This is a genomic window from Kribbella caucasensis (assembly GCF_004361855.1).
GTDB lineage: Bacteria > Actinomycetota > Actinomycetes > Propionibacteriales > Kribbellaceae > Kribbella > Kribbella caucasensis.
Window position 1 is genome coordinate 254,165 of record NZ_SNWQ01000009.1, and the last position, 57,671, is coordinate 311,835.

The window sequence follows — 57,671 nt, forward strand, 5'->3', positions numbered from 1 at the left end:
CCCCGGCTCCACCCTTCCCGTCCCCGGGCGCGCCCGTCCCGGCCCCATCTCCACCGGCGGTCGTCTTGTCCCCGCCGGCAGAACCCGCAGCACCAGTCCCTCCCGCCGAAGCCGCCGCGCGGGCGTCGGTGGCGGGCGTGTCAACGGGACGGCTGGTTGGTGTGCCAGCCGGGCCGGTGGTTGGTGAGGTAGCGGGGCTAGCGACCGGTGGGGCAGCGGGGCTGGTTGGTGACGCGGTTGGGTCGGTGGGTGATGTGCTGGCCTTGGCGGTGCTGGTCGGCTCACTTGGTCGTCGCCCGGAGGGCGCGACGCCGGACCCCGCAGAAGCGCTTGCACCTGCGTTTGCGGAGGCAGCTGCTGCGGCGGTCGTGGCGGGCTTGGTGGGTCCGTCGGCGGAGGTGGTGGTGCCTGGTCCCGTGGTTGGCGCGGGGCCGGTGCTAGTGCTGGCTTCGCTGGTCGCGGGGCCGGTGCTGGCTTCGCTGGTCGCGGGGGTGCCCGCGGTGGTGGTCGGCGTGGTGCTGGGGCCGGTGGCGGTTGGCTGGCCGCTCGGCGGGGTGCTGGGGCCGGTGGCGGTTGGCTGGCTCGGTTCGCCGGTCGGCGTGATGTCTGCCCTCTCCCGCGCTGCTTTGCTGGCAGCGGTTGGTGTTGCTGCACCCGGGGTGGCTGGCCGCTGTGTGTCCGCAGCGGGTGCGGGGGTTGAGGAGTCGCCCGTGGGGGTGGGCTTGGCCTGGGGGCGGAGCGGGGTTTGTGGGGGAAGCGGGGTCTGGGCGGGCATGGGCGTCTGCGACGGCATGGGGGTGGGCTTGAGCGCTGCGGGCCGTGCTGACTCCGCGGCCGGGGGAGTGGGCTCAGTTGCCGGGCGCGCGGCCGTTGAGGTTGCTTCGGCTGCCGGGGGCGCTGGGGTGGACGTCGCTTCCGCTGCCGGGAGAGCTGCCGTGGGGGTCGCTTCCGCTGCTGGGGTCGCGGTTGTCGGAGTCGCATCCGGTGCCGGGCTGGCGGACTCGGCTGCTGGGCTGGTGGATGGCGCGGCGGGTGGGGTGGGAGTGGTGGACTTCTTGGTGGCGGTGGTCTTTTTGGTGGGGCGGCGGCGGGGGGTCTTCTTGGCGGGTGGGGTGGGGGCGGGCTGGTCCTGGGGGGCGGGTGCGGGGGGTGTGGCCGGGGTGCCGGCCTGGTCCTGGGGAGTGGACGGGCTGGAGGGCTGGTCTTCGGGAGTGGACGGGGTGCCAGCCTGGTTGTGGGGGGTGTTGCTGGAGGGCTGGGTCGCGTCGCTCATCGGGGGTGCTCCTTGGGACTGGCCTGGGATCGCCTGGGTCGCCCTGATGGTTCCATATCGGGCGGCTGGTCTCGCAGCGTAGCTGTTGGTGTGAAACCAGTAGCGTCCGCCTCCCGAGTAGGGACGGACGCTGGCGAGCCGGTCGGCTGGGAAAGGCAGTAGCGTCCGCCTCCCGGGTGGGAGACGGACGCCAGCGAGCCGATCGGGTGGATCAGAGGGTTGCGACGACGGAGACGGACTCGGCGGTGTCGTCGGGGCTCCAGAGGATCTCGCCGGTGATCCGGCCGGCGGCGCGGAGGTCGGACTCGGCGCGTTCGGCGAGGGCGAGGCGGGTGGCGGGGCCGGCCACCTCGACCTTGGAGACCTCGGTCTTCATCGAGACCTGGGCGGTGGACTTGGCGCCGCGGATCCCGGCGAGCACCTCGGCGACCGCGTCCAGGACGGCCGGGTCCTGGTCGGTGACCGCGAGGTCCGTGTCGGGGACCGGCCAGCTGGTCCGGTGGATCGAGCCCTCCTGCCACCAGGACCAGACCTCTTCGGTCGCGAATGGCAGGTACGGCGCGAGCAGGCGCAACTGGACCGACAGGGCGACAGCGAGTGCGGCCTTCGCCGAAGTGGCGGCGGCTTCACCCTGTCCGCCGTACGCGCGCTCCTTGACCAGCTCGACGTAGTCGTCGCAGAACGTCCAGAAGAACCGCTCGGCGACCTCGAGCGCGCCGGTGTAGTCGTACCGGTCGAAGGCTGCTGTGGCCTCGTCGACTACCGAGCGGAGCCGCTGCAGCATCGCCAGGTCGACCGGCACGGTGACGGCCGACGGGTCGATCGTGGTGGCGCCGAAGCCGAGGACGAACTTGGACGCGTTCAGCACCTTGATCGCGAGCCGGCGGCCGACCTTCATCTGCGACTCGTCGAACGGCGAGTCCAGCCCCGGCCGGGCCATCGCGGCGCGCCAGCGGACCGCGTCCGAGCCGTACTTCTCCAGGATCTCGGACGGTACGACCGCGTTGCCCTTGGACTTGGACATCTTCTTGCGGTCCGGGTCGACGACGAAGCCGGAGATCATCGACCGCGCCCACGGCAGCGTGCCGTTCTCGAAGTTGGCCCGGACGACGCGGGAGAACAACCAGGTCCGGATGATCTCGTGCGCGTGCGTGTTCAGGTCCATCGGGAAGGTCCGCTGGAACAGGTCGTTGTCCCGCTCCCAGCCGCAGACGATGTGCGGCGTGAGCGACGAGGTCGCCCAGGTGTCCATCACATCGGGGTCGGCCTCGAACCCGCCCGGCTTGCCGCGCTGCGACTCGTCGTACCCGGACGGCGCCTGCGAGGTCGGATCGATCGGCAGATCCTCTTCGCGCGGCAGCAGCGGGTGGTCGTAGTCGGGCTCGCCGCTGGCGTCCAGCGGGTACCAGACCGGGAAGGGGACGCCGAAGAAGCGCTGGCGGGAGACCAGCCAGTCGCCGTTCAGGCCCTCGACCCAGTTCAGGTACCGGTGCTTCATGTGCTCCGGGACCCAGGCCAGCTCGTTGCCCCGGTCGATGAACTCCGCCTTGAGATCCGCGTCCCGGCCGCCGTTGGTGATGTACCACTGCCGGGTGGAGACGATCTCGAGCGGCTTGTCACCGTTCTCGTAGAAGTTCGCCATTCGGGTGGTCGGCTTCGGCTCGCCGTCCAGGTCGCCGCTCTCGCGCAGCTTCTCGACCGTCAGCTCGCGCGCGCTGAAGATTGTCTTGCCCGCCAGCTCGGCGTACAGGTCGGAACCCTCCAGCCAGGATGGGGTCTCGCGCAGCAGGCGGCCGTCGCGGCCGATCACCGTGCGGACCGGGAGCTGCAGCTCGCGCCACCACTGGACGTCGGTGAGGTCGCCGAAGGTGCAGCACATCGCGATACCGGCACCCTTGTCGGGCTCGGCCGCCGGGTGCGGCAGGACCGGGACCTCGACGTCGAACAGCGGTGTCTTGACCGTCTTGCCGAACAGGCCCTGGTACCGCTCGTCGTCCGGGTGGGCGATCAGGGCGACACACGCCGGGATCAGCTCGGGCCGCGTGGTCTCGATGTGGACGGGGCCGTGCTCGGCGTGGAAGGCGATCCGGTGGAAGGCGCCGGGGTAGTTCCGCGCCTCCAGCTCAGCCTGGGCGACCGCGGTCTGGAACGTGACGTCCCACATCGTCGGCGCCTCGGCCAGGTAGGCCTCGCCGCGGGCGAAGTTGCGCAGGAAGGCCCGCTGCGACGTCCGCCGGGAGTCCTCGGAGATCGTCGTGTACAGGTACGACCAGTCGACGCTCAGACCGACCTGGCGCCACATCGCCTCGAACGCCTGCTCGTCGATGTGGGTCAGCTCGCCGCACAGGTCGACGAAGTTCTGCCTACTGATCGGGACCTGCTTCTTCGGGTCCGGCTTGGCCGGTGGCTCGAACGACTGGTCATAAGGCAGGGACGGGTCGCAGCGGACACCGTAGTAGTTCTGCACCCGGCGCTCGGTGGGCAGACCGTTGTCGTCCCAGCCGATCGGGTAGAACACCTTCTTGCCCCGCATCCGCTGGAAGCGCGCGACCAGGTCGGTGTGGGTGTAGCTGAAGATGTGCCCGACGTGCAGCGATCCGGAGACGGTCGGCGGCGGGGTGTCGATCGAGTAGACGTCCTCCCGTGAGGCCGTCCGGTCGAAGGCGTAGGTCTCCTGCTCCTTCCATACCGCAGCCCACTTCTCCTCGAGGCCTTCGAGGGTGGGCTTGTCAGGAACACGGGACGTATCGGTCATGCGCACAATCGTAGTGGTTGTCAAGGGGTGCTTCCGACCGGTTATCCACAGCCCTCACTAGACTCGGACTCCTGATGAGCGATCTCACGTACGCCGAGGTGTCGGCGAAGCTCCAGGCGCGCTGGCCGGAGCACAAGATCTCACCCACGCTGGACCGGGTCCGGCGGCTCACCGAGCTGCTCGGGGATCCGCAGAAGGCGTACCCGGTGATCCACCTGACCGGGACCAACGGCAAGACCTCCACGGCGCGCATGGTCGACGCCCTGCTGCGCGAGGCGAACCTGCGGACCGGCCGGTTCACCAGCCCGCACCTGGAGTCGGTCCGGGAGCGGATCACCCTGGACGGCGAACCGATCAGCGAGGAGCGCTTCGTCGAGGCGTACGCCGAACTCGAGCCGTACCTGGACGTCGTCGACGCGGAGTCCGAGCACCCGCTGTCGTTCTTCGAGGTGATCACCGGGATGGCGTTCGCGGTGTTCGCCGACGCCCCGGTGGACGTGGCGATCCTGGAGGTCGGCCTCGGCGGCACCTGGGACTCCACCAACGTCGCCGACGCGGCCGTCTCGGTGATCACCCCGATCGCCGTCGACCACGCGCACCTCCTCGGCGGCGACCCGGTCACGATCGCGGGTGAGAAGGCCGGGATCATCAAGCCGGGCGGTACGACGGTGATGGCGCAGCAGAGCCTCGAGGTGTTCGAGGTGCTCCTGCGCCGCGCGGCCGAAGTCGGCGCCCAGGTCGCCCGCGAAGGCATCGAGTTCGGCGTGATCAGCCGGTCTGTGGCGGTCGGCGGCCAGTTGATCTCGGTCAAAGGCCTGGCCGGCGAGTACGAGGACATCTTCATGCCCCTGCACGGCGAGTACCAGGCGCACAACGCAGCCACCGCACTCGCTGCGGTCGAGGCGCTGCTCGGCGCCACCGAGCAGACCGAGGGCCGGGTCACCACCGAACTCGTCCAGGCGGGCTTCGCCGAGGTGACGAGCCCCGGCCGGATGGAAGTGGTCCGCACCAGCCCGACGATCATCGTGGACGCCGCGCACAACCCGCACGGCGCCGAGGCGACCGCCGCGACCGTGTCCGAGGCGTTCGCGTTCCAGCCGCTGATCGGCGTACTGGGCTGTATGAAGGACAAGGACGTGTACGGCGTGCTCGAGGCGTACGAGCCGATCATGGAAACCGTCGTCTGCACCCGCAACTCGTTCGTCCAGCGGTCGATGCCGGCCGAGGAACTCGGTGAACTGGCGATCGAGGTGTTCGGCGAGGACCGGGTCCTGGTCCGGCCGAACCTGGTCGACGCGATCGACGACGCGATCCGGCTGGCCGAGGAGAACGCGATCGCGCTCGGCACCGGCGGCGTACTGATCACCGGATCCGTGATCACCGCCGGCGAGGCCCGCAAACTCCTCGTCCGCCGGCCGAAGGAGAAGACCTCATGAGGTCGCTGGCGTCGATCGTGCTCGGCTTCGAGTCGATCGTGATCGCGCTGTCCACGATCGTGATGATCTCGATCGCCGACGTCGACCCCGCTGTCGCGCTGTCGGTGTGCCTGGGGCTCGCGGCGCTGGCGATCGTCGCGACCGGGCTGCTCCGCAACCAGGTCGGCTACGTCCTCGGCTGGATCGTCCAGGCCGGCGCGATCGGCCTCGGCTTCGTCGTACCGGTGATGTTCGTGCTGGGGCTGGCGTTCGGCGCGTTCTGGGTGATGGCGATCGTGCTCGGCCGCCGGATCGAGGAAGCCAAACGCGCACATCAGTCCCAGGCCGGTTAGGCTCAGCCGCCCAAGGCCCGCCCGTCGAAGAGATAGAGAGAGAAGAGATATGTCGCAGCGCACCCTCGTCCTGCTGAAGCCCGACACGGTACGCCGTGGTCTGGTCGGCGAGGTCCTCGGCCGGTTCGAGGCGAAGGGACTGAGCATCGTCGCGATGGACCTGCGCACGATCGACGGCGACCTGGCCGACCAGCACTACGCCGAGCACGTCGAGCGGGACTTCTACCCGCCGCTGCGCACGTTCGTCACCAGTGGCCCGCTGGTCGCGCTGGTGCTCGAAGGTGACGAGGCGGTCGAGGTGGTCCGTGCGCTCAACGGCGCCACCGACGGCCGGAAGGCGGCACCCGGCACGATCCGCGGCGACCTCTCCCTGTCCAACCGCGAGAACCTCGTGCACGGCTCGGATTCGCCCGAGTCCGCCGAGCGCGAGATCAAGATCTGGTTCCCCGACCTCCCCTGAAGCCCTAGTGCCCCGTTAGCGTCCGAAGAACCGAGCGCTATGGCCCACAGAGCGCTATGGCCCTCAGTTCTTCGGACGCAACGAGGTGTCAGCGGGCGAGCAGGTTGACGAGGCGGTCGGCGGCGGTGCGGGTGCCGCCGGCTGAGTGGAACGATCGGGCGATCCGCTCGGCCGCCGCGCGGTAATCGGCCTCCTGATCCAGGACGGCCTCGATCGCGGCCGCGAGTTGAGCGGCGCTGACCCGGCCGAACCGGACTCGCACACCGGCCCCCGCGTCCGCCACCTGCCCGGCAACGATCGGCTGGTCGTCCCGAATCGGCGCCACCACCAACGGCAATCCGTGCCAAAGCGTCTCGCACACGGTGTTGTGCCCCGCGTGGCACACCACCGCGTCGACCCGTTCCAGCAACGCCAGCTGTGGCACGTGATCCCGCACGAGAATGTGGTCACGACCCTCAGCACCGAGCACGCCCGCCGGATCCACCACGATCGCGCGGACCTTCCCGGCCAACCCGGCCAGCGCCTCGACCGCAGTACGAAGGAATCGCTCTCCCAGCATCGTGGTTCGCCGTACCCAACGACACCAGCACCGTCGGCGTCCCGTCCTCGAACCACTCCCACGGGAAATCCGACGAGGCCGGCCGCGCACCGATCGAGGGCCCGACAAACCACACCAGCCGATCGGCCAGGTCGACCGACCCGACCAGTTCGCTGGTAGTAAACGCCAGTACGCCGTGCGGTGAGAACCGCGGATCCGCAGTACCGACCCCACCCGCGATCCGCCCACGCAGCTCGCCCAGCAACCCGTCCAGCCAAGCAGCCACCTTCGGCATGCTCGCCAACGGATCCGTCAGCTCAGCCGACGTCGTCGCCGAGGTCACCCACGTGAGCCCGAGCTGGTCAGCGATCAACCCACCCGCGATCGCCTGCTGATCCGCGACCACCACATCCGGCTCGAAAGACTCAAGAGCCGAACGCACCCCGCCCGCCATCGCATCGGCCAACGGGATCAACACCTGCTCCCACAGGAACTGCAGCGCGGCCGGACCCTTCAACTCCGGCGGCCGCTCAACCTCGACAGCATCGCAATGAAAGACCGTCGCGGACGAGCCCACCAAAGCCCGCACCAGCGAACCATGACCAGCCCACGCGACCTCATGACCTCTGGACGTGAGCTCAGCACCCAGCCCGACGGCCGGATTGATGTGCCCCACCAGCGGCGGTACGACGAACAGGAAGCGCGCCACCTACTCGGCCTCCACCAACGACTGTTCCCGGACCCAATCGAGCACCAACGCCGACACCTCACCGGTCCGCTCGATCAGCACCGAATGCCCTTGGTCAGGCAGTACGACGACCCGGCAGCTGGCCAGATTCGCCTTCAGGAAATCGACCTGTTCCATCAGCACCGACTCGTCGCCGTACAGCGCGAGCACCGGGCACTTCAGGTCGGCCAGCCCCTCCTCGATCGTCCGGCTCACCAGCACGTCCTCGGCGATCGTTGTCAGCTGCAACAACTTCGCCGCACCCCGGGACAACCGGGCGGTGTGCCCGCCGCGAGCCTCCCGGATCAACTCGATCGTCTCCTCCTGGGCCAGCCACGGTTTCGCCCGTGCCAGCCCGTCGCCGAGCCGTTGCGTCCACGATTGGACCGGCGGCTCGGCCTCGATCGCGGTGATGCTAGCGACCAGCGAGGGATGAGCAGCCGCGAGGCCGAAGGCGATGCTGCCGCCGTACGAGTTGCCGACCAGATGCACCGGCTGGGCGACTTCCAACGCAGTCAGCAGCCCGGCCAGATCGTCGACGTGCTGCTCGAGCCGGTAGCCGGTGGCCGGCCGGGTCGACCGCCCGTGACCGCGCAGGTCGTACATGATCACGTCCAGCCCCGCGGCGGCGAAGGCCGGCCCGAGCGTGAAGTAGTAGCTGGCCAGGCTGTCGTACAGCATCCCGTGGATCAGTACGACGATCGGCGCCGGACCCTCAGGGGACAGACGCTGGACGTGGAGGTCGATTTCGCCGACGCGGATCTGCATGGGAGTCAGTCCACGTTCCGCAGGGCGGTGAGCACGAACTCGACCAGCTCGCCGACAGTCAGCGCGATGATCTCCTCCAGCTCCTTGTCCGCGATGAAAGCGGCGAAGTTGATCCGGCCGCCGTAGTGCTCGCGCAGTTCCCCGGACAGGCTGACCAGATCGATGCTCTCCAGCTCCAGATCGTCGTGGAACTTGGTCGCCATCGTGATGTCAGCGTCCTCCAGCCCGTACTCCTCGAGCAGCCCGCGCAGCATCGCCGCGATGTCCGCGAGGACGGTCGCCCTATCAGCCTGAATCACAGTCATTGCGTCCTCACTCCTGCTCGTCGTCGGCGGTCCACGCCACGATGTACCGCGCCCCGTTCGGATCCGCGATCCCGGCCGTCCGGACCAGATGCTCGCGGCCGTCGACCCGTACGGTGATCCGGTCGGGCGCCGCCGCGATCACCTCGAACTTCTGCGGATTCCCGCGCAGCCCGGTGCCGAGCGTCTTCGCCATGGCCTCCTTCGCCGCCCAGAACCTGGTGAACCAGACGGCCTCGTTCTCACCCGACGCCCTCGCCGAAAGCAACGCGAGTTCGCCCGGACCGCAGGCGACCGAAAGGGTGCTGGCGGGCGGCTCGACGATCTCCTCGATGTCGATCCCACAAGGACCGGGCCGCACGATCGCGACCCCCGTCTGGCCCCCCTGCGCGATCGACACCGTCAACTCGGGCAGCTCCCGACCGTGGACGCCAACCAGATAAGGCTGTCCCGACGGCCGGTTGTGCACCTGGATCTCGGCCGGGTACACCTCCCAGTCCGATCCCGACGGCGCCGAGTCCCACAACCAGCGTCGGACGGCGTCCTTCGCAGCGATCCGGCCCAGCAACCGTTGACGTTTCCCGGCCGGCGGGCGTTCGGCGTACTGGTCCCGCTCTGTCCCGCCGAGCTGGTTCCGCATGATCAGCTCACGCGTCGCCAGGTCCGGCCATTGCTCGTGCACGATGGTCCAGCCGCCGGGTTGCAGGTCCGACAACAGGTTGCGGCCGGGACGCCGATTCACCGCACGGATCCGCGGGTTGCTGTCGAACCGCCGATCCCGCCAACCGCTGAACTCGGCCCAGACGTGTCCACCAGCGACCAGTTGCATCTCGGCTTCGAGCGTGGTGTAGCTGATCGACGTGATCTTGACCAGGCACTCCAGTTGCTGCCCGGGCCGGGGATGCGGCCCGTAGAACCGGATCCGCTCCAGCTGCACCGGGAAGACCGTGGTCCGCTCCGGCAGCTGCGACATGATCCAGTACCCGAGCACCTGGCCGACGTTGTCCAGCAACGCACCCGGCGCATCAGGAGTTGTCAGTACTGCGCGGACGTGGCGCGCCCCGATCGCAGTCAACTCGGTGACGCCCTGGAACCGCGGCCCGTGGAACATCCACCGCTCGGAGTACAACTCCGCCGCAGTCAACGAGGGCGCTCGTTCCTCCTCGACCTCGAACCGCCAAGCAGCAGGCGCGGTCCGTGGAAAGTCCGGCGCGACCTCGACGACGGCCCGCGAGTACTCGCCGAGCGACACCGCGATCCGGCCGGGCCCGACCGGCTCCACAGCGATCGGTACGTCGACGCTGGGGATCGCCGTGATCCACTTCATCAGCCGGACATCGTGGACCGCGATCGCGCGGGATCCCGGCGCCGCCTGCTCGGCGATTCGCATCAGATGGTCGATCACCGTGGTCGCGGGCACCACCGGCCAGCGATCGCCGTCGTCGGGCCAACCAGGCCGCTGCAGGAAGAAACAGTGGTCGAGCAGATAAGGCATCGAGTCGACCGAGACCCGCAGTACCTCTGGGCGAACCGGGCGGACCGGGCGCGCGGGCCGGGCGACGTGCAGCCGCGGAGCCGACGTCCGGCCGACCGCGATCAGCTCCTTGGCGACGCCCGCGGTCTCCTTCATCAACGCGGAAAGCTCGGCAGCGATCGGGGAATCGGGCAGGTCCAGGTCAGGCAAGCCCACACCCGGCACGTCCGGCCCAGACAGCTTGAGCTGCCGACGCTTGCCGTCGTCCAGGCTGATCAATGGGCCGCCAAGTTCCAGCCGCACCGCCCGCTCAGCCGAAGCCGCTGCCGACTGCCCAGGCTCCAATCCATCCGCCCAGAGCCCGGTCACGACTCGCTGCAGCTGCTCGAGCCCGGTTCGATGAGGCGACTGTGCAGTCACCACCAGATGCTCCTGCCCGTGCAAGGTGTCGCCGATCAGCGACCCCAGCTGACCGACCCCGAGTTGCACGAACCCGCGGAACCCGTCCGCGTACATCGCCTCGATCATCGGCCGGAACCGCACCGGCTCCAGTAGATGCCGCACGAACAACTCGCGGACGTCATCCGCTGCCGCCGGATACAGGCCGGCCGTCGTCGCCGACCAGATCGGCACCTTCTGCGGATGCAGCGTGTACGCCTCCGCGGCGGCGCGGATCGGGTCCAGATAGGGCGCCAGCATCGGCGTGTGGAACCCGGACCGGAACGGCAGCACCTGGCTGATCACCGCCCGCTCCCGGAACCGCGCGACCAGTTCCTCCACGGCCGCTTCAGACCCACAGATCAACGACTGATTAGGCGCGTTGTCGTGCGACAACACCACCTCATGCTGACCTTCCAGAGCCTCCAGTACGACGGCCGCCGGCGCCCCGATCACCGCGAACGCCAGCCCCGGCACCAGCAACGCATCCGGATCGAACCCGGCAAGGAAGGCATCCACTTCGTCGGCGGCATGGATCCCGCCACAGGCCATCGCGGTCCACTCGCCAACGCTGTGCCCGGCCAACGCATCCGGTACGACGCCGACCTTCCGCAGTACCGCGTCGAGCAGTCGGCCGAGTTCCAGCACGCTCTTCCCGTGCCGACCGACATCGCCGACCTCTGCGCGCGCCAGCTCCATGGGCCAACGCAGCCCGAACTCCCGGGCGAGGTCGTCGGCCCGCGGTTCGAACTCGCCTTCCAACCCAGGAAAGACGAACGCGAGCTTGCCGCCGCCGGCACCGAGCAACGGCTTGGGCGCGAACCAGATGTCGTTGCGACCGCGCCACGCCCGTCCCTTGGCGACCGCCTTCCGTGCCAGCGCGAGCTTCTTCTCGGTCGGATCCACGATGCCCAACCGAGTCGGCCCCGGTGCGGATGTTGCCGAGTCCAACCGTGTCGGCCCGGATGCGGCCGCGAGCAAGGATGAGTCGTCCTGATCGAGCAACGCGGCCAGCGCGACGGGATCGCTCGCGGCCAATCGCAGTACCCGCTCCGGTTCCCGCACGATCACGCTCGCCGGGGCGGCTCCGTCGAACTGCTCCAGCACGACGTGGGCGTTGATCCCGCCGAATCCGAACGCGTTCACGGCGGCCCGGCGGCGTACCGGCGTACCGGCTGGGGCTTCCCAGGCGCGGGCGGTCGAGACGGTCTCGAAGCGGGTCTTGGCGAGTGCCGGGTTGGGGTCGTCGCAGTGCAGGGTCGGCGGGAGGACGCCGTGATGCACGGAGAGCGCGGCCTTGATCAGCCCGGCCACACCGGCGGCCGGCATCGTGTGCCCGATCATCGACTTCACCGAGCCGATCACCGCCCGCTGACCGTCCGGCGCGGGGCCGAAGACCTCGGCGAGAGTGGTCAGTTCGGCCGCATCGCCGGCAGGGGTAGCGGTTCCGTGAGCCTCGATCAGTCCGATGGAACCGGCTGCCTTCGGATCGAGCCCGGCTGCCTGCCATGCCTGGCGGACCGCGCGCACCTGACCGCCGGTATCCGGATTCAGCAGGCTCGCGGTCCGGCCGTCGCTGGCGACCCCGGTCCCAGTGATGACCGCGTAGATCCGGTCGCCGTCGCGGTCGGCATCGGCCAACCGTTTGAGGACGACGACGCCGGTGCCCTCGCCGATCAGCACGCCATCCGCGTCCCGGTGGAACGGCCGGATCCGCTCGCTCGGCGACAACGCGCCCAACTGGCTGAACACGCTCCACAGCGTGATGTCGTGACAGTGATGCACCCCACCGGCGAGCACGACGTCACACCGGCCGCTGCCGAGCTCCCGTACGGCGTGGTCGACGGCGACGAGTGAGGACGCACAGGCCGCGTCGACCGTGTATGCCGGGCCGCGGAGGTCGAGGCGGTTCGCCAGCCGGGAGGCAGCCAGGTTCGGCACGAGGCCGATCGCGGATTCGGGCGCCTCCGGGCCGAGCTGATCGGAGAACGCCTGCCGGATCTCGTCGAGCCGGTCGGCACCGAGTTCGGGCATCAGCTCGCCCAGTGTCTTGACCAACTGGCTCGCGGTGCGGACGCGTTGGTCGAGCCGGACCAGCCCAGGGGTGAGGTAGCCGCCGCGGCCGAGGATCACCCCGATCCGTTGCCGGTCCGTGGGCAGCCGCCTGTCGCCGCCCGCGTCCGCGATCGCCTGGGCCGCGACGCGGAGTGCGATCAGCTGATCGGGTTCGGTGTCGCGGACCGAGTTCGGCATGATCCCGAACCCGGTCGCGTCCACCTCGGCATCGACGAACCCGCCGCGCTGGCAATACACCCGGTCGGCCCGACGAGGTCCGTCCGGTTCGTAGTACTGGCTGTCCCAGCGGCCGGCCGGGACATCGGTGATCGCGTCGACGCCCTCGACCAGGTTCCGCCAGTACGTCGCGAGGTCGGGGGCGCCGGGGAACAGCACCGACATCCCGACGATCGCGACCGGCTCGGCCGTCATCGCCACCTTCCGGATGCGCTGTAGATCACCGAAGTGGCCGACTCGGGTCCCCAGGCCAGCTCACGCAAGAGGGTCAGGGCGCCTTCCTCGGGGTCGATCAGCTCGATCCCGCGGGCGGCGTACGACCGCATCAGCTCGGGGGTCACCATGCCGTCGTTGGTCCCGGTCGGTGCCCACGGCCCCCAATGGATGGTCAGCCCGCGGCGACCGTCGACACCGGACCAGCGGTGGCCGAGTTGTTCGAGGGTGTCGTTGGCGCTGGCGTAGTCGATCTGGCCGCGGTTGCCGAGTGCGGCCGCGATACTGCCGAAGAGTACGGCGAACCGCGGGCCTTCCGGCAGGTCGTTCGTTGCGTCGAGCAACGCTTTCGCGCCGTCGACCTTGGTCCGGTAGACGTGTGCGAAGGACTCCGGTGACTTCTCGGCGATCAGCTTGTCCTCGATCACGCCGGCCGCGTACACGATCCCGTCCAGCTTGCCGTGGTCGGCGTGGATCTCCTTCACCGCGTGGTGCACGGCTTCGGTGTCGAGTACGTCGACCGAGTGGTACCGGACCGGGCTGCCCAGCTCGCCGAGCCGCAGGATGGTCGCGCGGACCTCGCGGGCGGACCGGATCTTGGCGATGGCGCGCTCGATCTCGGCGGGGGCCCGCAGGCCGCTGTCGATCAGGGCGGACCGGAGTTCGGCCTCGGTGGTCGCGGCGGCGACGGCGGGGGACTCGTCCTCGATCGGGAGCGGGCTGCGGCCGAGGAGCTCGATCCGGCAGCGGGTGGCGGCGGCGAGGGTGCCGGCGATGCGTGCGGTGATGCCCTTCGCGCCGCCGACGAGGAGGACGACCGAGTCGCGGTCGAGGCCGATCGCGGCGGCTTCAGCGGCGCCGTCCCCGGCCGGTCCCGCACCGGTGCTGCCGAGGTGGCCGAGGCCGGTTTCCTTGAGTTCGAGACCGCGGCGGGTGCCGGCGGAACGGAGTACGACGGGTTCGCGGTCGACGCTGGAGAGTTCGGCGATCAGGCCGTCGGCGAGGTCGGCCAGGGTGGTCTCGGGGGTGTGTTCGACGACGCGGGCGATCGTGTCGGGGTACTCGCGGGAGACCGTGCGGAAGAAGCCGCGCAGACCGTCGCCGGGGCCGTTGGCGAGGAGCCAGCGGGGGTTGGTCTTGAGGATCGCCTGGTAGGTGGGGAAAGCGTCTGGCAGCACGGGTTCTTCAGTGGAGAGGAAGAACGCGCCGTCGAAGGCCGCGGCCGGCTTGGCGGTTGTCTTGGCGCCGAGCGCCTTGAGCTTCTTGGCCAGCGTGATGGCGAGGTCGCCGTCGCCAATGAGGAGGAAGGTGCGGCCCTTGAGTTCGCCGCTGGGGACTTCCGCCTCGGCGAGCTCGAACTCCTTGTGCACAAGGCGCTTCGGCGCAACGATCACCGGCGCAGGGGCGGCGTCCCCGGCCGGTCGGGCGGGCTGGAGTAGCTGCGCCGCGGGCTCTGCGGCAGGGACCTCGGGCTCTTCGGTCGTCGCATCGGCCGGGGCTGCTTCGGTGAGGCCGGCGAGGATTAGGGCGGTGATGCCGGCGGCGGTTCGGGCTTGGGCGAGTTCCTCGATGTCGCCGCCGGTGCTGAGCTGGAGGCGGGTGGCGAGTTCGCCGGCGATTTCCGCCCGCTTGATCGAGTCGACGCTGAGGTCCGCTTCGAGGTCTAGATCCGGTTCGATCATGTCGACCGGGTAGCCGGTGCGGTCGGCGATCACCGCCAGCACCGCGGCGAGGACCGACGCCTCGCTCAGCTCCTGCGTCGGCGCTTCCGCGCCCACCGTCGCGCCAGTCGCACCTACCCCACCTGCCGCGCCCTCCGAGCCGGCACCTGCCGCACGCTCTGGACCCGCCGCGGCGGATGCGGCGGGTGCGCTGACCAGGGCCGGTTGCGGCTCGGCGTAGATGGGCTCTGGATAGGCGGAGGGCGACGGATATGGCGTAGGCGACAGATAGGACCCGGCGGGCGCTGTACCCAGGTAGCCGAGCATGACGTCGCGTTGGGCGGCGATCAGTTCGCGGCTGGTGCGCAGGAAGTCCGCGATCAGGTGGTCCGCCCCACCATCTCCGTTGTGGTACTGGCCGTTCGACATGCTGGGCTCCAAGGCGGGGAGTGAAACGACATGTGCTGGTTGCAGTGCACCGACCGGTACTGCGCCGTCCGCAGTACGAACGAGTTGCCCGTCAACCGTCCAACCAGGCCGGACCGGCCGTACGGCGTGCGCGGCGTCGACCGCATCGCGACCACGGAACAACTAACTGGTCCGTACGTCGACTCCCGCCACCGCGAGCTGGGCCAGTGCGGCGAGGAATCCGGACAACCCGGTACGGCGCTTCGCCTCCAACGCGACGGTCCGGTGCGGCCGATCGCCGAGGATCGCGTCGACCAACCGGGTCAGCACCGAACCAGGACCGGCTTCGACGAACACGCGCGCCCCAGCGGCGTACATGGCCTCGATCTCCTCGACGAAGCCGACGGGTGATCCGATCTGCGCGGTGAGTTCGGCGCGGATCTGCGCGGGGTTGGCCGGGTAGGTGGAGGCGGTGCGGTTCGAGAAGACCGGGAGCTCGGGCGGTAGGACGTCGACGGATTCCAGCGTCTTGGCGAACGTGTCACCCGCGTCGGCGACGAGCGGGCTGTGGAAGGCGCAGGCGACGGGGATCCGCTTGGCTCCGAGTCCGGTGGTGCGGAGGTGTTCGACCGCTTGCTGCACGCCGTCCGTCGTACCGGAGATGACGGTTTGCTTGGGGGAGTTGTGGTTCGCGATCACCACGGTCTGGTCGAGCCCGGCGGCCTTCAGTGCTTCCTGGACTTGCGGTGCATCGGCGGCGACGGCGGCCATCGTCCCGGGGTCGCCGGCATCCGCTGTCGCACCGAGGATCGCTTCCGCCCGCGCGCTGCTGCACTCGAGGAGCGCTTCGGGCGTCAGTACTCCGGCTGCGGTGAGCGCGACCAGTTCGCCATAACTGTGCCCGGCCACCATCGACGGACGGACACCCGCGCGGCTGAGCAACCGGTTCGCGGCCAACCCCACAATCCCAAGCGCAGGCTGGGCCACCCGCGTGTCGGTGATCGCCGCCAGCTGCGCCTCTCGCCCCCGCTCATCGAACGCCGTCGGCGGATAAAGCGCAGCGGTCGTCGTGGCGTCGCCCACGCGAAGGAAGCGCTGTAGCTCAGGGAACGCGAGGAACAACTCAGCAAACATCCCCGGCCGCTGACTACCCTGCCCCGGAAACAGAAACGCAACCTGCCCTGCCGCCTCCTCCTCCGACTCGCGGAGGAAGATCCCGTCGTCAGCCGCGTGCTCGCCGGCAATTGCCCGGCGCAACGAAGCCGCCAACTCGTCGGCACCCTCGGCGAGAATCGCGATGCGAGTAGGCCCGGCCGACACCCCAAGGTCATGCCGCCGAGCGGCACTCAAGGCAAAGTCCCGCAACCGCCACGGCACGCCTGCCTCGACCAGAGCGAGCATTTCCTCTGCGTGTTTTGTTGTACGGAAGAGGAACAGCTCGGCGGGCCACTCGTCGCGCGCCTGCTCGGGCGGCGGGCTGCCGGCGTACGCGGAGAGGACGGCGTGGAAGTTGGTGCCGCCGAAGCCGAAGGCGCTGACACCGGCGACTCGCTCGGCCGGCGCGGCTGCCCACGGCCGGGCCGAGGTGTTGAAGGCGAACGGGCTCGTCTCCGCATCCCAAGCAGGGTTGGGCTTCTTGACATGCAGCGTCGGCGGCTTGATCCCGGTGTGCAGCGCCAATGCGGTCTTGATCAACCCAGCCAGCCCGGCCGCACACTTCGTATGCCCGATCTGCGACTTCACCGACCCGACAGCGCAACCACCCGCCTCGGCACCGGCCTCGGTGAACACCTTCGTCAACGTCGCCAGCTCAGTGCGGTCACCCACCACGGTCCCAGTGCCATGCGCCTCCACCAGCCCGACCTCGGCAGGCGAGATCCCCGCATTGAGGTAGGCCCGCTCGAGCGCACTCCGCTGCCCCTCCGGACGCGGCGCGGTCAACCCCAGCGACCGCCCATCGCTTGCACTGCCAACACCCTTGATCACCGCATAGATCCGGTCGCCATCGCGTTCCGCGTCAGCCAGCCGCTTCAGCGCCACACACGCGACGCCCTCGCCAAGCGCGATCCCGTCCGCGGACTCGTCGAACGTCGCGGACCGCCCGGTCGGCGACAGCGCGTGGACCGACGCAAAGAGCAAGTAGTCGTTGATCCCGTTGTGCAGATCAGCACCACCGCAGAGAACGAGATCACTCGTCCCCAGAGTCAGCTCCTTGCACGCCACATCGACCGCGGCCAGCGAGGACGCGCACGCCGCGTCGACGGTGTAGTTCGCCCCGCCGAGGTCGAGCCGGTTGGCGATCCGGCCGGAGATGACGTTGGCCAGCAGACCGGGGAACGAGTCCTCCGTGAGCTTCGGCAGCTGACTGTCCAGCTCGGCCGGGATCTCCCTGAGGTACGACGGGAGGACGGTACGCAACGTGGTCGCGTTCGAGAGATCGCTACCCGCTTCCGCACCGAAGACCACCGACGTCCGGGCCCGATCGAACTCCCGCGATCCGTACCCCGCATCCACAAGCGCCCGGTGTGCCGCTTCGAGGGCGAGCAACTGGACCGGCTCGATACTCGCCAGCGACGCGGGCGGGATGCCGTAGCGCAGTGGGTCGAAGGGGATCTCGGGCAGGAACCCGCCCCATCGGGACGGAGTACGGTCGCCGTCCCCATCCGGTGCGTAGTAGATGGACGAGTCCCAGCGCTGCGACGGGACCTCGGTGACGGCGTCCACACCCGACAGGACGTTCGACCAGAAAGTCGACAGATCAGGTGCCTGCGGGAACATGCAGGACATCCCGACGACGGCGATGTCGAGCGGCTCGGGTACGGCGGCCGGCGCCGCTTTGACGTTCAACCCGAGCTCGTCCCTCAGCTGATCGGTGCGCTCGGCAACGAAGTCGGCGGCGCCGGTGGTGACGGATGCGTGCAGTTCGGCGATTGTGGTCACCGCGTCTCGCAGTACGGCGACCTCACCGGCCATGAACATGCCTTCGGCGAGCTGACGGGTCCTGTCGACCTGGCGGAGCTCGTCACCGATGCGCTCGATTCCCTTGCTGGCAAGGCGAAGTCGACCCACGTTCAGCTGTTCGAGTTGCTCCCACGCTTCGCGACTCGGCACGTCGCGGTCCTGAAGATCACGTTTGATCGTGGCGTATTCGTCGGTGAACGGGCTGGCCACACACCGCGTCGCGTGCCCGGGGGCCGTCTCAAGCAGATCGGTCCGCTCGGCGGCGATCACCTGCTGCTGGAACAACGGCAAGACCGCGCCCGCCTCGACGGCCTCGGAGGTGAAGAGGTATGCCGTCCCCATCAGTACGCCGACCGCTGCACCGGCCTCGGTCAGGGGAGCGGCCATCGTCGCGACCATGGCGGCCGAGCGCTCGTCGTGGATCCCGCCGGCGAACAGCACCTGCAGCTCGGGCGACTTCTTGCTGGCAGCAACGAAATCGGCGATCACCCCGAGCTGCGCCTCCCACAAGGGGAAACTCTGCCGCGGCCCGACATGTCCACCGCACTCCGCGCCCTCGAAGACGAACTTGCCCGCCCCGGCCTCGAGGAACTGCTTCAGCAGCCCGGGCGACGGCACGTGCAGGAACGTCGAGATCCCCACCTCCTCCAACGCCGCCGCCTGCGCCGGACGTCCACCGGCGATGATCGCGTGCGACGGCCTGATCTCCCGGATCACTTCGAGTTGCGCTGCCTTGACCTCCTCGGCCGCGAACCCGAGCACCCCGACGCCCCACGGCTTGTCGCCCAGCGCATCCCTGGTCTCCTCCAGCACAGCGCGCGTCTGCGCGGCCCCGGACAGCGCGAGCGCGATGAACGGCAGCCCGCCTTCCTGAGCCACCGCGGCAGCGAACCCGGCCTGATCGCTGACCCGAGTCATCGGCCCCTGCACCACCGGCAACGCCCCGAGGGCAGCCGGACCATCCAGCGCATTCAGTACCGCCTCCCGTACGCCGCGCACGGCCGCCCCGACCGTGCCGTACTCCGCCTGGAACCGCGCGGCCAGGAACACGTCCTGCCCGATCGGCTCCTCTGGTCCGCCCTTACCCCGGCGAACCAATGACCGCCGCCCGTCACTCACCGCGGTCTCCGAACCGTCCAACCCAGCGATGACGTCGTCAGCTCCACCGGCAGGTCCGCCTCGGCGAGCAACGCCAACTGCGTGTCCAGTACGACGCCTGCGGCCCCACCCACCACCGCCGCAGACGCAGTACGGGGTCCGATCCCGCCCCAGGCCCAGATCGGCGACTCGATCCGGTCATCCGCCAGCAACCGCTGCAACAGCACGAACGTGCTCAGCTCACCAACCCGGCCGCCGACCTCATGCCCGCGCGCGATCAACCCAGCCGCACCCACAGCGGCCCGAGCTTCCTCAACGCTGGTGACCTCCACCAGGACCCGGCGGTCCGGGAAGTCGGCCGGCGACAGAGTGGGATCGGCAAGCAGCACAGTCGTCGCCGCGGCAGGAAGCTCCGCGTTTGTGAACCTTGCGTCGACCCGCACGCCGAAGGGCGAGCTGACCCATTCGTTGACCAAGGCAAGTTCCTGCCGGCCCGCCGCTTGGTCCGGACCGGTCAGGTCGAGCACGCCGAGAGCGCCGGCCCGCACAGCGGCCGCGACGACACGCGCGGACGGTCTGAGTAGCGGAGTTACGGCAATGACGAGATCATTGTCACGGGCAACGAGCACTTCTTGACGAGGATTTACCACACGCACGTGTGCTCCCACTGGACCGGGCGATTGAACAGTGACGGGGGCACACTCAATCGCTTGCCCGCCTTTCAGTCAACCAATTGACGATGTGAATTCACAGGCTGGGATAGGATGTTGCCGCAGCAACATCTTTCGGCGTGTCTCGGCCAGAACGTCAACGAAACTTAGCGATCACGTCACACCCGCGTCACACACGTGGTGTTGCCCAAGGCAAATTCTTCGACCGGCGAATCAGAGACCGGGGTTCGCCAGCCGGAGTTCGGCGAGTTTGCCGTCGAGGGTTTCGGCGGTGGGGTGGTTGAGGTTGGTCAGCAGGGCGAGCGAGTCCTGCCAGCAGCTGCCGGCGGTCTCGGGGCGGCCGAGTTCGTGGTGAAGATCGCCGAGGTTCTGCAGCATCATGGCCTGGTAGTAGAAGTCGTTCAGCTCGCGGTAGAGGGCGAGGGCCCGGCGGTAACACTTGATCGACTTGTCGAGCGCGGCGAGCCCGCGGTACGCGTAGCCGAGGTTGTCCCAAGTCGCGGCCTCGCCGAGCTTGTGGTCGACCTCCTGGTAGAGCGACTGCGCCTGTCGGCAGTAGTCGAGCGCCTGGTCGTAGTCACCGAACGCGGAGGCCTGGAGCCAGCCGAGCGAGTTGAGCGCGAGCGCCTGACCGGTCCGGTGCCCGGCGGCCTTGAACAGGTCCGAGGCGATCAGGTCGTGCTCGTAGGACTCCTTCAGCCGTTCCTGGTGTGACAGCACGAACGCGACCATCCGCTGGCACCAGGCTTGCGCCACCTGGCTGCCGTCTCGTTCGGCGAGGCGCAGCGCGGTCTCCGCTTCTGCCAGTGCCTCGTCCACCCGGAGTTGCCGGGCAAGTGCGTGCGCGCGGTACCGGTGGGCCATCACCTGGCCGGGGAGGTCCTCGGATCGCTCGCAGGCGTGAACGGCTGTCCCCATCACCTCCACCCAGGTGTTCCACAGTCCACGGCGTTCGAGGAAGCCGGTGATCGTGCGGGCCAGGTGCGTCGCGTGCGCGTCGAATCCGTGCCGAGCGGCGTGCTCCACCAGCACCACCAGATTCGGGTGCTCCAGCTCGAACCAGTCGAACGCCTCCTGGTATCCACAGAAGCTCTCCGAGTACGGCGTACCGCAGGGCTCGGGCAGTTCGTCGGGGTCGCGGTGCGGGCGCAACCACTGGTCACCCGCGTCCGCAGTACGGAGGTAGTAGTCAAGCAGGCGCCACAGGGACTCGCGTTCGATCTCGTGGGCGCCGGCCAGTTCGACGGCGTACACGTGGAGGAGGTCGTGCGAGGAGTAGCGCTCGGGGCGGGGTTGCACGATCAGATGGGCGCGCTCGAGTTCGGCCAGGGCGGGGCGGACGCGGTCGGGCGTCGTACCGGCGAGGGCGGCCGCGGCGGCGACGGGCAGGTCGGGACCGGGGTGGAGGCCCGAGAGCCTGAAGACGCGAGCAGAGCTAGCCGTGACGAGTTGGTAGGACCAGGAGAAGACAGCGCGGAGGTCTGTCGCCTGGTCCTCACCGGCGAAGGCGTCCAAGCCCTGCCGGGTCCGACGCAAGTCGGTCGCTACCGCATCGAGTGACCATGACGGGTGCGCGGCCGCGTGCGCAGCCACGAGTGACAAGGCGAGGGGGAGCCGGGCGGCGAGGGACACCAGTTCTTCCGCTGCCTCGGGCTCGGCCCCGATGCGCTCAGTGCCTACTGCACCTTCCAGGAGGGAGCGGGCCTGGTCCCAATCCATCAGGTCGAGCGTCAGTGGGTGGGCGCCTTCGCTGGCGAGCAGTCCGGGCAGTGAGTTCCGGCTGGTCACTACGACCCGGCACGTGTTCCCACCGGGCAGCAATGGACGCACCTGTGCGGCACTGCGAGCGTTGTCGAGCACGATCAGCAACCGGCGATCGGCCAGCAAAGTCCGGTACAACGCGGCCTGCGCAGCAGCCCCGGACGGAATCCGCCCAGGCGTCGTCTGCAGCGCGTCGAGGAATCCCCGTACTGCGTCCTCCGGGCTGACCTGGTCTCCCGAGGGGTCGAAACCACGCAGATTGACGTACAGCTGCCCGTCGGGGAACTCCACGCTCGCCCGCTCGGCCCACCGCACCGCCAACGCGGTCTTGCCCACCCCCGCGGTCCCAGAGATCACCGCGATCGATGACCGGGGCGATGGGGTGGGGACGGAATTGAGCACAACGGGTCCGAGCAGCACGCGGTCGAGCTCGGCCAACTCGCGGGTCCGCCCGACGAAGCTGCGGCCGACAGTGGGCAGCTGATGCGGAACCACTTCACGCGACGTTCGTACTGCGGCTGCGCGGGCGTCTGTCGCGAGCACCGTCTGGTGCAATCGCCGCAGCGCCGGACCGGGATCGAGGCCCAGTTCGTCGGCGAGCCGTCTGGACGCCTCGCTGTAGGTAGCGAGCGCATCTGCCGGACGGCCAGCGCGGATCTGCGCCTGCATGAGCAGTGCCCAGAGCGACTCGCGCAGCGGATGCCGCCTGGTCAGCCCGCGCAACTCCGACGTCACGGCGGCATGGTCGCCGCGCTCCAGACGGGCGGCGAGCAGCAGTTCGGTCGCGTGCAAGCGCTCCTCGGCCAGCATCGGGACCGCGTCGCGGATGAGCGCACCGGCGGTCAGGCCGGCCAGTGGTTCGCCCCGCCACAGGTCGAGTGCCTGGGTCAGCAGACGGATCCGCTCGGCCGGGTCGGTGGTCGCCGTACTGTCCGCGACCAGCGTGCGGAACCGGACCAGGTCGACCTCGTCCGGCGCCACATTGATCACGTAGCCGGCCGGCTCGGTCAGGATGATCGTGCCGCCGAGCAGAGTCCGCAGGCGGGAGACGTACGTCTGCAGCGCGGACCTGGGCCGGGCCGGGAGGTCCTCCTCCCACAACGTGTCCATCAGCTCCTGGCCGGCGACCACCCGGTTCGGCTGGAGCAGGAGCGCGGCGAGCAGCACCCGGAGCCGGTTCGCGGCCAGCTCGATCCGCCGGCCGGAGTCGTCGACGACCTCGACCGGACCGAGCAGCCGGAATTCCATGCCAGCCATTCTGACCCCGAACCCGGTGAAAGCGCCGCGAAAGCGTCGTGAATGCGCCAACCGGCATGCTCTGCCTCGCGGGGCTGTCGCCATGCCATGACATACCCCGCCCCACCTTTGGGGAGGAGCGCTCGCCTGTCAGGGGAGAGGCGAGACCTGGGGGTGCGGTGGTGCCGCCGGCCAATCCCCGGCGGCACCACCCGGCAACTGCGCACCCCGAACCCCCGCACCCCCCGCACCCCCGCGAATCTCTGGTAGGTCGACCTGGGATCCGGTCGCCTGACCAGCCCGTTTGGGACACCTCGTGAGGGGACCGATACGATTCGTGCCTGGACGGACGGGTCGTGTCGGTCCCCGGGGAGCGACGGGTCCGCGCTTAGCCTGAGATTCCGGGACCCGAGCAGCGGGAGGGCGCCGGCATGGCGAACAGCATGCTCGGCCGCGATATGGCGGTCGACCTCGGTACGGCCAACACTCTCGTCTACGTCCGCGGCCGCGGCGTCGTACTGAACGAGCCGTCCGTGGTCGCGACCCGGACCGACGAACCGCGCGAGGCGGTCGCGTTCGGGCACGAGGCGAAGAAGATGATCGGCCGCACGCCCGGCAACATCACCGCGATCCGGCCGCTCAAGGACGGCGTGATCGCCGACTTCGACGCGGCCGAGCAGATGCTGCGCTACTTCATCCAGCGGGTGCACCGGCGCCGGTACTTCGCCAAACCGCGGATCGTGGTCTGCGTGCCGTCCGGGATCACCGCGGTCGAGCAGCGCGCGGTCCGCGACGCCGGGTACATGGCCGGCGCCCGCAAGGTCTACATCATCGAGGAGCCGATGGCCGCCGCACTCGGCTCGAACCTCGAGGTCCGCGACGCCACCGGCAACATGGTGGTCGACATCGGCGGTGGTACGACGGAGGTCGCGGTGATCTCGTTCGGCGGCATCGTCACCAGCCAGTCGATCCGGGTGGCCGGCGACGCGATCGACAAGGCCGTCGTGAACTACTGCAAGAAGGAGTACTCGCTGATGCTCGGCGAGGCGACCTCCGAGCAGATCAAGATGACCATCGGCTCCGCCTTCCCGACCGCCGACGGCCCGGACTCCGAGATCCGCGGCCGCGACATGGTCTCCGGCCTGCCGCGCACCGTGAAGGTCTCGTCGTCGAGCATCCGGCAGGCGATCGAGGAGCCGATCACCGCGATCGTCGACGCGGTCAAGGCGACCCTGGACAAGACGCCGCCGGAGCTGGCCGGTGACATCGTCGACCGCGGCATCGTGCTGACCGGCGGCGGCGCGCTGCTGAAGGGCATGGACGAGCGGCTCCGGCACGAGACCGGGATCCCGATCCACGTCGCCGAGAACCCGCTGGACGCCGTCGTGCTCGGCGCCGGCAAGTGCGTCGACAACATCGAGACGCTGAACCGCATCCTCGTCACCGACCGTCGCTGAACCATGCTCAAAGACCTCGGCACCCCCGCCCGCGGCCTGGTCCGGTCGGCCGCGCTGCCCCGGGAGATCCGGCGGCGCCGGACCGTCCTGGTGCTGGTGATCCTGGCCTCCTTCACCCTGATCGTGCTCGACGCGCGCCGCTCGGCGGGTTCGCCGGTCGAGCCGCTGCGGCACGCGGCCGCCGCCGTTTTCGGTCCGCTGGAGTCCGGCGCGACCTCGGCCCGGCAGCCTGTGGACAACCTCCGCGACAGATTCGCGGAAGTGGATAGATTGAAGGCAGAGAACGAGAAACTCAAAGCGGACAACGAAAAACTGACCAGCGACCTGCGAACGACCGACTATGCCCGGAACCGCGCCGCCGAGCTGGACCGCCTGCTGAAGGTGGCTCCGGCGTACACGGTGACGCCCGCTCGCGTGATCGGGATCGGGAGTGCACAGAGCTTCAACCACACAGTGACCATCGATGCCGGTACGGCGGACGGGGTGCGACCGGACATGACTGTTCTCAACGGCGACGGACTCGTCGGCCGCGTGGTGCGGACCACCGAGGGGACCGCGACGGTGCTGCTGATCGGCGACCGGAACTCCACTGTCGGCGGCCGGCTCAGTTCGACGATGGCGCTCGGGTTCGTCTCCGGCCGGGGCGAGGTGGCCGGCACGCTCGACTACAAGCTGGTCGATCTGCGGGCCCGGCCGAAGGTGGGCGACCGGATCGTCACCTGGGGTTCGAAGGGCAACGCGCCGTACGTGCCAGGTGTCCCGATCGGCACGGTCACCTCGGTGACGCCGAACCAGGGAACGCTCGGGTCGACAGCGACGGTCAAGTCGTTCGTCGATCCGAGCCGGATCGACCTCGTCGGGGTGGTGACCGGGCCACCCGCACGTCCGCCCCGCAGTACGGTCTCGCCGGAGAAGGGCCGCTGACGTGCCCGCGCTGCGGATCGGGCTGGCCGCCCTGTTCTTGATGATCGCGGTCGTCGTGCAGACCTCGGTGCTGCCGAACATCGCCGTCGCCGGGGTGACTTGCGACCTCGTGATGATCGTGGTGGTAGCGCTCGCGCTGTCTCGCGGGCCCGAGTGGGGAGCGATCGCGGGGTTCGCCGGCGGCCTGATGCTCGACGTGGTGCCGCCCGCGGATCACACGGCCGGGCGATGGGCGCTGGCGCTCGCGCTGAGTGGGTATGTGGCGGGCCTCGTCCGGCGGGACCGATCGGCCGGGCCGGTCGGTCCGCTCGGGGTCGCGCTGACCGTCGTACTGTCGGCTGCCTTGTCCCTGCTGGTGTACTCCGCGACCGGTTCGCTGCTGCACGACCCGGCGGTCGACTGGGGCGAGTTCGGGGTCCGGCTCGGCATCGCCGCGGGGTACGACGTGGTCGGGGCGATCGTGGTGATTCCGCTGGTGATGTGGGTGATGAGCCGGGTGGTCCCGGCCCGCGAGCGGCAACGGGTGCTGCCGTGAGTTTCGACAGCTTCAACCCGGCCCCGCTGAAGGCACGGTTGCGCCTGTTCGTCATCGGGGTGCTGGTCTTCTCGTTGCTCGGCACGCTGCTGGCCCGGCTCTGGTATCTCCAGGTCATCATCGGCGACACGTACGCGTCCGCGGCCGATCTGAACCGCACCCGCGAGGTGCTGACGCCCGCGCCGCGCGGCACGATCGTCGACGCGGCCGGCCGCACGTTGGTGGGCAACCGCGTCTCGCTGGTGATCACGGTCGACCGGTCCGTGCTGGCGAAGCTCACCGACGACCAGCAGAAGGGGGTGCTGACCCGGCTGGCGAAGGTGCTGGGTCAGAAGCCGGCCGACCTGACCGCGCGGACCATGTTGTGCGGTGAGCCGGGTGCGTCGAAGCCGCCCGCCTGCTGGAACGGTTCGCCGTACCAGCCGATCCCGGTGGCGAAGGACGTCAGCGAGCAGGTCGCGATCGAGGTGATGGAGCGCCGCGAGGACTTCCCCGGGGTGGCCGCCGAGACGGCTGCGCTGCGGGCCTACCCGGCGCCGTATGGGGTGAACGCCGCGCACATCCTCGGGTATCTGTCGCCGATCACCACCGAGGAGCTCGACAAGGTGCAGGCGTCCGGCCAGGATCCGGTGATCCACCGATCCGACCTGGTCGGTCGCGCCGGTGTCGAGCGGACGTACGACGCGATGCTGCGCGGCACGCCCGGGGCGAAGACGGTCAGCGTGGACGCCGTCGGGTACACGACCGGCCTGGTGAAGCAGACCGCGCCGGTGCCCGGGTCGACGCTGGTGACCAGTATCGACGCGCGGATCCAGGCCTCGGTGGAGAAGGAGTTGCGCGGCGCGATCCTGACCGCCCGGAAGCAGTACGACAAGATCACCAAGCGGAACTACGTCGCCGACTCGGGCGCGGCCGTGGTGATGGACACCAGGACCGGTCAGATCGTGGCGATGGCGAGCTCCCCGTCGTACAACCCGGGCGTCTGGGTCGGCGGCATCTCCCAGCGCGAACTGGACGCCCTCTACTCCCCGGACTCCGGTACGCCGCTGCTGTCGCGGGCGTTGCAGGGTCAGCTCGCGCCCGGTTCGACGTTCAAGCCGATCACCACGGCGGCCGCGATGGGTGCGGGATACAGCACGCGGACGCGGCTGGACTGCTCGTCGTACTTCGAGGTCGGCAACCGCCGGTTCAAGAACTACGAGTCCGCCTCGTACGGGATGATCGGGTTCGACCAGGCGCTCTCGCTGTCCTGCGACACGTTCTTCTACCGGATCGCGTACGACCTGTGGCTGAAGGAGGGCGGCAACTCCAGCGACGTCAACGCGGTGGACCCGCTGGTGGAGATGGCGAAGAAGTTCGGCCTGGGCCGCCCGACCGGGGTCGACCTGCCCGGCGAGGCGGGCGGCCGGATCGCGGACCGGAAGTGGAAGAAGGAGTACTACGACGCGCAGAAGGACTACTACTGCAAGCTCGCGGAGAACCCGCCGGCCGGGACGTCGACGTTCCTGAAACAGTTCTCCCGGGAGTTCTGTGCGGACGGCTATCGGTACCGCGCCGGCGATGCGGTGAACTTCGCGATCGGCCAGGGCGACACCACGCTGACCCCGTTGCAGCTGGCCACGGTCTACTCGGCCCTGTCTAATGGCGGGATCCTCTGGGAGCCGCATGTCGCCAGCAAGGTGATCGGCCCGAACGGCAAGGCGAAACCGATCCCCGCGAGGGTCCGCGCCCGGCTGCCGGTGCCGGCGGCGACGCTGCGCTACATCGATCGCTCACTGAAGGAGACGGTCCGCTCCGGCACCGCGGCCTGGAAGTTCACCGGCTTCCCGCTGGACCAGGTGCCGATCCGTGCCAAGACTGGTACGGCCGAGGTCTACGGCAAACAAACCACCTCCTGGCTCGCCTCCTACACCGACCGCTACGCCGTGGTGATGATGATCAGCCAGGCAGGCACCGGCTCCGGCGCTTCCGGCACCGCAGTCCGCCACATCTACGAAACCCTCTACAACATCAAGCCCCCCGCCACCCCGCCCAAGAAGGTCAACCAATGAGTTTGCTGACGCCGATCAGGCTGACGCGGGCACGGGCGGATCGGCGGTCCGCGCTGTGGCAGGCGGACTGGGTGCTGGTGGTCGGCGTACTCGCGTTGTCGGCGATCGGCGCGCTGCTGATCTGGTCCGCGACGTACCAGCGCACCTCACTCACCGACGGGAACCAGTACGCCTTCCTCCTCCGGCACGCGCTGAACTTCGCGATCGGCTCGATCCTCGCCGTCGGCGCCGCCCTCACCGACCACCGCCGGGTCCGCATCCTCGCCCCAGTCCTGTACGTCGCATCGCTGCTCGGCCTGATCCTGGTCCTCGTCCCCGGCGTGGGTGCGGTGATCAACGGCTCGCGCTCGTGGATCCAGCTGCCGTGGATGTCGATCCAGCCGAGCGAGTTCGCCAAGCTCGCGGTGATCGTCGGGATGGCGCTGCTGATCGCCGAGAAGGGCGAGACCAACCACCGCGAGAACGCCCGCACCGTCGACGTCGCCCAGGCGATCGCGGTCGCCGCCGTCCCGGTGATCCTGGTGATGCTGCAACCCGACCTCGGCACGGTGATGGTGCTCGGCTCGATCGTGTTCGGCATCATCGCGGTCTCCGGCGTACCGAAGCGCTGGATGCTCGGCCTGGTCACCGCCGCCACCGTGGTCGCCACGCTGGCGATCCAGTTCAACGTGCTGAAGGACTACCAGCTGGCCCGGTTCAAGGCGTTCGCCGATCCGTCCCAGGATCCGCAGGGCATCGGGTACAACATCAACCAGGCCCGGATCGCGATCGGCAACGGCGGCGTCTTCGGTCAGGGCCTGTTCCACGGTTCGCAGACGCAGAACGCGTTCGTCCCCGAGCAGCACACCGACTTCGTCTTCACCGTCGCGGGGGAGGAGCTCGGCCTGATCGGCGCCGGCGCGATCATCGTCCTGTTCGCGCTGATCATCTGGCGCGGACTCCGCATCGCCGTCAACGCCCGCGACGCCTTCCACCGCCTGGTCGCCACCGGCATCGTCTGCTGGTTCGCCTTCCAGGCCTTCGAAAACATCGGCATGACGCTAGGCATCATGCCGGTCACCGGCCTCCCCCTCCCCTTCGTCTCCTACGGCGGCTCCTCCCTCCTGGCTGGCCTCCTAGCCATCGGCCTCCTCCAGAACATCCACCTCCGCACCCACCAGATCTGACCCCATCTCGATGTCCGCTGGACCTTGAACAACATTTGGTGAGCGTGAACAAGGCACGTCACGTTCAAGCTCACCGGTTCCTGTTCAAGCTCCTGGAGTTCTGGCCGGAGTCGGGCTCGGTCGGCCGGCCCGGCTTGCTACGTTGCCGCTATGACCAGGTGGGCCGCGGGGCCGGCGTGAAGGCGGTCGTCTACGACCGGTACGGGTCTCCCGATGTGCTGCGGGTCGAGGACGTCCCAATACCCTCGCCCGCCGCCGGCCAGGTGCGGGTGAAGATCGGTCGGGATCGTTCGCGATCCAGCTCGCCAAGCGGCTCGGTGCTCACGTCACCGGTGTCGACAACGCCGCCAAGCTGGACTTCATGCGGTCGGTCGGCGCGGACGACGTGATCGACTACCGCCGGGACGACTTCACCCGTACCACCCAGCCGTACGACCTGATCCTCGACCTGGTCGCGCACCGGTCGATATTCGCCTATCGGCGTGCGCTGGCACCCGGCGGTACGTATCGATGCGTAGGCGGGTCGGTACCCACGCTGCTGCGAATGCTCATTGGCGGTTGGCTGGTTGGGCGGCTCACCGGTCGCGCAATCGGGATCCTCGCCGTCAAGGAGGGGCCGGCCCACTTCGAGCCGCTCGCCGCCCTCTGCGCTACCGGGGACATAAGGATCCACATCCACCGCACCGTCGCTCTCGACGAGGTTCCCGCCGCGCTTGCTCACGTCTGTGAAGGGCGCGCCCTCGGCAAAGTGGTTGTCGAGCTCTCCTGACCCAATTCGAACGCGTCCGGGCCCGGGGCGACTTGCCCTCTCACGTCCGCTCATCGGCATGACAGTACGTTCGGTCACACCCGCGCCCTGGCTACCGCGCCAGAGCGGCCGGCCCTGGTCCGGCGCGGGAGCTTGAACAACTTCTCGTGGGCTCGGACTAAGCACGACCTGTTCACCGTCTCCGGTTCTTGTTCAAGCTCCCGGCGTTGTGGCTGCGCTGCGCTTCGGGAGGGCGAAGGCGAGGGCGGCGGCGGTTGCGAGGCAGAGGGCGGCGTTGACGGTGATCGCGGTGGAGAGGGCATGCAGGAGCTCGGCCGAGTGGGGGGCGGTGGTGCCGGGCAGGGTGGCGGCAACGATCGCGGACACGATGGGGGTGCCCATGGTTATGCCGATCTGCTGGCTCATGATGGCCAGGCCGGTGGCCAGGCCTTGTTCGTGGTCGGGGAGTCCTGACGTCGCGGTGACCATGTAGCCGATGATGGCGCAAAGGTTGGCGATCCCACCGATGAACGTCGCGACGAGTACGACGGCGATCCAACCGCGCTCCGAACCGAGGAAGATCAGCGGGACGGTGCTCAGCCCCTGGACGGTGAAGCCGGTGACGATCGTTCGGCGGCTGCCGAGTTTCGCGATGGCGCGCGGACCGAGGATGGCGCCGAGCACAGTACCGAGACCGAGCATCGCCAGCGCAAGCCCGGCGCCGAGCGGCGTGTAGCCGAGAACTTCCTGCAGATAAAGCGTAAGCAGGAAGACCAGCGAGGTCTCGGTGACGAACGCGAGGATGCCGGCGACGTTGCCCCAGGCAACCGTACGGCGACCGAGGACCGCGACCGAGATGAGCGGCTGCGCGACCAAACGTTCGACGAAGTAGAAGAGCACCAGCAACCCCATGCCCGCGACGAGTGCGGTCAGCGACAGCGGGTCGTCCCACGAACGTTCGCCCGCGCGGGACAGACCGAAGACGATCGCGAGCAGCCCGAGCGTCACGGTGATCGCGCCGGGAACGTCCAGCCGGGGACGAGTGGCCGGCCGGTGTTCACGGAGTACGAGTGGTGCGACCGCGACGACGGCGAGCGCGATCGGGACGTTGATGAAGAACGCCCAGTTCCAGGACAGGACGTCGGTGAGGATGCCGCCGAGGATCGCGCCGGTGGTGAATCCGCCGGCCATCAGGGCACCGTTCAGACCGAGCGCCCGCTCGCGCAACGGCCCCTCCGGGAAGGTGGTCGTGAGCAACGCCAGCGCCGCCGGGGTGACGGCCGCCGTGGCCAGGCCCTGCGCGATACGGGCGGTGATCAGCATCGCCGGATTGACAGCCAGCCCGCCGACGAATGACGCGATGCCGAGCAGTGCCATGCCGACGAGGAACAGCCGCCGCTTGCCGAACAGGTCCGCCACCCGGCCGAAGAAAAGCGTGAAACCGGCCGCGCACAGGGCGAACGAGGTCGCGATCCACTGCAGGTTGCCGAGGCTGAGCCCGACGTCGGCGCCGATCGACGGCAACGCCACGTTGAGGATGGAGAAGTCCACCGCGAGCGTGAAGCTCGCGGTCAGCAGGACGACGAGGGCGACCTTCGCGCGCCGATCGAGGCTGGTGGCGGGAGCAGTCCCGCCGGAGGTCAAAGAGGCAGCCATCAGGGCCGATACCTTTCTGGTCGGATGCGATGCACGCACCACCCTCGGCGTCGCAACGGATCGCCTCCAGACACGGCCCAACCCACCACCGCGCTGCCTATCACTGGTGGGGACAGGCACGACGTTGCGGGCTGACCGCACAATGGATCTCATGGACAGTCCCGAGGCATTCACCGCGCTCGGGGAGTTCCTCCGCAGCCGGCGTGCTCGGCTTACCCCCGCCGACGTCGGGCTCGTCTCGTACGGCGCTCGCCGGGTGCCCGGGTTGCGTCGCGAGGAGCTCGCCCAACTCGCCGGCGTGAGTGTCACGTACTACACCCGACTCGAACAGGGTCACAGCGCCAACGCATCCGCATCCGTCATCGACGCGATCTCCCGCGCCCTCCGGTTGACCGACGACGAGCACGCTCATCTGCACGACCTGGCCAAGCCGGTGCCCGCGAAGCGGCGTCGTACGGCGAGACCGGACCACGCCAGAGCCGGATTGGTACAGCTCATCGGTGCGATGGACACGGTCCCGGCCGTGGTCCTGGGACGGCGTAACGAGGTGCTCGCGTGGAACCGCCTCGGCCACCTGCTGCTCGCCGGGCACTGTGACTTCGACGCTCCGGCCCGGCCCGCCGATCGGCCGAACCTGATCCGGATGCTGTTCCTCGATCCGCATACCCGCGAGCTCTATCCGCGCCGCCAGGAGGAGTGCCGGCGTGCGATCGCCGCGCTGCGCCTGATCGCCGGGCGGCATCCTGATGACACCGCGCTCGCGGAGCTGATCGGGGAGTTGTCTATGAAGAGCACCGAGTTCGCGGAGCTGTGGTGCGAGCATCCCGTGCACAACTGCATGACGGGCACCAAGCAGTTCCAGCACCCTGAGCTGGGCGCGCTGACGCTGCAGTTCGAGGCGCTGCACCTCCCGGACGGCAGCGGTCAGCGGCTGATGACCTACACGGCCGCCCCCGGCAGCCCGTCCGAGGCCGCGCTCACCCTCTTGGCGAGCCTCGGCGGCGTACTCAACGCTGAAGAGCAGCTCAGCGGCGGCTGAACCAGCGTTTCTTCCGGGAGCGCTCGGTGAAGGCGCGGACGTCCAGCTGGAGCGAGCCGACCAGGAACATCTCCCCGGCGATCACGTTCCCCGGCCCGGGTGCGCCGAAATGCGCCGCGCCCGGCAAACACACGTCGGCCTCGAACCCGACCGTCCGGACTCGCGCGACGATGAACTCCTGCTGCGTGAGTTGCGTAGTACGACGCTCGGCGCGTAGTACGGTCCCGGCCAGCCAGGCGTTCGCGGTGGTTTCGCCGGCCGGGCCGAACATCCCGTACGCCATGAACGACTCGCCGGCCAGCCGCGGCGGCCACGGGTGACCGTCCGGGTGGTTCTCCGGCCGCGGTTCGTCCTTGCGCGCCGGATCGCCGAGGATGCTCTCGTCGGATGCGCCGAACGCCGCCTCGTCCTCGTGGACCGACGCGGCGACGCCGAGTGCCACAACGTTCGCGGGTCCGCTGTACGTCCCGTCGCCGAGCAGCGGGATCTCCTCCAGCTCGATCGACAGCCGCGTCACCGTGTCGCCGTCCTGGTGGACATCCGCGACGGCGACGTCGTCGTTCGCTTTCCGTACCCCGGTCAGTTGGCCGCCGGGATCCGCGGACAGCGAAGGCGTCAGCCGCCGGATCCCGTCCGCGCCCATCGTGAAGAGCAGCCGTGCCCCGGACGGGTCCTGCCAGCGCAGCAACCGTTCCTCGCCGGCCGTGGCGATCGGCACCGCCTGCCGCAACGCCCGATCCACCAGGACGGCGAACTCGTCCTCGGTCTCCACGCCGAGTCCGAGACAAGCCAGGTTCGAAGCCATATCGCCGACCCTCTCAGCCCGGAGGGTCCACAGACCGCCGATTGCCCGATCGGGCCGCCCCGCCAGCGCCGTACCGGGTCTGCGCCGGTACGCCGTACCGGGTCGTTGGGCCTTCTTCGGCCGTTTGTCCTGTTCGGCGGCGCGCCAATCGTCATATACCTGAGGGCAGACCGCCCAGCTGCCGAGGAGGCGGAGGACGCCGTGCCGGATGAGGACAGAAAGCGAGCAGCGCACCGAGCCCTGGTGGATCGCGTCCTGAACGGGGAGGGCAGGGCATCCAAGGAGCAGCGAGCGCGTGCCTTCAGCAACGACGGCCTCGCCCCGCCGCTGGACGCGCTGATCGGTAAGGTCGCCAACAGGCCGGCCCAGGTCACCGAGGAGGACCTGGCTGCTGCAAAGGCGTCGGGCTGCACCGAGGACCAGCTTTTCGAGCTCGTGATCTGTGCCGCGGTCGGCCAGTCCACTCGGCTGTATGAAGCGGGACTTGGCGCCCTGGCCGAAGCGACCGGGAGGCCGGATCATGCGTCTTGACATCCTCAACCACGGTTACCGCCCCGGGACCAAGCTGCTGTTCGCGGTCATCCGGCTGTTCTCCCGGCACCCGGTACCGGACGCCGCCAGACTGGTCTTCTACCGACCCGATTTCTACGGCACCCGGGCCAAGGAGTTCACCCACGAGGCGATGCGCGGGCCGTCCGCCTGGTCGGTAGGCGATCGGGAGCTGATGGCGGCCTACGTGTCCAAGGTGAACGAGACGGCGTTCTGCATCGGCGCGCACACCGCGACCGCGCGCCTGTCGTACCAGGACGGGCCAAGGGTCGAGGCGGTGCTGGCCGACCTGGAATCGGCCCCCGTCGAGGAGCCGCTCCGGGCAACGCTGCGGATGCTCGGCAAGCTGACCCGGGAGGGGAAGGTCGGCGCCGAGGACATGCGGGAAGTGCTGGCCGCCGGTGTTTCGCCCCAGCAGATTGAAGACGCCCTGGCGGTCTGCGCCGCGTTCAACACGACCGACCTGACGCCTTCGGGTTCGAGTTGCTCAGCCCCGAGGGCTACGAGGCAGGAGCCAAGTACCTGCTCAAGCGGGGTTACCGGTAGCCCGGGCCAGGACGACTAGGTCAGCACCGGTACGCCGTACTGGGGCCAGTGCCCCGTACTACGGCAGCGGCATGATCGTCGTACGGCGGTGGTGCTCGAAGACGACGGAGCTGCGGATGTCGCCGATCTCCTGGCGCTTCGCGAGGTCGAGGACGAGATCGCGCAGCGCCTGGGTGTCCTTGACCGCGACGTGTGCGAGGAAGTCCGAGGCGCCGGAGACCATGAACAGCTCGAGCGTCTGCGGCAGCTTGTTCACGTAGTCCTGGAACGCGGTCGCGACGGCCATCGCCTGCGGGCGGAGCTTGATCGAGATGATCGCCTGCGTGGACCGGTCGATCGCCTTCAGATCGACCTCGGCGTGGTACCCGCTGATCACGCCGCGATCGCGCAGGCCGCGGATCCGTTCGAGGCAGGTCGACGGCGCGATGCCGAGTTCGGCGGCCATGTCGCGGTTGGTCCGGCGTGCATCGTTCTGCAGCATCCGGAGCAGCGCCGTATCAAGTTCGTCCATGGCGGCCAGTTTGCCAGCGGCCGCCGAATTTCGTTCGGTTGATCAGCGGGGGTCCCGTGCAGGCGGCTACGGTTCAGGCGATCGAGTCGGGTGTCTGGGAGGAAAACTGTCGATGCTGGCGAACAAGATGGTCGTGGTGATCGCGGACGACGCACCCGTCGGCGTCGCGCTGAACACCGCGGCGTTGCTCGGGGTCGCGCTCGGCCATCACCACGAGGACGTCGTCGGCCCGTCCGTGGCGGATGCCTCCGGGGCGGTGCACGCGGGCATGAGCGCCCACCCCATCCCCGTACTACGCGCGCCGGCCGACCGTCTCCGCGAACTCCGCGACCAAGCGGCCTCCCGCGACGGCGTGACCGTTCACGACATGAACCAAGTCGCGCAGCGGTCCCGCACGTACGACCAATTCATGGCAACCATGAGCGGGACCAAGGCCGAAGACCTCGACTACCTCGGCCTCGCAATCTACGGTCCCCGAGCCACCGTCGACTCCCTGACCGGCGCCCTCGCCCTCTACCGCGGCGTCGTGGGTCAGTCAGGTTGAGAGATAGGCTCATCGGTCCGCAGCCGGCGGTAACCTGCGCGAGGTCAGAGCGCCAGATCGAGGAGCAACACCAGGGCGAGCCCGGTCGCGGACACGATCGAGAGGCTGCGGGTCAGGCGAGCCACTACGCCGGTGACGACAACAGCCGCGAGCAGAGGCAGGGGCGTCGCCGAGTGTGGAGTGGCTGAGCATTCTGACCACCTCGACCGCGACGATCGCCGCGAGCACCGCGGGGGCGAGGTGCTCCAGGCTGTCGCGAAGGGTGACGGCGGTGAGTTGCGCGCTGCCGCCGTACACCGCGACCGCACCGACCAGGCCGGGTACCGCGCCGAAGCCCAGCACCGACATCGTCACGCCGAGCACGACACCGAACGAGCCGATGCCGACAGCAACCGAAGCAGCGTCCCGGACCGCAAGCCGGTACGGCGGAGTCGTGGCCGGCCGAGTCGTGGCGGGTCGAGTCGTGCCGGGCGCCGGGTTCGTCGAGATGGTCATGACCACCACGGTGGCGCTACCCGGCGCCGAGCACGTGGTGCGGCCGTGGAGAGACGGTGGAGGGATCCTGGCCGGCGGGCAGTCATGACTCCTCCATCCGACCTCCAGACCGTCTCCAAGTTCCCGACGGCATCACGGGAACAGAGTCGATTCGCCGATGGATCGCCGTCGGGTCAAAGGGGGCTGGAGACGTCATGACCGAAACTCACCGAAGCGACCACGACGTGGTGGTCGTCGGTGCTCGCTGCGCCGGCGCGGCGACCGCGATGCTGCTGGCCCGGATGGGTCACGACGTCGTGGTGGTGGACAAAGCACACCTGCCCACCGACACGCTCTCGACGCACGGGATCGCCCGCGGTGGTGTCGTGCAGCTAGCCCGCTGGGGCCTGCTCGACGAGGTCCTGGCCGCGGGGGCACCGGCGGTCAAGAAGGTCACCTTCCAGGCCAACGGTGAATCGATGACGCGGCGGATCAAGGAGCGCGGCGGCGTCGACCATCTGCTCGCGCCCCGGCGCTACATACTCGACGGACTGCTTTCCACGGCGGCGGCACGTTCGGGTGCCGACTTGCGGACCGGCGTGACGGCGACCGGCGTACTGCGGTCGAAGGCCGGCCGGGTCTCCGGGCTCACGGCACGAACGGCGGATGGCGACGAGCTGGTGTTGTCGGCACGGTTCGTCGTCGGCGCCGACGGGCGGCATTCGCGGATGGCCGGGCACTTCGGCGCCGCGACCGAGGACGCCTTCACACCGCGATCCGCCAGCTTCTACACGTATGTGGAGGCTCCCGGCTGGGACGCGTTCGAGTTCCACGTCGGCCCGGACGCCTTCGCAGGAGTGTTCCCCACGAACGACGGTCAGGCTTGTGTCTGGCTGTGCCGGCCCACCGCCGCGATGTCAGTACTACGGACGGCGGGAACGGGTCGCGCCGAGGCACTCCTGACCATGCTCGAAGAGGTGGCTCCCGATCTCGGGCGGCGGGCCCGGGCCGGCCGAGTGACGGCGCCGGTGCGGGGCGCGATCGATCTGCCCAATTACCTCCGATCGCCGTACGGGCCTGGCTGGGCCCTGGTCGGTGATGCCGGATATCACCGCGATCCCATCACCGGCCACGGCATCACCGACGCCTTCCGCGATGCCGAGCTACTGGCGACCGCGTTGGACCAGTCACTGTGCGATCGCGAGGCCGAAGCGGACGGATTGGCGGCGTACGGGCGGACTCGCGACACGGCCGTGCGGGAGATCTTCGACCTCACCCGGGCGCTGACCGAGTACCCCGAGACCGGCCGGTTCGTCGCACTGCAGATCCAGTTGAGCGAGGCGCTGGAGCGGGAGGCCGACTTCCTCGCCGCGCTGCCGAAAAGTCCGGAGGTGATCGAATCCGCCGCCTGATCACCGCACGTCATCAGCACCGCACTTCATCAGCAAGACCTTTGCTCAGTGGAAAGAGCAAGACCTTTGCTCAGTGGAAAGGATGTACCCACCATGTCGATCAACGAGATCGCCACCCCACGCAACGGCGTCGACACGGCGACCCTGTTCGCCACCCTCGACGCGGTCAAGGCCCAGCCGGAGATCGCCCGGTTCCAGTTCCGGGCCTCCAACCGCTGGCTCAGCGGCACCCACAACCGGGGAACCGTGAACGGCTACTTCGGAGCCGGGCAGGAGTTCACCCGCGAAGCCGACTTCACCTTCGACGCCGACCACCCGCCGGTACTGGTCGGGCAGGACCGTGGTCCCACCCCGGCCGAACTCCTGCTGACCGCGCTGGCCGCCTGCCTCACCAGTGGACTGGCGAACATCGCGGCCGCCCGCGGGATCGAGCTCGAGGAGGTGACCTCGACGGTCGAGGGTGACATCAATCTGATGGGCATCCTCGGGCTCGACGACCAGGTCCGCAACGGCTACGAAGCGATCCGGGTGGTGTTCCACGTCAAGGGTGACGCCGAAGCCGAGAAGCTGGCCGCGCTGGTCGAGCAGTCGCGGCGCCGGTCGGCGGTCTTCGACGTGATCACCAACGGCGTACCGGTGACTATCGACGTCGCCACTGCGTGAACCGGTCAGGCTGCCTGAACCGGTCAGGCTCTCCGGGCCCGGCTGAGGTGACCTGGCCCGGCTCGTAACCGGTCAGGTGGCCGCGACCGCGCGGTACACCTGCCGGGAGCCGACCGCGCCGGCCGGGTCGTCACCGGCCGGCTCGAGGGTCACGCCCGACCCGGCGAGCAGGTCCCGAACGGCCGACGAGACCCACAACGACCCGGGCGGCGCGTTGTCGGCGAGATCCAGTGCCAGCTGTACGCCGTACGCCTCGACCGCCGTGTCCTGGCGCGGGATCTCGGCGATGGCGATACCGAGCCGGCCGGCACCGCTCAGCTGGGCGAGTCCGGCGCGCACTGCGGTCGCCGGTCCGTCGAACTGCACCACTGGTCGGCCGCCCGGGCCGGAACGCAACCGGCCCCCGGCCACCGTGAGACCCGCGGCCAGCCGGGCGGCACCCGGTCCCGCCGGCGCGGCGATAGCGGCGAGCGACAACGCCGGTTCCGTATGCCCTGCGAGCTCGCCCAGGAACGGTTCGATCGCATCGAGGATCTGATCGGGGTCGCCGGATACGAAGTGGTCGTCGCCGGGCATCAGGACCAGCCGCGCACCTGGGATGCGCTCGGCCAGGTACTTCGCCTCCTCGGTCCTGGTCAGGGCGTCGCCGTCGCGGTGGACCACGAGGGTCGGTACCCGTACGGCGGGCAACGTCTCCCGAACATCGACCAGGCTGTTCATGTCCATCAGGGCGCGCACGGTCGACGGGGTCGCGGCCGCTCTCATCCGTTGCGCCCACCAGCGCTGCATCGACGGGTCGGCGGACGGGCAGCGCATCCGCATGTCCGCCTCCCAGTCCCACTCGGTGACGAGGCGATCGGTGTAGGCAGCCCACCCCTCGATCGTCTGGGCCCCCGGATAGTCCTCGGTCCACGTCCGCTTCGCGTAGCAGCCGTACAGAACCAGGGCCGCGACGCGCTCGGGATGCGCGGCAGCGAACAGGATCGCCATCGGCCCGCCCTCGGAGTACCCGATCAGCACGGCCTGCCGGGAGCCGGCCGCATCCATGACGGCCAGGACGTCGTGCATCCGTGTCTCCAGATCCGGCAGCCCGATCGGCCGGTCGGACATGCCGGTACCACGTTTGTCGAACCGGATCAGCCGGCCGAACAACCCGAGCCGGTCGAGGAAATGCGCATGCCGCGGGTCGCCCCAGTCCAGTTCCAGGTGGGACACGAACCCGGAGACCAGGACGAGGTCGAGGTCGCCGCCGCCGGTCACCTGATAGGCGATGTGCAGACCGTCGCTGACGGTGTAGCGGATGGGGGAGCGCAGGGTCGTCACCGGCCCGGTTCCCGAGGCCGGCCTCGGCCCCGTCGGCTCGGCGATGAACCGGTAGCCCCGCCCGTGCACGGTTCTGATGATCCGTTGGGTGTGGCCGTCGTCGCCGATCGCCCGGCGGATCTGCTTGATCCTGGTACTGACCGCGGTTTCGCTGACGAAGCGGCCGCCCCAGACGGCGTCCATCAGCTCTTCCTTGCCGACCACCCGGTCGCGGTGGGCCACCAGATAGGCGAGGACGTCGAAGGCCTGCGGCTCCAGCGGAACCCTCGCACCAGCCAGCCGGAGCTCGAACACCTCGGTGTCGAACTCCAGTTCGCCGTCGAACAGGAGCACCCCCACAGCTCGACTATCGCATCTTGGCGACGACCACGCGATAAGCAACCGATGGTTGCGCGACTGACCGATCATCCGCTACCGTGATGTGCAACCAAACGTTGCGGAAAGCGGGAGTGTCATGGAGTACGGAAGCATCGAGCGCGAGATCCACGTCGAGGCCACCCCGGAGGTGGTTTTCGAGGTGATCAGCAGCCCCGAACACCTCAAGGAGTGGTGGCCGGACGAGACGGACCTCGAGCCGGTCCCCGGTTCGGTCGGCAACCTCGTCTTCGACGCCGCTACGGCGGACCCGAAAGTCGTGGCGATCACGGTGGTGGACGTCGAGCCGCCCAAGCTCTTCCGCTTCCGCTGGGTCCATCCGCAGGGAGAGTCCGCGACCCCGAACAACTCGCTGCTGGTGACCTTCGAGCTCGTCCCGTCGGGTACGGGCACGTTGGTCCGGATGACTGAGACCGGGTTCCGCGAGCAGGGCTGGGAGGTCGCGGTCCTCGAGGCGACGTACCAGGACCACAGCGTGGGTTGGGACCACCACCTCGGCCGCCTCATCGCGTACGTCGAGCGGCTGGGCTCATCCCGATGACGGTCGCCGTCAACGACGATCTCTGGTCGGCCATCGGGGACCCGACCCGGCGACGGATGCTCGACCTGCTGCTCGCCGACGGCGGCGGTACGGCGACAACCCTCAGCGAGCGGCTACCCGTGACGCGGCAAGCCGTCGCGAAACATCTTGCGGTGCTCGACCGCGTCGGCCTGGTCAACGGGACGCCGGCCGGACGGGAAAGGCGGTACCAGGTGGATGACGAACAACTCGCCCGCGCGGCGGCCCAATTGGCCACGGTCGGTGCGACCTGGGACGCCAGGCTGCGGCGCATCAAGCGCATCGCCGAGGCGATCCAGCGCAGCAAAGAGCAGTGAAACCCCAACCCAGAAAGAGGAATCGAAAATGGTCGACATCCTGCATCGAGTCGGAATCAAGGAGACCTCCCCGGGCGAGGTCTACAAGGCCCTCACCACCATCGAAGGTCTTTCCGGTTGGTGGGCCGAGAACACGACGGGCGAGACCGCAGTCGGCGGAGTCATCGAATTCCGCTTCGTGGCCGGCGGCTTCGACATGAAGGTGATCGAGCTGAAGCCCGGTGAGCGCGTGCTCTGGGAAGTCGTCGACGGCCCTGCCGAATGGATCGGCACCCTGGTCGACTGGCAGCTCAAGCACGACGGCGACTACACCATCATCCTGTTCAAGCACGAGGGCTGGAAGGAGCCGATCGAGTTCATGCACCACTGCAGCACCAAGTGGGCCGTCTTCCTGATGAGCCTCAAGTCCCTGGTCGAAACCGGCAAAGGCGACCCCGACCCGCGCGACACCAAGATCGACAACTGGAACTGAGCCTTCGCGGCGGTGCGGGACCGCGCCGCAGGGCCTGCCTTCCGTCCAAAGCAGCTGATCCTCCATAAGCTGGCGGTATGCGACTCAACTACGAGGTCACTGGTTCGGAGGACGCTCCCGTCGTGCTGCTCGGATCTTCGCTTGGCACGGCGCATGGGATGTGGGGGCCGCAGGTGGGGGTGTTGGCCGAGCGGTTCCGGGTGGTTGCCTTTGATCATCGCGGGCACGGCGGGTCCGACGTACCGGATGGGCCGTACACGATCGATGATCTCGGTGGCGACGTCGTCGAGTTGCTCGACGAGCTCGGCGCGCGGCAGGCGTCGTACGTCGGGATCTCGCTCGGCGGTACCGTCGGCCTCTGGCTCGCGCAGAACGTGCCCGACCGATTTCATCGGTTCGCCCTGATCTGCCCGCCGGCCAACCCGTCGGCAAACTCCCAGATGTGGACCGACCGGGCCGCCACGGTTCGCGCCGAAGGCACGCAGGCGATCCTCGAGGCCACCCTGGGGCGGTGGTTCCTGCCTGAGTTCACTGAGGTCGAGCCGGTTCGCCAGCAGCTCCTGGACACACCCGACGAGGGGTACGCCGCCTGCTGTGAGGCACTCGGCAGTACCGATCTGACGCCGGCGCTGGCCGACATCACCGCGCCGGTGCTCCTGATCACGGCCGACGGTGACGCCTCCGTCCCACCCGAGACCGTTGTCCCCCTCGCCACGACGATCCCCGGCGCCCATCTCGAGGTGATCGAGAACGCCGCCCACCTCGTCACCTACTCCCACCCGGACATCATCAACCCGCTCCTCCTGGCCCACCTCAGCTGAACGGCCCTGATCGCGGAGGGGTTGGGAGTTGGGCGGGGCCGGGGATTCGGGGGACTACTTGGAGCGGGGTTCGTCGGGGGGATCGGGGCCGCAACTGGGGAGCTCGGTCAAGAAATGGGGGGCTTGAACATGTAGTAGCCAGTTCAAGGTCCCGGGTTGTTGTTCAAGGTTGCGGGCTCTCGCGTGCGGGGGAAGGCCCACGTCAGCTGAACGACTCTGAGTAGCTGTCAGTGCACGTCCGGTCCGCTAGCCTGCTGACAAGGGGAATGCCATCCGGGGGAGGGGGCTGATGGCTACAAAAGGTGGGACGCCCGCACGCGGGACGGCCTCGGAATCACGGCTCGTCGAGGTTGTCGCTGGGGATCTCTTCGACAGCGACGCCGATGTCATCGTGGTTCCGTGTGATGTCGACGGTGGAGTGGCGCCGGACTTCAAGACCAAGCTCGCCGAACTGCGCATACCTCTTCCCCGGAGCGGTCTCGAGGCCGGATCGGTCGCCGCCGCGGGCCTGACTGTCAAGCGGAGCAAAGGGCCTGTCCGGATCATGTTCGCCGCGGTGGTGACGATCGATCGGGCCACGACGCCAGAGATGGTCGATCAGGCGGCCCGGGAGGTCGCGCGTGCGGCCCCCGAGGCGAGCACGATCGCGTTTCCGTTGCTCGGCACTGGCGCAGGGGGACTGGACCCGGAGGCCGCCGTCCGGGCGATCGTCACCGGGTTCACCGATGGGGGGATCCTGACCCAGCGGGCCGAGATCCGAGTGCTCGATCCCACTGTTGTCGAGCGCTACATGGGCGTGGTCGCGGGCGCCTACCCGGAGACGTACTCGTGGCCATTGAATGACGAGGAAGCCGCGCGGGAAGAGGAATCCCCGCCGGAAGCACCCTCGAAGGCGCGCAAACAGCCGAGCAAGCGGGCGAGCAGGACCCGCGAACAAGCCAGTACGGCGACCACTAAGCAAGCCAGGACGGCGACCACTAAGCAGGCCGGCACAGCGACGACCAAGGAAGCCGGTACGGCGAGCGTCGAGCAGGCCGAGACGGCGACCGGCAAGGGGCGGGACGAGAGCGTTCCTACTCATACCGATGGGCCGGCGGTGGTGGATGAGTTGGGGCGGATGGGGTTCGCGCGGGTGCTGGCGCGGCGGATCCGGGAGACTCGGAAGGAAGAAGCCAGCAACGCCTCCCAGCGAAAGCCCGGTGCGCGAGGCGGCGCGTTCCTGATCCACCTGCATGCGCCGTGGGGAGCCGGGAAGACTTCGGTGCTCAACTTCCTCGCCGACCAGTTGCGGGAGAAGGATGACGACGCCAAGGCGAGGCGGTCGGTCGTCGTCGAGTTCAACGCGTGGCGGCACCAGCGGATCGGGCCGCCGTGGTGGTGGCTGATGACGGCTCTCTACACCGGCGCTGTCCGCGAACTCGACCGCATAGACAAGCGCCGTGCGGTGATGCTCCGGTTGCGCGAATGGTGGTGGCGGTTGAAGGGCGGCTGGCCCGGGTACGTCGCGTTGCTGGCCGTCGCCGCCATCGTCGTACTGGCCTGGCGGACCGGTTGGCTCGGCGAGATCCAGGGCAAGGGGCTGTTCTCGCTCGACACGGCCACCGGTTTCGTGGTGACCGTGGCCGCGATCATCACGCCGGTGCTCACCGTCTGGGGCCTGCTTCGCGGTATCGGTCGCTGGGTGTTCGCGACCTCGGCCCGCGGCGCCAGGCGGTTCGTCGCGAACACCACCGATCCGATGCGACTCGTCCACGAGCATCTCGACGAGCTGGTCGACTGGATCGGTTACGACGTGGTGATCATGATCGACGATCTCGACCGGTGCAAAGGTCCGTACGTGGTCGAGCTGCTGGAGGGCATCCAGACCCTGTTCCGCGATGTCCCGATCACGTACGTCGTCGCAGCCGACCGGGACTGGCTCGCCGACAGCTACGCGGCGGAGTACTCGGACTTCGTCAGCGCGACCGCCGAGGTCGGGCGGCCGGTCGGATTCCTCTTCCTGGAGAAGACTTTCCAGGTCTCCATCGGGCTGCCGAGTGCGCAGATCGATCAGTTCTGGAGCCGGATTCTGCGGTCACCGAACGTGCCGGGGGAGGCCGACCTCAACCGGGCCCGGGCCCAGGCGGCCGCCGATCTCGGCGGGCGATCCAGGCAGGCGGCCCGGCAGGAGGTCGCCGATAACCCGGGCTCCACGCCGGCCGAGATCCAGGCCCGGCGGGAGGTGGTCGCAGTGCAGATGGTGACCGAGCGCGCACAGCAGGAGAACGCCCACACGCTCGAACCCTTCCGGGCCCTGCTCGGCCGGCAGCCGAATCCGCGGATGATGAAGCGGCTGGTGAACGCCTACGGCATCGTCCGCGGGATCGAGACGCTGCAAGGCAACCTGACCGACGACCCGGTCGGCGAGCAGCAGACCGCGCTCTGGACGATCCTCACCCTGCGCTGGCCGAAGCTGGGTGCGTATCTGGCCCGGTACCCCGAGCACGTGGACGCGATCGCCACCGGCACCCTGCCGGCCGGCGTACCGGCCGAGCTCCAGCCGCTGTTCACCGATCCCGAAGTCAAAGCCGTCGTCACGGGCGAGGCCAAGGACATCACCACCCGGCTGGACAGCGAACGGGTGCGCTCCATCCCGCTGCTCTGACCGGGACCCCTGAGCGAACGGATGCGGAGGTTGCCGCGTACCGGCGTTAGTCTGGTAGGCGGTTTGTCCCCGTACCCGAAAGTTTCTGATGACTGTCGAATCCCTGTTCCCGCGGTTGGAGCCGCTGCTGCCTGGTGTGCAGAAGCCGATCCAGTACGTCGGCGGTGAGCTGAACTCGGTCAGCAAGGACTGGGACTCCGCACAGGTCCGGTGGGCGCTGATGTACCCGGACGCGTACGAGGTCGGGCTGCCGAACCAGGGTGTGCAGATCCTGTACGAAGTGCTGAACGAACGCGACCACATCCTCGCCGAGCGGACCTACTCGGTCTGGCCGGACATGGAAAAGGTCATGCGCGAAGGTGATGCGCTTGGCCCTATCCCGCAGTTCACCCTGGACAGCCACCGGCCGGTGCGCGCGTTCGACGTCTTCGGGCTGTCGTTCTCCACCGAGCTCGGGTACACGAACATGCTGACCGCGCTCGACCTGGCCGGCATCCCGCTGTACGCCGTCGACCGGACCGACGAGGACCCGATCGTCCTGGCCGGTGGGCACGCGGCGTTCAACCCGGAGCCGATCGCGGACTTCATCGACGCGGCCGTGCTCGGTGACGGCGAGGAGATCGTGCTCGCCATCTCCGACGTGATCCGCGAGTGGAAGGAAGAGGGCAGCCCGGGCGGGCGCGACGAAGTACTGATGCGCCTGGCCGCGTCGGGTGGCGTCTACATCCCGAAGTTCTTCACCGTCGACTACCTCGAGGACGGCCGGATCAAGCGGGTCGCGCCGAACCGTCACGGGGTGCCGTGGCGGACCGCGAAGCACACCGTGATGGACCTGGACGCCTGGCCCTACCCGAAGAAGCCGCTGGTCCCGCTGGCCGAGACCGTGCACGAGCGGTACTCCGTGGAGATCTTCCGCGGCTGCACCCGGGGATGCCGGTTCTGCCAGGCCGGGATGATCACCCGCCCGGTCCGGGAGCGCAGCATCACCACGATCGGCGCGATGGTCGAGAACGGGCTGAAGCAGTCCGGGTTCGAGGAGGTCGGCCTGCTCAGCCTGTCGTCGGCCGACCACAGTGAGATCGCCGATATCGCCAAGGGGCTGGGCGACCAGTACGAGGGCAGCAACGTCTCGCTCTCGCTGCCGTCGACCCGGGTGGACGCGTTCAACATCACGCTGGCCAACGAGTTCTCCCGCAACGGCCGGCGCAGCGGTCTGACCTTCGCCCCGGAGGGCGGTTCGGACCGGCTGCGCAAGGTGATCAACAAGATGGTCAGCGAGGAGGACCTGATCCGCACCGTCGCGGCGGCGTACAGCCATGGCTGGCGGCAGGTGAAGCTGTACTTCATGTGCGGCCTGCCGACCGAGACCGACGAGGACGTGCTGGCGATCGCGGACCTGGCCAAGAAGGTGATCGCGACCGGGCGGGAGGCGTCCGGCCGTCGTGACATCCGCTGCACGGTGTCGATCGGCGGGTTCGTGCCGAAGCCGCACACCCCGTTCCAGTGGGCCGCCCAGCTCGGTCCGGAGGAGACCGACGCCCGGCTGGCCAAGCTCGGCGCCGCGATCCGGTCGGACCGCAACTACGCCAAGGCGATCGGTTTCCGGTACCACGACGGCAAGCCCGGCATCATCGAGGGCCTGCTGTCCCGCGGCGACCGCCGGGTCGGCCGGATCATCGAGCAGGTCTGGCGCGACGGCGGCCGGTTCGACGGCTGGAGCGAGCACTTCTCCTACGACCGCTGGATCGAGGCGGCCGGCAAGGCGCTGGCGGACGAGCCGGTGGACCTGGCCTGGTACACCACCCGCGAGCGCGAGTACGCCGAGGTGCTGCCGTGGGACCACCTGGACTCCGGCCTGGACCGCGACTGGCTCTGGGAGGACTGGCAGGACAGCCTCGAGCCGGAGGGCGCGATCGAGGTCGAGGACTGCCGCTGGACCCCGTGCTTCGACTGCGGCGTCTGCCCGCAGATGGGAACCGAAATCCAGATCGGCCCCACCGGCAAGAAACTCCTCCCGCTCTCCGTCGTCTGAGCTGACTGAGGTTAGCTGAGGACACCTCCGAGGGACTCGAAGTCTTTCCACTCGGTGCCGTCCCACGCCTTGTGGTGCAGGGCGCGGTCGGTGCCGACGACGAACACATCGAGGCGGCCCGGTCCCCACGAGACCACTGAGCCGGCTGGTCGCGGCCGGGTGACCGGCGCGGTCAGCAACCCGAGCCAGCCGGCCAGCGCCGCCGCGTTCATCCGCAGGATCTCGGCGGCCAGTGACCAGTCGAGGAAGTTCAGCGTGTCGTTCGCGGTGTGGATGTGGCCGTTCGCACTGTCGGCGCCCTCGATGGTGAGGAGCGCCGGGATCCCCGCGTTGATGAAGGGCACGTGATCGCTCGCGAACGGGTTCAGTGATGTCTCCACCTTCAACGACGTGTAGGTCGCGGCCGCCACGGTCAGGTCCGCCATCTGGCTGGTCGACACATTCGCGCCCTCCAACAACACGGTCGGCACAGACGTGTTCTTCGAGGCGATCATGTCCATGTTCAGCACCGCACGGATCCGCGCCCGCTCGGCAGTCGGCAGCGCCGCGACATATTGCTTGCTTCCGTGCAGCCCTTGTTCCTCGCCGCCGAAGAGGATCAGCCGTACGTCGTGTTGCCATGTCCGCGCGGCCAGGATCCGCCCGAGCTCGAGTACTCCGGCCGAGCCGCTCGCGTTGTCGTCGGCCCCGGGCGCCAGACCACTCGCACCGCCGGCCAGGTTGATCGAATCCAGGTGAGCCGTGATCAGAACCACCCCGCGCAGCGCTCCCGCCGAACCGGGCCGGTCTCCGATCAGGTTCTCGGATCGACCCGCGCCCACCGTCACCGGCGTACGGGAGACTCCGTAGCCCATGGCAACCATCCGGGCGGCGGCGAAGTCCACCGCGGTCTTGAACGAGGTACTCGTCGAGTGCCGGGTCGGCAGGTTCGCGAACCAGGTCAGGTCCGCCTGGTACGACGTGGGCGAGAGCAGATCGAGCAGCGCGTCCACCTCGGGATCCACCCGATGAGCGGGCATCGGCGGTACGTCGACCAGCGTTCCGGGCCGAAGGGTTTCCACCCGCCAGCAGTTGTTGTTCCGGCGACGTGGTTTGTCGGCGGCCGAGATCACCAGGTGGCGACCGTGTTCCAGCAGCGGCACCACCTCGGGGTACTCGTCCTGGAAGGTCCGGCCGACCTGGGTCACCAGCAGCAGCCCAGGTGCGGTACGAGAAGCACGGCCGAGTTTCTCGCCGGCCGCGGTCCACACGATCGTCCGGTCGCCGAGCCGGGCCGCGTGCGGGGCATCGGCAGCCTCCAGCGCCGGGACGACGAGATAACGCACAGGTGAGGTCGTCATATCAGTCCTGCCAGACGAGTTCGAGTCGGTCGGGTTGGATGTCGACGATCAGGGCCGAGCCGGTGGTTCCGCGCGCGACCACGCCGGACGGCTCCCACTCGCCGAGGTGCGGTTCCGGGGCGTCGCCGCGGCCGATCAGCCACTCGACGAAGGTGCCATCCGGGCGGAACTCCACCCCCCGCCGGCCGCGGGCCGGCGGGAAGGCGAAGTCGTCTCGGCGGTAGACGGAGATCCCGTCGTGGTCCTCCTCGAAGGAGTGCGTCCACCGGCCGAGCACCTGGTCGCTGTTCAGACCGGCACCGCCTCCTGCGCGGTCGTTGCCGACGGCATCTGAGCGGCTTCCGGGCGGGTGCCCCTGAACTCGCTGATCACGCCGCCCAGCGCCTCGTAGCCGGTGAGCGACGGTCCCCAGGCCGAGCCGTCCCACCACTTGTGGTAGAGCCCGCCGTCGGTGCTGACGACGAACACGTCCAGCCGGTTCTCGTCCCACGCCGTGATCCGCGGCTCGTCGACGCAGATGCCGCCCATGTACTCGTACCCGGTGAGCGACGGTCCCCAGCCGGACCCGTCGTACCACTTGTGGTAGAGCGCGGAGTCGGTGCCGAGGACGAACACGTCGAGCCGGTTCTCGCCCCACGACACGGCTGTCGGCGCCGATGCGCAGGGGCCGCCCATGTACTCGTACCCGGACCACGACGAGCCGTCCCACCACTTGTGGTACAGCGCGGAGTCCGTGCCGATCACGAACAGGTCGAGCCGGTTCTCACCCCACGCGACCACCCGCGGCGGGCTCGCGCAGACGCCGCCGAGCGACTCAAACCCGGACCAGCCGGACCCGTCGTACCACTTGTGCCAGACCGCGTTGTCCGGGCCGAGGACGAAGACGTCCAGCCGGTCGGGGCCCCAGGCAACGACTTCGGGTGGGCTCATGCAGATCCCGCCGAGGTTCTCGTACCCCGCGACGGACGGTCCCCAGGCACCGCTGTCGTACCACTTGTGGTAGATCGCCCGATCGGTGCCGAGCACGAACACGTCCAACCGGTCCTCGCCCCACGTCGTGATGCGTGGCGGGCTCATACAGATCCCGCCGAGCGACTCGTAGCCGGTGACCGACGGTCCCCAGCCGGATCCGTCGTACCACTTGTGGTAGAGCCCGCGGTCGGTTGCGAGGACGAACGCGTCCAGCCGGTTCGGTCCCCAGGCCGCCACTTCCGGAGCACTCATACAGACACCACCCATGTACTCGTAACCGCTGACGGACGGTCCCCAGGCCGATCCGTTCCACCACTTGTGGTACATCGCCCGGTCCGTACCGAGCACGAAAGCGTCCAGCCTGTTGGCGTCCCACGACACCACCGGGCCGGCCGGAGTCGGCGTACCAGCGCCGACTGTGGCCGCGATCAGGGGTGCGCGGACCGTCTCCAGGCAGGCCGCCATCCGGGTCGACTGGTCGTTGGTGAACATCACCATGCCGCGGTCGTCGGTGTAGTCCATGTAGTTCACGAACAGGTCGCCGTTCGGCCCGTTGCTGCAGGACACGTGCGGGAACGCCGGTACGCCGAGGTTCGGGCCGCCCTGGTTCGGGGTGTCGGCGACCTCGTCGCTGCCGGAGCAGCCGGAGCCGTCGTCGCCCCAGATGTGGAACAGGTTCAGGTAGTGCCCGATCTCGTGTGTGGTGGTCCGGCCGAGGTCGAACGGCGCGGCGGCCGTTCCTGTCGTACCGAAACCGCTGTGCAGGATCACGACGCCATCGGTGTCCGCCGGGCCGCCGGGGAACTGCGCGTACCCGAGCAGATTGCCGCTGAGCTGGCAGACCCACACGTTCAGGTACCGGTCAGTCGGCCAGGCGTCGATGCCGCCGGTGGACGTCCTCTTCACCGCGTCGTCGTGGCTGAACCCCGCCCGGGTCGTCTGGGTCCGGGTGACACCCGGATGCGGGTTGCCGCCTGGGTCCTCGGTGGCGAGGTAGAACTCGATCCTCGAGTCCGCGACCAGACCGGTGAATGGCGCGGGGACGAACCCGATGTCGGTGTTCGTCGCGCGGAAGTCACGGTTCAGTACGTCGAGCTGGCTGTCGATCTGGGTCTGCGAGATGTTCTGCGTGGCGGTGTTCCAGACGACGTGGACGACGACCGGGATGCGCGCGATACCGGCGAACCGTTGCTGGCGGGCCACGTATTCCGAAGTCGCGTTCTCCAGGGCGGACCGGGCCGCGGCGTACTCGGGATACGTCGACAGCAGCCGGCGGTGCACGTCCATGACACCGCAGCTCCGCCTGGTGGGTTGCTCGCCGCCCCCGCCACCGGAACCGCCCATACCGCCCATCCCGCTTGAGCCGCCGTCGCCGCCCATGCCCATCGCGGTGCCGCCGCCCGTCGCGCCCATCCGGGATCCGGTCGAACCGCCGGCACCGGGCATACCGCCGCCGGGCATCCCATTCGCCTGCATCCCCGAGTTCTGCGTTCCTTCTGCCGACATGCCGCCCGTCGGCATCCCGTTCTGCTCTTTGCCGGCCGGCATCCCGCCCGGCATCCTGTCGTCGGCCGGGTTCGTCTTTTCCGCTCGCCCGTTGGCCTTCCTCGGCATCATTCCCCCTTGCTCCGGCAGGGGCGCAGAGCAGGACGGAACGCGTCACGCGACCAGCGCGTGCCGCCGGTTCCGGACCGAGACGCTTCCCAGGTCCCCCAGACCCACGAATCAGTCGAAGACGGGGTCCTCCCGCCTTCCCCCACCGAACAGGCTGCCCCCAAGTCACTGCTCGGTTCCACCTTGCTCTCGTCACCGCAAGTGCACAACCCCGTGGAACCGGGTAGTCAGCTCCACCGAAAACCCCCACCAGGTTGGAGAATTGCTTGAAACCGCAAAGGGGGCACATCGGGATGCGACGAGAGCTGACCGTTCCGTTCGAGATTCGCGGGCAACGCGGCCTGATCAACGTCCGGGTGTTGCCGAACGAGGATCCGTGGGCGTCCGGCCACCAACTCGTCGTACCGGATCTCGACGCCGAGGCGTTCCGCGGTTTCCCGATCTGTACGGCGACGCTGCGGTACCACGGGCAGGGCATCAACTCGATCATGGGCTGGGTCCAGGTGATCACCTTCGACGGCGCCGCGACGGTCGACGTGCTGCCTTTCCTCGCCGACGCCGGGCCGCTGTACACGTACGGCCATCTGCCCACGTTCTTCGATGCGCCCGCGAACCCGGGGCACCCGGACGGCGTGTGGCGCGCGGACACGTTCCTGGTGGTCGTGCCCGACGTGATCCACTCCCGCACGCTGTCCCCGGTCGCCGCATTCTCCTGGGGCTATCGCCTGACCGGCGGCTTCCCCGACGTACTGGACCCAGAACGCCTGGACGCCGCCGACTGGTCCGGCCACCGCGAGGTACTGGTCAGCCGGTATCCGGGTTGGACGTTCGGCTAAAGGTCCAGCTGGAGGTTCACCCTCTGATCGACCGGGCGGAAGCCGAGGTGCTCGTTGACCGCGATCATCGGGGCGTTCTCGGGTGCGTTCCAGGTGTGCAGGACGGACGGGCGGTCGAGTCCGGCCTGAAGCGAACGCAGGTTCGGCACCTTGACGGCCATCCCGAGCCGATTGCCGCGGTGCTCCGGCCGGACGAATGTGTCGAACTGGTAGAGCCGCGAGGGATCCTTGGTCGCACCACCCATCTGCGTGTACGCCGCCAGCCGGCCGTCACCGTCGACCGCGACCGTGGTGTGGCAGAACCGCCCCTGCGCGATCCGGCGCGCCTCGGTCTCCCGAACCCGCTCCGGCGTCCACCGCTGCAACTCGACGTCCAGCTCACCCCGCGGAACGTCCCGGCTCATCGCCGACAACGCATCGGCCATCTCCCCGACCCATTCGTCCGGCGTATGCTCCCGCCACTGCACGATCTTGTATCCGTCGACCACCCGGTCCAACGCGTCGATCGCGGCGTCGCCCAACGGCAACTCCAGCACCTGATGCAACTCGGTGTGCTTCCGGACGAACCCGTGCGCCTCGGCGAACGCCGTACCGGAGCTCTCACCCGACGCCGCGTCCGCGACAACCGTCGTCGTGAACCGCCGCCGCCCCTCCGCAAGCGCCCGCTCCTTCACCGCCTCCAGCAGCCGGGTCCCCACCCCACGCCGCCGGTACTGCGGACTCACGGCGAGCTCGACGTCCACGACATCCGTGTTCTCCAGCAGCCACCAGTCCAGCCACGCCATCCCGAGCCACTCATCGCCGTCAACCAGCCCGAGCCCGTCCGACCGGGTGTCGGTGTGGTCCCCGGTGAACAACACCCGGGCCTCCTCCAACCCGAGCCCCGCCGGAAACTCCTGCTCCGCCCGCCGAACCTCGTCGCGCAGCCGGAAGAACCGTTCGAACTGCGCCGCATCCAGCCCGTCCACCCCCACGATCTCCATGCGGGAGACCCTACCCAGACAACCCGTTCACGGCCTGGGAATCAGTGGTGGGGGCGGAGCGCTCGGTTGGCGGCTGGTTCGGCGATTTGGGCGCGGAACGGGTGGGCCGGGTAGACGCCGAGGAGACGGACCTCGACGGAGAAGAAGGCCAGTTCCTCCAGCGCGAGGGCGACCTGCGGCTGGTCCGGGTGGCCCTCGATGTCGGCGTAGAACTGGGTGGCGAAGAAGGTGCCGCCGAGTTGGTAGCTCTCCAGCTTGGTCATGTTCACGCCGTTGGTGGCGAACCCGCCGAGCGCCTTGTAGAGCGCGGCGGAGACGTTCCGGACGCGGTACACGAAGCTGGTGATGACCGGACCGGAGTCGACTGGCGGGATGTCGGCCTCGCGGGACAGGACCAGGAACCGGGTGGTGTTGTGGTGCTCGTCCTCGACGTCCGAGGCGAGCACGTCCAGGCCGTACAGCCCAGCCGCGGCGCGGGGCGACAGGGCGGCGATGGCCGGGTCGTTCAGCTCGGCGACCTCCCGGGCGGCGCCCGCGGTGTCGTCGGCGACCACGGTGGTCCAGCCGTGTTCGCGGATGACCTTGCGGCACTGGCCGATCGCGTGCACGTGGCTGCGGACGGTCCGGATCGAGTCCAGCGACGAGCCGGGCAGGCCGAGCAGCTGGAAGTGGATCGGCAGGAAGTGCTCGCCGACGATGTGCAGACCGGACTCCGGCAGCAGGTGGTGGATGTCGGCCACCCGCCCCGCGATCGAGTTGTCCACCGGGATCATGGCGAGACCGGCCGCGCCCGTGCTGACCGCCTCGAGCGCGTCCTCGAACGTCGTACAAGGCAGCTGCTCGCGGTCCGGGAACATCTCGGTGCACGCCATCGCCGAGTTGGCGCCTGGCTCACCCTGATATGCGATCGGTCCGTCCACGATCTCCCAGGGTAGACCCACGATGTCTCACACCCCGGATCAGGTGTCCGTCTTACGGACCTTCTTGGGTGCGCCGGTGGTCGCCCGGCCCTCCAGCGCCTTGGCCTTGGTGGCATACATGTCGATGTACTCCTGGCCGGACAGCTCCATGATCTTGTACATGATCTCGTCGGTGACGGCCCGCAGGATCAGCCGGTCGCCCTCCATCCCCTCGTACCGGGAGAAGTCCAGCGGCGCGCCGAACTTGATCGTGGGGGAGGCCATCGACGCGACCACCTTGCCGGGCGGCGCGACCTTGTCGGTGCCGATCACCCCGCACGGGATCACCGGCACCTTCGCCTCCAGCGCCAGCCGGGCCACCCCGGTCCGGCCCTTGTACAGCCGGCCGTCGTGCGACCGGGTCCCCTCGGGGTAGATGCCGAACAGTTCGCCACGCTCCAGCACCTTCATCCCGGCCCGCATCGCGCCCTCGGCCGCCGACCCGCCGGACCGGTCGATCGGCACCTGGCCGGTGCCCTTGAAGAAGCCGCGCTGGAACCGGCCCTTGATCCCGGCGCCGACGAAGTAGTCCGACTTCGCCACGAACGTGATCCGGCGGCGGACCACCAGCGGCATGAAGATCCAGTCCGCGTACGACAGGTGGTTGCTGGCGATGATCGCCGGTCCCTGTGCCGGGATGTGCTCGGCGCCCTCGACCTTGGGCCGGAAGATGCGTTTGACCGGTGGGTCGATCAGCACGTTCTTCAGCAAGAAGTAAATGCCCTTGCCATCACCGTCACCGGCGTCGTCGACCGGTCTGTTCCGGTCCGGCTCTGGCCGCGGCGACTGTGCCGGTTGCGTCATCGACATCCCTTCCTCACGTTCCCCGAGCCCTCATGATGCCGTACGACACCCGCCCGGCGCTGCAGGCCGAACCCAGGATCCGCCGCGCGGGAATCGCTGACAATTCAGGCGAAGGCTTCGTAGGCTTCTCACGGTGCGCCGTTCAGCTGGGGAGGGCCGGGTTGTGAAGACTGGATTCAAGGCGGGGCGGCTGACAGCGGTGCTGGGCGTCGCGGCGGCGGTCCTCGTCGGCCTCCCGATTGCTGCCGGCGCAACGACCGCGGCCGGTCCGCCGGCGACAGCCTCCGGTACGACGGCCGACGGGCCTGCCGTGGTCCCGATCCAGGTGACCGGGCCTGCGACGTCTCGCTTCAACCTGGTCGTGATGGGCGACGGCTACACCGCGGCCGAGCTGCCGAAGTTCCGCGCCCAGGTCGACAAACACCTGAACGTTCTGTGGAGCATCGAGCCGTTCAAGTCGTACCGCAACTACCTCAACGTCTACGCGGTCGAGATCCCGTCCCCCGAGAGCGGCGTCGACTGCGACCCCGACCTCACCTCGCCGAAGGTGGACACCCCGCTGCAGATGGGTTTCTGGGGCGGCTGCAACCCGAACAGCGTGCAACGGCTGCTGACCGTCAGCTCGACCGCCGCCGCGCAGTACGCCGATCTGGTCCCCGGCACCACCTCCGCCAACCGCCAGATCCTTGCTATCGGCAACAGCGACACGTACGGCGGCGCGGGCGGCACCTACGCGACCGCGTCCGGCGGCAACGCGTTGTCCGCGCTGATCACCCCGCACGAACTCGGTCACTCGCTCGGCGGACTGGAAGACGAGTACGACTACTACGCCCGCGGCGACCGGGGTGCGCCGTACGCCGGGCCCGAGCCGACCTCGATCCACCACACCCTGCTGACCGAGCAACAACTGCTCGACCAGCAGCTGAAGTGGTGGCGCTGGCTCGGCGAGGAGAGCGAGTCGGGCGGCAGGATCGGCCGCTATGAGGGCGGGATGTACGCCGGGTCCGCGATCTGGCGGCCGAGCCGGCATTCGATGATGAAGACGCTCGGGTACTACTTCGACCAGATCTCCCGGGAGCGGATGACCCAGCGGATCTCGTCCCGAGCGTCGCTGTTCCAGGGCAGTACGCCGGTGGGCCAGGTCGCGGGCGATCAGGTCGTCTGGCTGCAAACGCTGCACCCGGCCGACCACGAACTCGACGTCACCTGGACCCTCGACGGCGAACCGCTGCCCGCCGGCAACGCCCGCGCGATCGACCTCGGCAAGCTGACCCTGACGCCGGGAACGCACATCCTGACGGCCAAGATCGTCGACCCGACCGAGTTCGTCCGCGATCCCGCGGTCCGGGCCTCGGCCGCGCTCACCGCGACCCGCAGCTGGACCATCGACAGCACGCTCACCGCCCGGGCGTCGGACCAGCCCGCGACCTTCACCACGTCCACTGCGACGGACCAACCGGTCAACGCCGACGAGGTCGTGTACGTCGAGACCACCCAGTCCGACTCCGCCCAGCCGGCCGTCAGCTGGCAACTCGACGGTCGCCCGGCCGTGAACCCGGGTAACGACCGCGACTTCGACCTGGAGCCGCTTCGTTTGACCGGGCGCCACACGTTGACCGCGACCGTCGACGGTGACACCCGCAGCTGGGCCGTGGACGGCGTCGAGCCCGTGGTCGGTTCGACCCTGTCCAAGCCGTTGTTGACGGTGACGAAACCCAGCGGACCGGAGTACATCTTCAACGACGCCTTCACGATGAAGCTCACCGCGACCGACGACACCGATGGGTACGTCGTACCGGAGTTCCGGGTGAACGGCGACGGTTGGTACAACTACTACGGCTGGCCGACGGACGCGGACGCGCCGTTCCGCTTCACCGCCGAGGGGACCGAGATCGACCAGCTCGTGTACGGCAAACTCGGTGTGCCGCGAGTGGTGCCGTGGGACGACGTGCCGTCCGGATACGGCCGCCACACAGTCGAATACCGCGCGATCGATGCCCCCGGCAACATCGGTACGCCGGGCCGGTTCGCGGTCACGTTGTTGCGCCCGGCCCCGACTTGTACGACCACGATCACGGGCGTCCTTGATGGTCCGCTGGTGGTGCGTTCAGGGGTCACGTGTCTGCAGGGTGCGACGGTTCGCGGTCCGGTTACGGTGAGCGCTGGGGCGTCCCTGGTTGCCACAGATAGCCGGATCGTTGGGCCGGTCAGTGGTTCGAGGGCGGCGCAGGTCCACCTGCTCCGCAGTACGGTCAACGGGCCGGTCTCGATCGACGGGATCACCGGGGCGGCGGTCCTGGTCGGGTCGACGGTGACCGGTCCGGTTTCGGTGGTCGGCGCGCGGACGGCGGAGCCCGTCGTACTGGCCGGCAACACCATCGGCGGGCCGCTTGCTTGCTCGGCGAACTCGGCGACGCCGACCAACCTGCAGGCGCCGAACCAGGTCTCCGGGCCGCGATCCGGCCAATGCGCGAAGTTGTGACAGGTTTTTGTCAGCGGGGTCCGATAGTTTGCCGTCAAGGAGGGTGGCGATGAACGGACTGCGGGTGGCCTCATTGCTGGCGGCCACGATCACGACCGGGATGATGGCCGGCGTGTTCGGGATCTACGCGAACGCGATCATGCCCGGGCTGGCGAAGACCGACGACAAGACGTTCGTGGGGTCGTTCCAGGCGATGGACCGGGCCATCGTGAACCCGGTGTTCCTGATGCTCGGGTTCCTCGGCGCGCTGGTGTTCACCCTGCTCGCCGGGTTGCTGCAGCTGGGGGAGAAGGCGCTGCCGTGGATCGCGGTCGCGTTCGTGCTCTACCTGGGCTCCGTGATCATCACGTTCGCGGTGAACCTGCCACTGAACGACGCGATCAAGGCGGCGGGCGATCCGAACTCGATCGACGTCGCCGCGGTCCGCGAAGCCTTCAACGAGACCCGCTGGCGAACCTTCAACCTGGCCCGAGTCGCGCTCAACACGATCGCCTTCGGCCTCCTCACCTGGGCCCTCTACCTGACCGGCAAGTCAGCCGCCTGACCGTGCCGGGCCGGGCGGCCAGTTGGGGCCGAGGACTACCGGATGCTGCTGACGGTGATCGCCGGCATCTCCCTCGGCGTCGCCACGACCACCCTGCCGGTCCTGATCGAGGGCCCGTACGGCAGCTGGGTGTACGCCGCGCCCGGCTGGCTCCTCTTCGTCTTCGCCCTGCTTGTCTTCGCCGCGATCGTGGTCGCGAACGTCCAGCAGGAGCGCTCGCGCAACGAGCTGGCCACCTACGGCGTACTCCCGACCCTCTAGCTCTCCGATAACCGGACAGCCGGAGGCTGAGGTGACGGTGCCGGTGGCGAGGTGGGGTTGGGGGAGTGGGGCGGACGAATTGGGGGCGGGGGCGGCTGGGCTGCCAGAATGGCGTTCGTGGCACCAGTTCAAGCTCCGCCGTCCCAGCAATTGCCGGCTGTGCAGAAGTTGCGCGTCCGGTTCGCCAAGCGGGGCCGGCTGCGGTTCACCTCGCACCGGGACTTCCAGCGCGCGTTCGAGCGGGCGGTCCGGCGGGCGGAGCTGCCGGTGGCGTTCTCGCACGGGTTCAGCCCGCACCCGAAGATCTCGTACGCCGGGGCCGCGCCGACCGGGGCCGCCTCGGAAGCGGAGTACTTGGAGATCTCGCTCACACACGAGCGCGCCCCCGAGCAGGTCCGGGCGGCCCTCGACGAGGCGCTGCCGCCGGGGCTCGACATCCTCGAGGTGGT

General features: G+C 69.0%; 48 protein-coding genes (1 of these 48 cut by a window edge). 27 read left to right on the plus strand and 21 right to left on the minus strand.

Annotation, left to right across the window (positions count from 1 at the left end; translation table 11 throughout):
- Positions 1-935: 935 nt before the first annotated feature.
- Complete coding sequence (locus EV643_RS45760; protein WP_238165692.1) at positions 936-1,355, plus strand: hypothetical protein; 420 nt, start codon at positions 936-938, stop codon at positions 1,353-1,355.
- Positions 1,356-1,484: 129 nt separating this feature from the next.
- On the opposite strand, the gene valS is transcribed toward EV643_RS45760, so the two are convergent.
- Entirely contained in the window at positions 1,485-4,028 is a 2,544-nt protein-coding gene (gene valS / locus EV643_RS20490) for a valine--tRNA ligase (RefSeq protein WP_133801700.1), read from the minus strand.
- Between the two features lie 74 nt (positions 4,029-4,102).
- Here valS and EV643_RS20495 point away from each other — a divergent pair, with 74 nt between their 5' ends.
- From EV643_RS20495 to ndk, 3 genes are read left to right on the plus strand one after another with little or no spacing between them, the layout of a single operon-like run.
- Positions 4,103-5,464 (plus strand): bifunctional folylpolyglutamate synthase/dihydrofolate synthase, encoded by a 1,362-nt coding sequence (locus EV643_RS20495; protein WP_133801701.1) that lies wholly within the window; start codon positions 4,103-4,105, stop codon positions 5,462-5,464.
- Positions 5,461-5,796 carry a DUF4233 domain-containing protein gene (locus tag EV643_RS20500; protein ID WP_133801702.1) on the plus strand — a complete coding sequence of 112 codons (336 nt, stop codon included), beginning with the start codon at positions 5,461-5,463 and terminating at the stop codon, positions 5,794-5,796. Before EV643_RS20495 ends, EV643_RS20500 begins: the two co-directional genes overlap by 4 nt.
- 49 nt (positions 5,797-5,845) lie before the next feature.
- A complete protein-coding gene (ndk, locus tag EV643_RS20505; RefSeq protein WP_133801703.1) occupies positions 5,846-6,256 on the plus strand; it encodes a nucleoside-diphosphate kinase in 411 nt (136 codons plus the stop codon).
- Between the two features lie 88 nt (positions 6,257-6,344).
- Here the strand turns inward: ndk and EV643_RS44950 are convergent, their stop codons facing one another.
- The 9 genes from EV643_RS44950 to EV643_RS20535 all read right to left on the minus strand — a co-directional run bounded on the left by EV643_RS44950 (position 6,345) and on the right by EV643_RS20535 (position 22,816).
- Positions 6,345-6,815, minus strand: coding sequence for a glycosyltransferase (locus EV643_RS44950; RefSeq protein WP_202869647.1), 471 nt, complete (start codon positions 6,813-6,815; stop codon positions 6,345-6,347).
- Complete coding sequence (locus tag EV643_RS20510; RefSeq protein WP_202869648.1) at positions 6,712-7,503, minus strand: glycosyltransferase family protein; 792 nt, start codon at positions 7,501-7,503, stop codon at positions 6,712-6,714. The genes EV643_RS44950 and EV643_RS20510 overlap by 104 nt, the downstream gene beginning before the upstream one ends.
- Positions 7,504-8,289: an alpha/beta fold hydrolase gene (locus EV643_RS20515; RefSeq protein ID WP_133801704.1), complete on the minus strand. Its 786-nt coding sequence runs from the start codon at positions 8,287-8,289 to the stop codon at positions 7,504-7,506.
- 5 nt (positions 8,290-8,294) lie between these two features.
- The gene (locus tag EV643_RS20520) at positions 8,295-8,594 is read right to left on the minus strand and encodes an acyl carrier protein (protein WP_133801705.1); all 300 of its coding nucleotides are present in this window, start codon (positions 8,592-8,594) and stop codon (positions 8,295-8,297) included.
- 7 nt (positions 8,595-8,601) lie between these two features.
- On the minus strand, positions 8,602-12,990 hold the full coding sequence (locus tag EV643_RS20525; RefSeq protein ID WP_133801706.1) for a beta-ketoacyl synthase N-terminal-like domain-containing protein: 4,389 nt from the start codon (positions 12,988-12,990) through the stop codon (positions 8,602-8,604).
- Positions 12,987-15,260, minus strand: a complete 2,274-nt coding sequence (locus EV643_RS44955) for an SDR family NAD(P)-dependent oxidoreductase (protein ID WP_202869649.1) — start codon at positions 15,258-15,260, stop codon at positions 12,987-12,989. Before EV643_RS44955 ends, EV643_RS20525 begins: the two co-directional genes overlap by 4 nt.
- Positions 15,261-19,157: a type I polyketide synthase gene (locus tag EV643_RS44960; RefSeq protein WP_202869650.1), complete on the minus strand. Its 3,897-nt coding sequence runs from the start codon at positions 19,155-19,157 to the stop codon at positions 15,261-15,263.
- Positions 19,154-19,765 (minus strand): beta/alpha barrel domain-containing protein, encoded by a 612-nt coding sequence (locus EV643_RS44965; protein WP_202869651.1) that lies wholly within the window; start codon positions 19,763-19,765, stop codon positions 19,154-19,156. The genes EV643_RS44960 and EV643_RS44965 overlap by 4 nt, the downstream gene beginning before the upstream one ends.
- A gap of 255 nt (positions 19,766-20,020) precedes the next feature.
- A complete protein-coding gene (locus EV643_RS20535; protein ID WP_166665516.1) occupies positions 20,021-22,816 on the minus strand; it encodes an AfsR/SARP family transcriptional regulator in 2,796 nt (931 codons plus the stop codon).
- 419 nt (positions 22,817-23,235) lie between these two features.
- Here EV643_RS20535 and EV643_RS20540 point away from each other — a divergent pair, with 419 nt between their 5' ends.
- The 6 genes from EV643_RS20540 (at position 23,236) to EV643_RS20565 (ending at position 29,706) form a co-directional block, all read left to right on the plus strand.
- Positions 23,236-24,261 carry a rod shape-determining protein gene (locus EV643_RS20540; protein WP_133801708.1) on the plus strand — a complete coding sequence of 342 codons (1,026 nt, stop codon included), beginning with the start codon at positions 23,236-23,238 and terminating at the stop codon, positions 24,259-24,261.
- Positions 24,262-24,264: 3 nt separating this feature from the next.
- A complete protein-coding gene (gene mreC / locus EV643_RS20545; RefSeq protein ID WP_133801709.1) occupies positions 24,265-25,185 on the plus strand; it encodes a rod shape-determining protein MreC in 921 nt (306 codons plus the stop codon).
- 1 nt (position 25,186) lies between these two features.
- On the plus strand, positions 25,187-25,720 hold the full coding sequence (mreD, locus tag EV643_RS20550) for a rod shape-determining protein MreD (protein WP_133801710.1): 534 nt from the start codon (positions 25,187-25,189) through the stop codon (positions 25,718-25,720).
- Positions 25,717-27,771 (plus strand): penicillin-binding protein 2, encoded by a 2,055-nt coding sequence (gene mrdA / locus EV643_RS20555; protein WP_133801711.1) that lies wholly within the window; start codon positions 25,717-25,719, stop codon positions 27,769-27,771. Before mreD ends, mrdA begins: the two co-directional genes overlap by 4 nt.
- Complete coding sequence (gene rodA / locus EV643_RS20560) at positions 27,768-28,937, plus strand: rod shape-determining protein RodA (protein ID WP_133801712.1); 1,170 nt, start codon at positions 27,768-27,770, stop codon at positions 28,935-28,937. Before mrdA ends, rodA begins: the two co-directional genes overlap by 4 nt.
- A 295-nt stretch (positions 28,938-29,232) precedes the next feature.
- Complete coding sequence (locus EV643_RS20565) at positions 29,233-29,706, plus strand: zinc-binding dehydrogenase (protein ID WP_133801713.1); 474 nt, start codon at positions 29,233-29,235, stop codon at positions 29,704-29,706.
- A gap of 192 nt (positions 29,707-29,898) precedes the next feature.
- Here EV643_RS20565 and EV643_RS20570 read toward each other — a convergent pair whose 3' ends face one another.
- Positions 29,899-31,341, minus strand: coding sequence for an MFS transporter (locus EV643_RS20570; protein WP_133801714.1), 1,443 nt, complete (start codon positions 31,339-31,341; stop codon positions 29,899-29,901).
- Positions 31,342-31,492: 151 nt separating this feature from the next.
- Between EV643_RS20570 and EV643_RS20575 the strand changes: the two genes are divergently transcribed.
- Complete coding sequence (locus tag EV643_RS20575; RefSeq protein ID WP_133801715.1) at positions 31,493-32,380, plus strand: helix-turn-helix domain-containing protein; 888 nt, start codon at positions 31,493-31,495, stop codon at positions 32,378-32,380.
- On the opposite strand, the gene EV643_RS20580 is transcribed toward EV643_RS20575, so the two are convergent.
- The gene (locus tag EV643_RS20580; protein ID WP_133801716.1) at positions 32,367-33,185 is read right to left on the minus strand and encodes a hypothetical protein; all 819 of its coding nucleotides are present in this window, start codon (positions 33,183-33,185) and stop codon (positions 32,367-32,369) included. The genes EV643_RS20575 and EV643_RS20580 overlap by 14 nt on opposite strands.
- A 243-nt stretch (positions 33,186-33,428) precedes the next feature.
- On the opposite strand from EV643_RS20580, the gene EV643_RS20585 reads away from it, so the two are divergent.
- Positions 33,429-33,716, plus strand: a complete 288-nt coding sequence (locus EV643_RS20585) for a hypothetical protein (RefSeq protein WP_202869653.1) — start codon at positions 33,429-33,431, stop codon at positions 33,714-33,716.
- Positions 33,706-34,299, plus strand: a complete 594-nt coding sequence (locus EV643_RS20590) for a carboxymuconolactone decarboxylase family protein (RefSeq protein WP_202869654.1) — start codon at positions 33,706-33,708, stop codon at positions 34,297-34,299. Before EV643_RS20585 ends, EV643_RS20590 begins: the two co-directional genes overlap by 11 nt.
- Positions 34,300-34,338: 39 nt before the next feature.
- Here EV643_RS20590 and EV643_RS20595 read toward each other — a convergent pair whose 3' ends face one another.
- A complete protein-coding gene (locus EV643_RS20595; RefSeq protein ID WP_133801718.1) occupies positions 34,339-34,791 on the minus strand; it encodes an Lrp/AsnC family transcriptional regulator in 453 nt (150 codons plus the stop codon).
- A 112-nt stretch (positions 34,792-34,903) separates the two neighbouring features.
- On the opposite strand from EV643_RS20595, the gene EV643_RS20600 reads away from it, so the two are divergent.
- Positions 34,904-35,335: a DUF2000 domain-containing protein gene (locus tag EV643_RS20600; protein ID WP_166665517.1), complete on the plus strand. Its 432-nt coding sequence runs from the start codon at positions 34,904-34,906 to the stop codon at positions 35,333-35,335.
- 9 nt (positions 35,336-35,344) lie between these two features.
- On the opposite strand, the gene EV643_RS20605 is transcribed toward EV643_RS20600, so the two are convergent.
- Entirely contained in the window at positions 35,345-35,830 is a 486-nt protein-coding gene (locus tag EV643_RS20605; protein ID WP_133801720.1) for an ABC transporter permease family protein, read from the minus strand.
- A 194-nt stretch (positions 35,831-36,024) separates the two neighbouring features.
- Between EV643_RS20605 and EV643_RS20610 the strand changes: the two genes are divergently transcribed.
- Positions 36,025-37,221: an NAD(P)/FAD-dependent oxidoreductase gene (locus EV643_RS20610; protein ID WP_133801721.1), complete on the plus strand. Its 1,197-nt coding sequence runs from the start codon at positions 36,025-36,027 to the stop codon at positions 37,219-37,221.
- Positions 37,222-37,314: 93 nt separating this feature from the next.
- Positions 37,315-37,884 (plus strand): OsmC family protein, encoded by a 570-nt coding sequence (locus tag EV643_RS20615; protein WP_133801722.1) that lies wholly within the window; start codon positions 37,315-37,317, stop codon positions 37,882-37,884.
- A 72-nt stretch (positions 37,885-37,956) separates the two neighbouring features.
- On the opposite strand, the gene EV643_RS20620 is transcribed toward EV643_RS20615, so the two are convergent.
- On the minus strand, positions 37,957-39,546 hold the full coding sequence (locus EV643_RS20620; RefSeq protein ID WP_166665518.1) for an alpha/beta hydrolase: 1,590 nt from the start codon (positions 39,544-39,546) through the stop codon (positions 37,957-37,959).
- 115 nt (positions 39,547-39,661) lie between these two features.
- Between EV643_RS20620 and EV643_RS20625 the strand changes: the two genes are divergently transcribed.
- The 6 genes from EV643_RS20625 to EV643_RS20650 all read left to right on the plus strand — a co-directional run bounded on the left by EV643_RS20625 (position 39,662) and on the right by EV643_RS20650 (position 46,427).
- Positions 39,662-40,123, plus strand: a complete 462-nt coding sequence (locus tag EV643_RS20625) for an SRPBCC domain-containing protein (protein ID WP_133801724.1) — start codon at positions 39,662-39,664, stop codon at positions 40,121-40,123.
- Positions 40,120-40,458, plus strand: a complete 339-nt coding sequence (locus tag EV643_RS20630; protein ID WP_133801725.1) for an ArsR/SmtB family transcription factor — start codon at positions 40,120-40,122, stop codon at positions 40,456-40,458. Before EV643_RS20625 ends, EV643_RS20630 begins: the two co-directional genes overlap by 4 nt.
- 28 nt (positions 40,459-40,486) lie before the next feature.
- The gene (locus EV643_RS20635; RefSeq protein ID WP_133801726.1) at positions 40,487-40,930 is read left to right on the plus strand and encodes an SRPBCC family protein; all 444 of its coding nucleotides are present in this window, start codon (positions 40,487-40,489) and stop codon (positions 40,928-40,930) included.
- A gap of 77 nt (positions 40,931-41,007) precedes the next feature.
- Positions 41,008-41,751, plus strand: coding sequence for an alpha/beta fold hydrolase (locus EV643_RS20640; RefSeq protein WP_133801727.1), 744 nt, complete (start codon positions 41,008-41,010; stop codon positions 41,749-41,751).
- Positions 41,752-42,040: 289 nt separating this feature from the next.
- Positions 42,041-44,395 (plus strand): P-loop NTPase fold protein, encoded by a 2,355-nt coding sequence (locus tag EV643_RS20645; RefSeq protein WP_133801728.1) that lies wholly within the window; start codon positions 42,041-42,043, stop codon positions 44,393-44,395.
- An 88-nt stretch (positions 44,396-44,483) separates the two neighbouring features.
- Positions 44,484-46,427 carry a TIGR03960 family B12-binding radical SAM protein gene (locus EV643_RS20650; RefSeq protein WP_133801729.1) on the plus strand — a complete coding sequence of 648 codons (1,944 nt, stop codon included), beginning with the start codon at positions 44,484-44,486 and terminating at the stop codon, positions 46,425-46,427.
- 11 nt (positions 46,428-46,438) lie between these two features.
- Here EV643_RS20650 and EV643_RS20655 read toward each other — a convergent pair whose 3' ends face one another.
- Genes EV643_RS20655 through EV643_RS20665 form a run of 3 tightly spaced genes read right to left on the minus strand, consistent with a single transcriptional unit; the run spans position 46,439 to position 50,353 of the window.
- Positions 46,439-47,767 (minus strand): M28 family metallopeptidase, encoded by a 1,329-nt coding sequence (locus EV643_RS20655; protein WP_133801730.1) that lies wholly within the window; start codon positions 47,765-47,767, stop codon positions 46,439-46,441.
- A gap of 1 nt (position 47,768) precedes the next feature.
- Entirely contained in the window at positions 47,769-48,044 is a 276-nt protein-coding gene (locus tag EV643_RS44970) for a hypothetical protein (RefSeq protein WP_202869655.1), read from the minus strand.
- 11 nt (positions 48,045-48,055) lie between these two features.
- On the minus strand, positions 48,056-50,353 hold the full coding sequence (locus EV643_RS20665; RefSeq protein WP_255513020.1) for a DUF8189 domain-containing protein: 2,298 nt from the start codon (positions 50,351-50,353) through the stop codon (positions 48,056-48,058).
- A 293-nt stretch (positions 50,354-50,646) separates the two neighbouring features.
- Here EV643_RS20665 and EV643_RS20670 point away from each other — a divergent pair, with 293 nt between their 5' ends.
- On the plus strand, positions 50,647-51,189 hold the full coding sequence (locus EV643_RS20670) for a hypothetical protein (RefSeq protein ID WP_133801731.1): 543 nt from the start codon (positions 50,647-50,649) through the stop codon (positions 51,187-51,189).
- Here the strand turns inward: EV643_RS20670 and EV643_RS20675 are convergent.
- From EV643_RS20675 to EV643_RS20685, 3 genes are read right to left on the minus strand one after another with little or no spacing between them, the layout of a single operon-like run.
- Positions 51,186-52,172, minus strand: coding sequence for a GNAT family N-acetyltransferase (locus EV643_RS20675; RefSeq protein ID WP_133801732.1), 987 nt, complete (start codon positions 52,170-52,172; stop codon positions 51,186-51,188). The genes EV643_RS20670 and EV643_RS20675 overlap by 4 nt on opposite strands.
- 41 nt (positions 52,173-52,213) lie before the next feature.
- Positions 52,214-53,092 carry a prephenate dehydratase gene (locus EV643_RS20680; RefSeq protein WP_133801733.1) on the minus strand — a complete coding sequence of 293 codons (879 nt, stop codon included), beginning with the start codon at positions 53,090-53,092 and terminating at the stop codon, positions 52,214-52,216.
- 39 nt (positions 53,093-53,131) lie between these two features.
- Complete coding sequence (locus EV643_RS20685; protein ID WP_133801734.1) at positions 53,132-53,935, minus strand: lysophospholipid acyltransferase family protein; 804 nt, start codon at positions 53,933-53,935, stop codon at positions 53,132-53,134.
- A gap of 163 nt (positions 53,936-54,098) precedes the next feature.
- On the opposite strand from EV643_RS20685, the gene EV643_RS20690 reads away from it, so the two are divergent.
- The 4 genes from EV643_RS20690 to EV643_RS20705 form a co-directional block, all read left to right on the plus strand.
- The gene (locus EV643_RS20690) at positions 54,099-56,417 is read left to right on the plus strand and encodes a M64 family metallopeptidase (protein ID WP_133801735.1); all 2,319 of its coding nucleotides are present in this window, start codon (positions 54,099-54,101) and stop codon (positions 56,415-56,417) included.
- A 49-nt stretch (positions 56,418-56,466) separates the two neighbouring features.
- Positions 56,467-56,961, plus strand: a complete 495-nt coding sequence (locus EV643_RS20695; protein WP_133801736.1) for an anthrone oxygenase family protein — start codon at positions 56,467-56,469, stop codon at positions 56,959-56,961.
- 42 nt (positions 56,962-57,003) lie between these two features.
- Positions 57,004-57,222 (plus strand): hypothetical protein, encoded by a 219-nt coding sequence (locus EV643_RS20700; protein WP_133801737.1) that lies wholly within the window; start codon positions 57,004-57,006, stop codon positions 57,220-57,222.
- A 117-nt stretch (positions 57,223-57,339) separates the two neighbouring features.
- Positions 57,340-57,671, plus strand: the start of a protein-coding gene (locus EV643_RS20705) for a TIGR03936 family radical SAM-associated protein (protein WP_202869656.1). It continues 496 nt past the right edge of the window; only the first 332 of its 828 coding nucleotides appear in the window; it begins with the start codon at positions 57,340-57,342; the stop codon falls past the right edge of the window.

Excerpts from the sequence above, each read along its gene's own strand:
- EV643_RS20625 (WP_133801724.1), top strand. The coding sequence starts at position 39,662 with ATGGAGTACGGAAGCATCGAGCGCGAGATCCACGTCGAGGCCACCCCG.
- EV643_RS20570 (WP_133801714.1), bottom strand. The coding sequence starts at position 31,341 with ATGGCTGCCTCTTTGACCTCCGGCGGGACTGCTCCCGCCACCAGCCTC.
- EV643_RS20685 (WP_133801734.1), bottom strand. The coding sequence starts at position 53,935 with ATGACGCAACCGGCACAGTCGCCGCGGCCAGAGCCGGACCGGAACAGA.
- EV643_RS20630 (WP_133801725.1), top strand. The coding sequence starts at position 40,120 with ATGACGGTCGCCGTCAACGACGATCTCTGGTCGGCCATCGGGGACCCG.
- EV643_RS20535 (WP_166665516.1), bottom strand. The coding sequence starts at position 22,816 with ATGGAATTCCGGCTGCTCGGTCCGGTCGAGGTCGTCGACGACTCCGGC.
- valS (WP_133801700.1), bottom strand. The coding sequence starts at position 4,028 with ATGACCGATACGTCCCGTGTTCCTGACAAGCCCACCCTCGAAGGCCTC.
- EV643_RS20605 (WP_133801720.1), bottom strand. The coding sequence starts at position 35,830 with ATGACCATCTCGACGAACCCGGCGCCCGGCACGACTCGACCCGCCACG.
- EV643_RS20700 (WP_133801737.1), top strand. The coding sequence starts at position 57,004 with ATGCTGCTGACGGTGATCGCCGGCATCTCCCTCGGCGTCGCCACGACC.
- EV643_RS20590 (WP_202869654.1), top strand. The coding sequence starts at position 33,706 with ATGCGTCTTGACATCCTCAACCACGGTTACCGCCCCGGGACCAAGCTG.
- EV643_RS20675 (WP_133801732.1), bottom strand. The coding sequence starts at position 52,172 with ATGGAGATCGTGGGGGTGGACGGGCTGGATGCGGCGCAGTTCGAACGG.
- EV643_RS20515 (WP_133801704.1), bottom strand. The coding sequence starts at position 8,289 with ATGCAGATCCGCGTCGGCGAAATCGACCTCCACGTCCAGCGTCTGTCC.
- EV643_RS20500 (WP_133801702.1), top strand. The coding sequence starts at position 5,461 with ATGAGGTCGCTGGCGTCGATCGTGCTCGGCTTCGAGTCGATCGTGATC.
- rodA (WP_133801712.1), top strand. The coding sequence starts at position 27,768 with ATGAGTTTGCTGACGCCGATCAGGCTGACGCGGGCACGGGCGGATCGG.
- EV643_RS20595 (WP_133801718.1), bottom strand. The coding sequence starts at position 34,791 with ATGGACGAACTTGATACGGCGCTGCTCCGGATGCTGCAGAACGATGCA.
- EV643_RS20610 (WP_133801721.1), top strand. The coding sequence starts at position 36,025 with ATGACCGAAACTCACCGAAGCGACCACGACGTGGTGGTCGTCGGTGCT.
- EV643_RS20650 (WP_133801729.1), top strand. The coding sequence starts at position 44,484 with ATGACTGTCGAATCCCTGTTCCCGCGGTTGGAGCCGCTGCTGCCTGGT.
- EV643_RS20520 (WP_133801705.1), bottom strand. The coding sequence starts at position 8,594 with ATGACTGTGATTCAGGCTGATAGGGCGACCGTCCTCGCGGACATCGCG.
- ndk (WP_133801703.1), top strand. The coding sequence starts at position 5,846 with ATGTCGCAGCGCACCCTCGTCCTGCTGAAGCCCGACACGGTACGCCGT.
- EV643_RS20525 (WP_133801706.1), bottom strand. The coding sequence starts at position 12,990 with ATGACGGCCGAGCCGGTCGCGATCGTCGGGATGTCGGTGCTGTTCCCC.
- EV643_RS20615 (WP_133801722.1), top strand. The coding sequence starts at position 37,315 with ATGTCGATCAACGAGATCGCCACCCCACGCAACGGCGTCGACACGGCG.
- EV643_RS20575 (WP_133801715.1), top strand. The coding sequence starts at position 31,493 with ATGGACAGTCCCGAGGCATTCACCGCGCTCGGGGAGTTCCTCCGCAGC.
- EV643_RS20495 (WP_133801701.1), top strand. The coding sequence starts at position 4,103 with ATGAGCGATCTCACGTACGCCGAGGTGTCGGCGAAGCTCCAGGCGCGC.
- EV643_RS20645 (WP_133801728.1), top strand. The coding sequence starts at position 42,041 with ATGGCTACAAAAGGTGGGACGCCCGCACGCGGGACGGCCTCGGAATCA.
- EV643_RS20695 (WP_133801736.1), top strand. The coding sequence starts at position 56,467 with ATGAACGGACTGCGGGTGGCCTCATTGCTGGCGGCCACGATCACGACC.
- EV643_RS20670 (WP_133801731.1), top strand. The coding sequence starts at position 50,647 with ATGCGACGAGAGCTGACCGTTCCGTTCGAGATTCGCGGGCAACGCGGC.
- EV643_RS20635 (WP_133801726.1), top strand. The coding sequence starts at position 40,487 with ATGGTCGACATCCTGCATCGAGTCGGAATCAAGGAGACCTCCCCGGGC.
- EV643_RS20640 (WP_133801727.1), top strand. The coding sequence starts at position 41,008 with ATGCGACTCAACTACGAGGTCACTGGTTCGGAGGACGCTCCCGTCGTG.
- EV643_RS20655 (WP_133801730.1), bottom strand. The coding sequence starts at position 47,767 with ATGACGACCTCACCTGTGCGTTATCTCGTCGTCCCGGCGCTGGAGGCT.
- EV643_RS20665 (WP_255513020.1), bottom strand. The coding sequence starts at position 50,353 with ATGCCGAGGAAGGCCAACGGGCGAGCGGAAAAGACGAACCCGGCCGAC.
- EV643_RS20580 (WP_133801716.1), bottom strand. The coding sequence starts at position 33,185 with ATGGCTTCGAACCTGGCTTGTCTCGGACTCGGCGTGGAGACCGAGGAC.
- mreC (WP_133801709.1), top strand. The coding sequence starts at position 24,265 with ATGCTCAAAGACCTCGGCACCCCCGCCCGCGGCCTGGTCCGGTCGGCC.
- EV643_RS20540 (WP_133801708.1), top strand. The coding sequence starts at position 23,236 with ATGGCGAACAGCATGCTCGGCCGCGATATGGCGGTCGACCTCGGTACG.
- EV643_RS44950 (WP_202869647.1), bottom strand. The coding sequence starts at position 6,815 with ATGCTGGGAGAGCGATTCCTTCGTACTGCGGTCGAGGCGCTGGCCGGG.
- EV643_RS20600 (WP_166665517.1), top strand. The coding sequence starts at position 34,904 with ATGCTGGCGAACAAGATGGTCGTGGTGATCGCGGACGACGCACCCGTC.